Origin of the sequence: Streptomyces sp. NPDC053513, assembly GCF_044544765.1 — a bacterium.
In the GTDB taxonomy this organism is placed as follows: domain Bacteria; phylum Actinomycetota; class Actinomycetes; order Streptomycetales; family Streptomycetaceae; genus Streptomyces; species Streptomyces litmocidini.
On record NZ_JBITXP010000011.1, the window covers coordinates 1 to 56,721 of the forward strand.

Below are 56,721 nucleotides of genomic sequence, written 5' to 3' on the forward strand. Positions count from 1 at the left end.
CCACCCAGCCGGTCGTCACCCCCGTCGTGCCGCCGAAGCCCGCGCCGCCGGCGAAGCCCTCCCCGAAGCCGAAGCCGAAGCCGCCGGCCCCGCCCCCCCCCCCGCCCCCCCCCCCCCCCCCCCCCCCCCCCCCCCCCCCCCCCCCGGCCGACCGCATGCTTGCATACATAATCCGGCGACTTTTCGCAGTCGTCGTGATGCTGCTCGTCGTCACGCTCGTGACGCTCAGCATCTTCTTCCTCATCCCCAAGATGACCGGCAGTGATCCTGCCGCGATGTTCGTCGGCAAGCAGGCGGATCCGGCTTCCATCGAGGCCGTCCGGCAGAAGCTGGGCCTGGACGAGCCGATCCTGGTGCAGTTCTGGCACTTCGTCTCGGGCATCTTCGTCGGCCGGGACTACACCGGCGGCGGCGACACCATCCACTGCGCCGCGCCCTGCTTCGGCTACTCGTTCCGCAGCGAGCAGGACGTCTGGTCGATGCTGGTGGACGCCTTCCCGGTCACCCTCTCCATGGTGCTCGGCGCCGCCGTGCTGTGGCTGGTGATCGGCGTCTCCACGGGCGTGATCTCCGCGCTCAAGCGGGGCACGGTCATCGACCGCGCGGCGATGATCACCGCGCTGGCCGGCGTCTCGCTCCCCATCTTCTTCACCGCCATGCTGGCGATGCTCGTCTTCCGCACCCAGCTCAAGTGGGTCGACGCCTCGTACGTGCCGATCTCCGAGTCCTTCGGCGGCTGGTTCGGCGGCCTGCTGCTGCCCTGGGTGACCCTCGCCTTCCTGTACGCCGCGATGTACGCGCGGCTCACCCGCGCCACCATGCTGGAGGTCCTCGGCGAGGACTACATCCGCACCGCGCGGGCCAAGGGTCTGCCGGAGCCGGTCGTGCTCGGCAAGCACGCCATGCGCTCCACCATGACCCCCATCCTGACCATCTTCGGCATGGACCTCGGCGCCCTCGTGGGCGGCGCGATCCTGACCGAGACCGCGTTCAGCCTCCACGGCCTCGGCGCCCTGGCCATCCGCGGCGTGAGCGAGCGCGACCTGCCGCTGATCCTGGCCGTCACGCTCATCACCGCGACCTGCGTCGTCGTCGCCAACCTCATCGTGGACCTGCTGTACGCCGTGATCGACCCCCGAGTGAGGCTCGCATGACGGACAAGCTGACGAAGACCGGCGCGGCGGTGGGAGAGCCCGTCGACACCGGGAAGTCCGCCCCCTCCGAAGCCTTCCTCGACGTACGCGACCTGAAGATCCACTTTCCGACCGACGACGGTCTGGTCAAGTCGGTCGACGGCCTCAGCTTCCAGCTGGAGAAGGGCAAGACCCTCGGCATCGTGGGCGAGTCCGGCTCCGGCAAGTCGGTCACCTCGCTCGGCATCATGGGCCTGCACACCGTCGGCCAGTACGGCCGGCAGAAGGCGCGGATCTCCGGCGAGATCTGGCTGAACGGCCGCGAGCTGCTCTCGGCCGACCCCGAAGAGGTCCGCAAGATGCGCGGCCGCGAGATGGCGATGATCTTCCAGGACCCGCTGTCCGCGATGCACCCGTACTACTCCGTCGGCAACCAGATCGTGGAGGCGTACCGCATCCACCACGACGTCGACAAGAAGACGGCGAAGAAGCGGGCCGTCGAACTCCTCGACCGGGTCGGCATCCCCGAGCCCGCCAAGCGGTTCGACAACTACCCGCACGAGTTCTCCGGCGGCATGCGGCAGCGCGCGATGATCGCCATGGCGCTCGTCAACAACCCCGAGCTCCTCATCGCCGACGAGCCGACCACGGCGCTCGACGTGACGGTCCAGGCGCAGATCCTCGACCTCATGCGCGACCTCCAGAAGGAGTTCGGCTCCGCGGTCGTCATCATCACCCACGACCTCGGCGTCGTCGCCGAACTCGCCGACGACATCCTCGTCATGTACGGCGGGCGGTGCGTCGAGCGCGGACCGGCCGAGTCCGTCTTCTACGAGCCGCAGCACCCCTACACCTGGGGCCTGCTCGGCTCGATGCCCCGCATCGACCGCGAGCAGACCGACCGGCTCATCCCGGTCAAGGGCAACCCGCCCAGCCTCATCAACGTCCCCAGCGGCTGCGCCTTCAACCCGCGCTGCCCGTACGCGGACGTCCCCAAGGGGGGCATCACGCGCACCCAGCGCCCGGAGCTGGCCCTCGTCGGAGAGCGCCACTACTCCGCCTGCCACATGCCGCAGGAGGAGCGCACCCGCATCTGGACCGAAGAGATTGCGCCGAAGCTGTGAGCGAGACTATGGAACCCCTCCTCAAGGTCACCGGCCTGCAGAAGCACTTCCCCATCCGGAAGGGCCTGCTCCAGCGCCAGACCGGGGCGGTCAAGGCGGTCGACGGGCTGGACTTCGAGGTCTACCCCGGTGAGACCCTCGGCGTCGTCGGCGAGTCCGGCTGCGGCAAGTCCACGATGGGCCGGCTGATCACGCGTCTGCTCGAACCCACCGGCGGGAAGATCGAGTTCCAGGGCACGGACATCTCGCACCTCGGCGTCTCGGGCATGCGCCCGCTGCGCCGGGACGTCCAGATGATCTTCCAGGACCCGTACGGCTCGCTGAACCCGCGCCACACGGTCGGCTCGATCGTCTCGGCCCCCTTCACGCTCCAGGGCGTCGAGCCCGAGGGCGGCGTGAAGAAGGAGGTCCAGCGCCTCCTCGGCCTGGTCGGCCTGAACCCGGAGCACTACAACCGCTACCCGCACGAGTTCTCCGGCGGCCAGCGCCAGCGCATCGGCATCGCGCGGGCGCTCGCCCTCAAGCCGAAGCTGGTCGTCGCGGACGAGCCGGTGTCGGCCCTGGACGTCTCCATCCAGGCGCAGGTCGTCAACCTCCTGGACGACCTCCAGGAGGAGCTCGGCCTCACGTACGTGTTCATCGCGCATGACCTCTCGGTCGTCCGGCACGTCTCGGACCGCATCGCGGTGATGTACCTCGGCAAGATCGTCGAGCTCGCGGACCGCAAGTCCCTGTACGAGAACCCGATGCACCCGTACACCCGGGCCCTGATGTCCGCGGTCCCGGTCCCGGACCCGCGCCGCCGGGGCGTGAAGAGCGAGCGCATCCTGCTCAAGGGCGACGTCCCGTCCCCGATCGCCCCGCCGGCGGGCTGCCGCTTCCACACGCGCTGCTGGAAGGCGACGGACCTCTGCAAGACCCAGGAGCCGCCGCTCCTGGAACTCCGCCCGGGCCAGCGGGTGGCCTGCCACCACCCGGAGAACGCGGAGGGCGTGACGGTCCCGGGGGCCCGGGAATCGGTGGAGGTGAAGATCACGAAGGCGCCGGAGGCGCCGGAGGAGCCGAAGCCGACGAAGGCCGCGGAGCCGGCGGAGGCCGCGGAGCCGGAAGCCGAAGCCGCCGCGAAGTCGGAAGCCGAGCCGGAAACCGAGGCCGCCGCGAAGCCGGAAGCCGAGGCCGCCGCCGAGAAGAACTCCTCCGGCGAGTGACTGTCGACGAGTGATCGGCGACGGAGGCCCCTGCCGCCCTACGGCGGCAGGGGCCTCCGTTCTGCCCCCACCAGGACAACCGGGACAATGGGCCCGTGCTCCACGTCCACGATCTGTTCACCCCCTCCGTCCAACACGCCCTCGACCTCGTCGGGATCTTCGTCTTCGCCATCTCCGGCGCGCTGCTCGCCGTCCGCAAGAACTTCGACGTCTTCGGCATCGCCGTCCTCGCCGAGGTCACGGCCCTCGGGGGCGGCCTCTTCCGCGACCTGATCATCGGCGCGGTGCCTCCCGCCGCCTTCACCGACCTCGGCTACTTCCTGATGCCGCTGATCGCGACGGTGCTCGTCTTCTTCCTCCACCCGGAGGTCGAGCGCACCCAGGCCGCGGTCAACGTCTTCGACGCGGCGGGCCTGGGGCTGTTCTGTGTGACGGGGACGACGAAGGCGTACGACTACGGCCTCGGCCTGACCTCCTCCGCCGCGCTGGGGCTCGCGACCGCCGTCGGCGGCGGTGTGCTGCGGGACGTGCTGGCGAACGAGGTGCCGTCGCTGCTGCGCTGGGACCGGGACCTGTACGCCGTTCCGGCGATCGTGGGCGCGACGATGGTGGTGCTCTGCATCCGTTTCGACGTGCTCAACGGGTTCACGAGCGGCGCGGCCGTGATCACCGCCTTCGCGCTCCGTCTCCTCGCGATGCGCTACCACTGGCGCGCGCCGCGCGCCTGGAACCGCCGCTCCTCCGCGCGCGAGGAGGACGCCCAAAAAGCTACCGCTCAGTAGCTACCTGCGGTACCGTCGGAAACATGAGCACGAGTACCGAGCCGACCGCCGTCGTGTCGTACGAATTCGACCGCGACACCGCCGTCACCCTCCGGGAACCCGGTGTCTACGACGCCGATCTCTCCGCCGGCTGGACGATCATCCACGCCGTCAACGGCGGCTATCTCCTCGCCCTGCTCGGCCGCGCCCTCGGCGACCACCTGCCGCACCCCGACCCGTTCACGATCTCGGCGCACTACCTGACGCCGTCCGTGCCGGGCCCCGCGGTGATCCGGACGGAGACCGTCCGCACCGGCAGGACCCTCTCCACCGGACAGGCCTCGCTCTTCCAGTACGCCGAGGACGGCACGGAGGTCGAGCGCATCCGCGTCCTCGCCTCGTACGGAGACCTCGACGCCCTCCCGGACGACGTCCGCACCGCGGCGACGCCGCCGGCGATGGCCCCGATCGAGAACTGCTTCAGCGCGGCCGACAACCCGGCCCCGAGGATCCCCGGCTCCTCGGCGATCGCCGACCGCCTCGACCTCCGCCTCGACCCGGCCTGCGTGGGCTGGGCGGTCGGCGCGCCGTCGGGCAGGGGCGAGATGCGCGCCTGGTTCGGCCTGGCCGACGGCCGGGACCCGGACCCCCTCTCCCTCCTGCTCGCGGTCGACGCGCTGCCGCCGACCTCCTTCGAGCTGGGGCTCAAGGGCTGGACGCCGACGGTGGAGCTCACGACCCACGTGCGCTGCCGCCCCGCTCCCGGCCCCCTGAGGGTCTCCATCACCACCCGCAACCTCGCGGGCGGCTTCCTGGAGGAGGACGCGGAGGTCTGGGACAGCGCGGACCGCCTGGTCGCCCAATCCCGCCAACTGGCCCGCGCCCCCCGCCCCTGACCCACCCCTCGAGGCACGACCACTCCCACCCGCACGGGCCCTGCACCCGCTGGGACGGCTCTCCTGCCCGTGCGGGGCCCGCGCCTGCCTGGGCGGTTCCCACCCGCCGTGTGGGCAATCGTCCCGCTGGGGCGGGACGGGTGGGCACACGGGACGGCGCCCTGAGCGGCGCCTCCGCGTTCCGAGCCTGAACCCGCACCACGATCCTGGTGCACCAAGGGGTGCGGGTCCAGGTACATGAGCCTCGGGCGCCGGCAGGGCGCGGGTCCGTTGTGCCCACCCGTTCCGCCCCAGCGGAACGACTGCCCACAACGGGGGTGCGAGGGTGAGCACCGCCCCGGCGGGGCGACGCCCACAACGGGGGCGGCGGGGCGCCGCCCGGGGGCGCGCCCGCAACGGGTGGTCCGCCCCGCGGGCGCACGGCCGCGACGGGACGGGGGTACCGCCCGGCGGAACGGCTGCCCGCAGCGGGCGCGCGAGGGGCGGGCGCCGTCCCGGTGGACGACCGCCCGCGACGAGGGGCGGGGCGCGGCCCGGAGCGGGCCCCCGGCCGAGAACCGCCGTCGGCGCGCCCCCGCAAACAGGCCGGTCTCCGGCCCCCACCCCCCGGGCTCGTAGAATCGACCCACCATGGCTTACCTCGACCACGCCGCGACCACGCCCATGCTCCCCGAGGCGATCGAGGCGATGACCGCCCACCTCGCCGTCACGGGCAACGCCTCCTCCCTGCACGCCGCCGGACGGCGCGCCCGGCGGACCGTCGAGGAAGGGCGCGAGACGCTCGCCGCCGCGCTCGGCGCGCGGCCGAGCGAGGTCGTCCTCACCTCCGGCGGCACGGAGGCGGACAACCTCGCCGTGAAGGGCCTGTACTGGGCCCGACGCGACGCCGACCCCCGCCGCACCCGCGTCCTGGCCAGCCCGGTCGAGCACCACGCGGTCCTGGACGCCGTCGACTGGCTGGCCACGCACGAGGGCGCCCTGGTCGAGTACCTCCCCGTCGACGCCCACGGCCGCGTCCACCCGGAGGCGCTCCGGGAGGCGATCGCCCGCGACCCCGAATCCGTGGCCCTGGCCACCGTCATGTGGGCCAACAACGAGATCGGCACGATCATGCCGGTCCGCGAACTGGCGGACGTGGCGGCCGAGTTCGGTGTCCCCCTGCACGCGGACGCCGTCCAGGCCGTGGGTCAGGTCCCGGTCGACTTCGCGGCCTCCGGCCTCGCCGCGATGACGGTTTCCGGCCATAAGATCGGCGGCCCGTACGGCATCGGCGCCCTGCTCCTGGGCCGCGAGCACACCCCCGTACCCGTCCTGCACGGCGGCGGCCAGGAGCGGCACGTCCGCTCGGGCACCCTGGACGTGCCCGCCGTCGCGGCGTTCGCCGTCGCCGCCCGGCTCGCCGCCGAGCGGCAGGGGGAGTTCACCCGCGAGGTCGGCGCGCTGCGCGACGAACTCGTCGCCGCCGTCCGGGCGGTCGTGCCGGACGCGATCCTCGGCGGCGACCCGGTCGAACGGCTCCCCGCCAACGCCCACTTCACCTTCCCCGGCTGTGAGGGCGACTCGCTGCTCCTGCTGCTCGACGCGGCCGGCATCGCCTGCTCCACCGGTTCCGCGTGCACCGCCGGCATCGCCCAGCCCAGCCATGTCCTGCTCGCCACCGGCACCGATCCGGACCTGGCCCGGGGGACCCTGCGCTTCTCGCTCGGCCACACCTCCACCAAGGAGGACGTGGCGGCGGTCGCGGAGGCGATCGGCCCGGCGGTGGAGCGCGCGAGGACAGCCGGCCTCAGCTGAGCCGAGCGCCCCGCCCCCACCCGAGCCGCACGCCCGCCCTCACCCGAGCCTCGCCCGTTCCCTCCGTACGAGCGCCAGGTACCGGTCCCAGTCCCAGTGCGGACCGGGATCGGTGTGGTCGGTGCCCTCGACCTCGACGTGTCCGATGATGTGCTCCCGGTCCACGGGCATTCCGTACCGGGCGCATATGTCGGCCGCGAGCCGCGCCGAGCCCGCGTACATCGCCGCCGTGAAGTCCTGTGGCCGGTCGACGAAGCCCTCGTGCTCGATGCCGATGCTCCGCTCGTTCATGTCGCGGTTCCCGGCGTGGAAGGCCACGTCGAGCTCGCGGATCATCTGCGCCACATGGCCGTCCCTGCGGACCACGTAGTGCGCGGCGGCCCCGTGCGCCGGATCCTTGAAGACCTTCAGGGCGGACGCGTAGCTGCCCTGGACGACGTGGATCACGATCCGGTCGATCGTGTAGTCGTCGGGCCGGTCGGCCCGCCGCCAGTTCGCCCGCGCCGCCGACGTCCACTCGGCGCCCTTGTGGTCCAGCTCCCCCTCGACCCGCTTCTTCTCCATCCCGGGCAGCCGCCACCACAGGCGCCCCAGTTCGTCCCCGGCCAGTGCGACCGTGCCCACCGCGGCGGCCGCGCCGCCGATCAGCACGGCCCGCCGGCCCACTCGCCGCCCGCCCGCCCCGCTCCCCGCGCCCTTCGGCTTGCTCCCCATGCCCGGGAGAACGCTCACTACCGCGACCGCGGTTCCCGGCGCCCCGTACCCTGGTAGGGCTATGACTCAGACTCCGCCCCAGCGCCCCCACGCCCGCCCCCTCCGGGTACTTGCCGCCATGTCCGGCGGAGTGGACTCCGCCGTCGCCGCCGCCCGCGCGGCCGAAGCCGGTCACGACGTCACCGGCGTGCACCTGGCCCTCTCCGCGAACCCGCAGTCCTTCCGCACCGGAGCGCGCGGCTGCTGCACGATCGAGGACTCGCGCGACGCGCGCCGGGCGGCCGACGTCATCGGCATCCCCTTCTACGTGTGGGACCTCGCCGAGCGGTTCCGCGAGGACGTCGTCGACGACTTCGTCGCGGAGTACGAGGCGGGCCGCACCCCCAACCCGTGCCTGCGCTGCAACGAGAAGATCAAGTTCGCGGCGCTCCTCGACAAGGCGCTCGCCCTCGGCTTCGACGCGGTCTGCACCGGGCACTACGCCACCGTCGTCCTGAACGAGGACGGCACCCGCGAGCTGCACCGGGCCTCCGACATGGCCAAGGACCAGTCGTACGTCCTCGGCGTGCTCGACGAGAAGCAGCTCGCGCACGCGATGTTCCCGCTCGGCGACACCCTCACCACCAAGGACGAGATCCGGGCGGAGGCCGAGCGGCGCGGGCTCGCGGTCGCGAAGAAGCCCGACAGCCACGACATCTGCTTCATCGCCGACGGCGACACCCAGGGCTTCCTCGCCGCCCGCCTGGGCAAGGCGGAGGGCGACATCGTCGACGAGGCGGGGACGAAGCTCGGCACCCACGAGGGCGCGTACGGCTTCACCATCGGCCAGCGCAAGGGCCTGCGGATCGGCCACCCGGCCGCGGACGGCAAGCCCCGCTACGTCCTCGACATCTCGCCCGTGAACAACACCGTCACCGTCGGCCCCGCCGAGGCCCTCGACGTCACCGCCCTCACCGCGATCAAGCCCCGCTGGTGCGGCACCGCCCCGGAGGGCCCCGGCCGTTACACCGCCCAGCTCCGCGCCCACGGCGGCGAGACGCCGGTGAGCGCGGTCATGGAGGACGGCGGGCTGAAGGTCGTCTTCGACGAGCCGGTCCGCGGCGTGGCCCCCGGCCAGGCGATCGTCCTGTACGACGGCACGCGCGTGGTGGGCTCGGCGACGATCGCGACGACGACGCGGCGCACGGCGGCGGCGACCACCGCCTAGGCCGGCCACCGCCCAGGCCGACCCCTAGGCCGACGGCTCGTCCAGGAACTCCTCCAGGACCGGCGCCAGCACGTGCGGGGCCGGCTCGTGCGTCTGGCCCGTCAGGGTGCGGTGCCGGCCCCGGGGGAGGGCCGCCGTCAGGGCGCGGGCCGCCCGCCGGGTCGCCGCCGGGCTCGCGCCCCCGTCGACGACGAGCACGCGCGCGTGGACCGTCCGGAGGAGCCCGTCCGCGAGCGGCTCCGGCTCGTACACGGAGACTGCGCCCATCGGCAGCCCGGCCGCGGCCCCCGCGAGCGCGAGGCCGCCGCCCGTCTCCGTCCCGTGCACGGCCGCGCCCGGCCCCGCCGCCCCCAGGACGGCCGCCAGGTCCTCGATCTCCCGCTCCACCGCGCCGGTGCCCCGCCGCTCGTACGTCACGACGGAGAAGCGCCGGGCGAGCAGCCCGGCGAGTGCCCGCCCGCTCCCGTCCGCGCCGTCCACCAGCACGACGGCCCGCCCCTCCCCGTACCGCTCGTACGCGATCTCCGTACCGTCCCGCGACACGACCCGGCCCCGGACCCCGCTCAGCATGGTGCTCACCTCGTCCATGGCAGGGCAGACCGGGGCCGTCCCGGGAACTCATCGCCGCCCGCCGGAATTTTTCCGCGACCGCCTACGGTGGAGCCCATGAACATCTGCGTCTTCCTCTCCGCCGCCGACCTCGACGAGCGGTACACGGGCCCGGCCCGCGACTTCGCCACGCTCCTCGGCAAGGCCGGCCACACCCTCGTCTGGGGCGGTTCCGACACCGGCCTGATGAAGGTCGTCGCGGACGGCGTCCAGGAGGCGGGAGGCCGGCTCGTCGGCGTCTCCGTCGACTTCCTCGCCCACAAGGCCCGCCCGAACGCCGACCAGATGGTCATCGCCGGGGACCTGGCCGAGCGCAAGGCCCTGCTCCTCGCCAAGTCCGACGCGATCGTGGTCATGGTCGGCGGCACGGGCACCCTCGACGAGGCCACCGAGATCCTGGAGTTGAAGAAGCACGGCAAGCACTCCAAGCCGGTCGTCCTCCTCAACACGGCCGGGTTCTACGACGGCCTCAAGGCCCAGTTCCGCCGCATGGAGGACGAGGGCTTCCTCCCCCTCCCCCTCACGGACCTCGCCTTCTTCGCGGACGACGGCCCGACGGCCCTCGCGCACCTGGAGGCCGAGATCGGCTCCCGCTGATGCGAGCATGGTGCCCATGGCTACACATGTGATCACCGGAGCGGGTTCCGGCATCGGCGCGGCCGTCGCGCGCCGTCTCCACGCGCGCGGGGACGAGCTCGTGCTCCACGCGCGCGACGCGGCGCGGGCCAAGGAGCTCGCCGCGCAGTTCCCGGGGGCCCGCACCCTCGTGGGGGACCTGGCCGACCCGGACCGGCTGTCCTGGGCCTTCTCGCACCAGAGCCTGCCCGACCGGGTGGACGGGCTGCTGCACATCGCGGGTGTCGTCGACCTCGGGCCGGTCGGGGAGCTGACCCCGAAGACCTGGCACCACCAACTGAACGTCAACCTGGTCGCCCCGGCCGAGCTGACCCGCCACTTCCTGCCGCAGCTGCGGGTCTCCCAGGGCCACGTCGTCTTCGTGAACTCGGGCGCCGGGCTCAACGCGCACGCCGAGTGGGGCGCGTACGCGGCCTCCAAGCACGGCCTCAAGGCCCTCGCGGACTCCCTGCGCCACGAGGAGCACGCCAACGGGGTGCGGGTGACCTCGGTCTACCCGGGCCGGACCGCCAGCCCCATGCAGGCGAAGGTCCACCAGCAGGAGGGCAAGGAGTACGACCCGTCGAGGTGGATCGACCCCGAGTCCGTCGCGACGGCGATCGTCACCGCGATCGACCTGCCGCGCGACGCGGAGATCAACGATCTCACCGTGCGCCCGGGGCGGTAGGCATGGGCGACGACACGAAGCTCTTCGGGACCGCCACCGGCGTCGGCTCCCTGCCCGGCGGCGACGCGCGCGAGGCGGCGAAGACGGTCACCGGGTCCTTCGAGGACTTCCCGTTCCTCGCGGAGCTGCCCGCGCGCGGCCCCGGCGCCGACATGATCGGCCGGACGACCGGGATGCTCGTCGACCTGTACGCGCACGTGGAGCCGAGCGGCTGGCGGATCAGCGACCGGCCGGGCCGGGACACCAAGCGGGCGCGTTCCTGGCTCGGCGAGGACCTGGACGCCCTGGAGGAGTTCACCCAGGGGTACGAGGGTCCGCTCAAGGTCCAGGCCGTGGGCCCGTGGACGCTTGCCGCCGCCCTGGAGCTGCGCGGCGGCGAGGCCGCGCTCGGCGACGCCGGCGCCTGCCGGGACCTGGCCTCGTCGCTCGCGGAGGGGCTGCGCGAGCACCTCGCGGAGGTCGCCAGGCGCGTTCCGGGGGCGCGGATCGTGCTCCAGCTCGACGAGCCCTCGCTCGTCGCCGTGCTGCGCGGGCAGATCCGTACCGCCAGCGGCTACCGCACCCACCGGGCCGTCGACCGGCAGGTCGTGGAGAGCGCCCTGCGGGACGTGACGGCCGTCCACGAGGGCCCGGTGGTCGTCCATTCCTGCGCTCCCGACGTGCCGTTCGCGCTGCTGCGCCGTGCCGGGGCGGCGGGCATCTCGTTCGATTTCTCGCTCCTCACCGAACGTGACGAGGAGGCGATCGGGGAGGCCGTGGAGGGCGGGACGAAGCTCTTCGCCGGTGTGGTGCCGTCCACCGACACGGCATTGTCGGACCCGGGCGGTAGCGTCATGGGTGTCAGGACGCTGTGGCGCAGGCTGGGGCTGAATCCGGGGACTCTCGCGGAGTCCGTCGTGGTCACGCCCTCGTGCGGGTTGGCGGGCGCGTCGCCCGCCTATGCCCGGGCGGCGCTCGCCCACTGCGTCAGAGCGGCGCGGTCGCTCGCGGACAACCCTGAGTAACGGAAGGACGAAACGGTGGCAGTCGAACAGGGGGCCCTGCCCGCCGAGGCACGGGAGAAGCACGCCGAGCTGGCCGAGCAGGTCGAGGAGCACCGCTTCCGGTACTACGTGAAGGACCAGCCGGTCATCAGCGACGGCGAGTTCGACAAGTTGCTGCGCGCGCTGGAGGCGCTGGAGGAGGAGTACCCGGAGCTGCGGACGCCGGACTCGCCGACCCAGAAGGTCGCCGGGCAGTACGAGACCGAGTTCACCGCCGTCGAGCACCGGGAGCGGATGCTCTCCCTGGACAACGCCTTCGACGACGAGGAGCTGGCCACCTGGGCGGAGCGGGTCGCGCGGGACGTCGGCACCCCCGACTTCCACTACCTGTGCGAGCTGAAGGTCGACGGCCTCGCGGTGAACCTCACCTACGAGCACGGGCGGCTGACCCGCGCCGCCACCCGTGGCGACGGCCGCACCGGCGAGGACATCACGCCCAACGTCCGGACGATCGCCGACATCCCGGAGCGGCTGCGCGGCGACCGGATCCCCGAGCTCGTGGAGATCCGCGGCGAGGTCTACTTCCCGATGGAGGCCTTCGAGGGGCTCAACGCCCGTCTGGTGGAGGCCGGTGACAAGCCCTTCGCCAACCCGCGCAACGCGGCCGCCGGTTCGCTCCGGCAGAAGGACCCGAAGGTCACCGCCTCCCGTCCGCTCCACATGGTGGTGCACGGCATCGGCGCCCGCGAGGGCTTCGAGATCTCGCGGCTCTCGGAGGCGTACGAGCTGCTCCGCGAGTGGGGCCTGCCCACGGCCCGGCACAACAAGGTGGTCGGATCGCTCGCCGAGGTGCGGGAGTTCATCGCGTACTTCGGGGAGAACCGCCACTCCGTCGAGCACGAGATCGACGGGGTCGTCGTCAAGCTCGACGAGATCCCGCTCCAGGGCCGTCTCGGCTCCACCGCGCGCGCCCCGCGCTGGGCGATCGCCTGGAAGTACGCGCCGGAGGAGGTCAACACCAAGCTGGTCGACATCAAGGTCGGCGTCGGCCGCACCGGCCGCGTCACCCCGTACGCCCAGGTCGAGCCGGTGACCGTGGCCGGCTCCGAGGTCGAGTTCGCCACCCTCCACAACCAGGAGGTCGTGAAGGCCAAGGGCGTGCTGATCGGTGACACCGTCGTGCTGCGCAAGGCCGGTGACGTCATCCCCGAGATCCTCGGGCCCGTCGCCGACCTGCGGGACGGCACCGAGCGGGAGTTCGTGATGCCCGCCGAGTGCCCGGAGTGCGGGACGCCGCTGAAGCCGATGAAGGAGGGCGACATCGACCTCCGCTGCCCCAACGGCCGGACGTGCCCGGCCCAGCTGCGCGAGCGGCTGTTCTTCCTGGCCGGGCGGCAGTGCCTGGACATCGAGAACTTCGGCATGGTGGCCGCGGCGGCGCTGACCCGCCCCCTGGAGCCGGTCGAGCCGCCGCTCGTGGACGAGGGCGACCTCTTCGACCTGACCATCGAACAGCTGCTGCCGATCAAGGCGTACGTCCTCGACCAGAGCAGCGGGCTGCCCAAGCGCGACCCGAAGACCGGCGAGGAGAAGATCGTCACGGTCTTCGCCAACCAGAAGGGCGAGCCGAAGAAGAACGCGCTCGCGATGCTGGAGAACATCGCGGCGGCGAAGACGCGGCCGCTCGCCCGCTTCATCAACGGGCTCTCCATCCGGCACGTGGGGCCGGTCGCGGCCGAGGCGCTGGCCCGCGAGTTCCGTTCCCTGGAGCGGATCGAGCAGGCGAGCGAGGAGGAGCTGGCGGCCGTCGACGGGGTCGGCGGGATCATCGCGGCTGCCGTGAAGCAGTGGTTCTCGGAGGAGTGGCACCGCGAGATCGTGCGCAAGTGGCGCGCCGCCGGGATCGCCCTGGAGGACGAGGGGGCCGGGGAGGACGAGGGGCCGCGTCCGCTGGAGGGGTTGACGGTCGTGGTGACCGGCACCCTGGAGAAGTTCACCAGGGATGGCGCAAAAGAGTCGCTCCAGCGCCTCGGAGCGAAGGTGACCGGTTCCGTTTCGAAGAAGACCGGCTTCGTGGTCGTCGGTGAAAACCCTGGTTCGAAGTACGACAAGGCGATGCAGCTGAAGGTTCCGGTTCTGGACGAGGAAGGCTTCTCCGTCCTGCTCGAACAGGGACCCGAGGCGGCTCGGGAGGTCGCGGTGCCCGTCGCCGAGTAGCCTCCAGGAGGCCGCGGAAGCTCACCCGTTCGGCGCATACCAGATCGTTAGGGGTGGCCTGGTCGCATTCGGGCAAGAGAGGGAGAGCGCTGCCCGTCGGAGCCCTCGGCGGCCTACTGTGGTGACCGTGCGTCCAGTCCTGCACGCCCGCGCGAGGGCTCTGTCGGGCATGGCGTCAGGACATCGGCCCCGTGGTACCAGGAGCGGCCGCCCGACAGCGGCCGCACGCCGGACGTACGGGGCCGGACGACGGACGGCCGCGTCACCGCGGCCCATCGCACACCGACGGCACCGCCGCCTGTGAGAGGGACGGGAATGGAACCGACCGAGAGCGCCGCCCCGGTCCCACGGCCGCACGGCCGTGTGGTCCCGCTGGGCTTCCCCTCCCGGCTGCCCGCAGCCGTGGTGGGCATCGCCGCCGTCGTGCTCGTCGCCGGGCTCCAGCGAGCCCTGAGCGGCGGCCACGGACTCTTCCCCGGCGGAGTCGCCGGCTGGTCCCTCGCCGTCCTCACCGGCCTCATCGTCGGCCATCTGGTCGCCCTCGGCCGGGACCGCTGGTGGGGCGGCACCGGCTCCGGCGCCGCCCTCACCCTCGCCGTCCTCCTGCTCTACGGCTGGGTGCCCGCCGGACTCGTCTCGCTGACCGTCGTCACCCTGGTCGGCGCCGCCCGCCGGCACCGCTGGCGCCAGGGCCTGCTGCACGGCGCCGCCGACGTCCTCGGCGTCGGCGCGGCCGCCCTCGTCCTCGCCCTCTTCGGGGACGTACCGACCGTCGAGCACCCCTGGCAGCCCCTCGACTGGACGATCGCGGACCTCCCGGAAGCCGTCCTCGCCGCCGGCGCCTACCTCGTGGTCACCCGCCTCCTCCTGTGGTACACGCTCGCCCCCCAGGGCCGCGGACTGCCCACCATCGCCCGCTCCGCCCTCCTCCGGCAGGGCCTCGTCGCCGCCGCCCTGCTCGGCATCGCCCCCCTCATCTGCGTCGTCGCCGCCACCCGGCCCGTCGTCCTGCCGCTCTTCGCCGTCCCCCTCATCGCCCTCGACTCCACCCTCTGGATCGCCCGCGCCCGCGCCGAGGAGCAGCTCCGCGACCCGCTCACCGGCCTGCCCAACCGCCAGTGGCTCCTGGAGCGTGCCTGGACCGCCCTGGAGGAGGCCGAGGGCGAAGGGGTCCGCGCCGCCCTCGTCCTGATCGACCTCGACCGCTTCAGATCCGTCAACGACACCCTCGGGCACCTCGCCGGCGACCGGCTGCTCCTCCAGATCGCCGAACGGCTCCGCCTCGCCCTGCCCCGCGGCGCCGAGGCCGCCCGGCTCGGCGGCGACGAGTTCGCCGTCCTGCTGCCCACCGCGGACTCCACCACCAGCGCCCAGCGCGTCGCCCGCCACCTCGTCGCCGAGCTCTCCTCCCCGCTCGACCTCGACGGGCTCACCCTCGTCCTGGAGGCCAGCGCCGGCGTCGCCGTCTTCCCCGACCACGCCCTCGACGCCGAAGGCCTGCTGCGCCGCGCCGACGTCGCCATGTACCAGGCCAAGCGCGACCGCACCGGCGTCGAGGTCTACGAGTCCAAGCGCGACTCCAACACCCCCGACCGGCTCGGCCTCCTCGGCGACCTCCGCCGCGCCCTCGACGCCGGCGAGGTCGAACTCCACTACCAGCCCAAGGTCCGCTTCGACGGCCAGGTCGCCGGCCTGGAGGCGCTCGTCCGCTGGGTCCACCCCGAGCGCGGCAAGGTCCCGCCGGACGAGTTCATCGCCATCGCCGAGTCCTCCGGCCTGATGCCGCACCTCACCGAGTACGTCCTGGAGACCGCGCTCGCCCAGGTCGCCCGCTGGCGCGCCCAGGGCCTCAACGTCCCGGTCGCCGTCAACGTCTCGCCGCGCGACGTCCACACCCCCGGCTTCGCCGGCGCCGTCGCCGCCCGCCTCGCCCGCCACGGCGTCCCGGCCGGCGCCCTCCAGCTGGAGATAACGGAGCACGTGCTCCTGGAGGACCCCCAGCGGGCCGCCGACACGCTGAACGGCCTCACCGGCCACGGCGTCAAGATGTCCCTGGACGACTTCGGCACCGGCTACTCCTCCCTCGTCCACCTCCGCCGCCTGCCCGTCAGCGAACTGAAGATCGACCGCTCCTTCGTGGCCCGGCTCGCCGTCGACACCGAGGACGCCGAGATCGTCCGCTGCACCCTCGACCTCGCCCACTCGCTCGGCCTCCTCGTCGTCGCCGAGGGCGTCGAGGACGACGAGACCTGGGAGCGCCTGCGCGACCTGGGCTGCGACGCCGTCCAGGGCTGGCTGGTCGCCGCCGCGATGCCGCCCGGCGAGGCCACCGCCTGGCTCCTGGCCCGCGGCGAGCACGGCTGGCGCCGCCCCGCCGACATCGCCGCCCAGGTCGACCTGGACCACCCTTCGGGCCAGGTCGTGCAGTGAGCCCCGCCCCCTCCGGGGCAAACCGTTTCACGGGCAGCGGCACCGGCCCCATAGGATTGGGCCAACACCATCAAACTCACCCCGTGAGGATCCGCATGCCTGGCATCACGCGCGAGGAGGTCGCCCACCTCGCACGGCTGGCGCGTCTGGAGCTGAAGGGCGAAGAACTCGATCACTTCGCCGGTCAGCTCGACGACATCATCGGCGCGGTCGCCCGCGTCTCCGAGGTCGCCGACCAAGACGTACCGCCGACCTCCCACCCGCTGCCGCTGACCAATGTCATGCGCGCGGACGAGGTCCGTCCGTCGCTCACCCCCGAGCAGGCGCTCTCCGGCGCCCCGGCCCAGGAGCAGCAGCGTTTCAAGGTGCCGCAGATCCTGGGGGAGGACTAAGAAGTCATGACGGACAACACCATCATCAAGCTCACCGCGGCCGAGATCGCCGGGAAGATCGCCGCCGACGAGCTGACCGCCGTCGAGGTCACCGAGGCCCACCTCGCCCGCATCGAGGCCGTCGACGAGAAGGTCCACGCCTTCCTCCACGTCGACCGCGAGGGAGCCCTCGCCCAGGCCCGTGCCGTGGACGAGAAGCGCGCCCGGGGCGAGAAGCTCGGCCCGCTCGCCGGTGTGCCGCTCGCGCTCAAGGACATCTTCACCACCGTCGGCATGCCGACCACCGTGGGCTCGAAGATCCTGGAGGGCTGGATCCCGCCGTACGACGCGACCCTGGTCAAGAACCTGAAGGCCGCCGACGTCGTCATCCTCGGCAAGACCAACATGGACGAGTTCGCGATGGGCTCCTCCACCGAGAACAGCGCCTACGGCCCGACCGGGAACCCCTGGGACCTCACCCGGATCCCCGGCGGCTCCGGCGGCGGCTCCTCGGCCGCCCTCGCCGCGTACGAGGCCCCGCTCGCCATCGGCACGGACACCGGCGGCTCCATCCGCCAGCCCGCCGCCGTCACCGGCACCGTCGGCGTCAAGCCGACCTACGGCGGCGTCTCCCGCTACGGCATGGTGGCCTTCTCGTCCTCCCTGGACCAGGGCGGCCCCTGTGCCCGCACGGTCCTGGACGCGGCCCTCCTGCACGAGGCGATCGCCGGGCACGACCCGCTCGACTCGACCTCCATCGACGCCCCGGTCCCGCCGGTCGTCGAGGCCGCGCGCAACGGCTCGGTGGCCGGCATGCGCATCGGCGTCGTCAAGCAGTTCCGCGGCGAGGGCTACCAGGCCGGCGTCGTGCAGCGCTTCGACGAGTCCGTCGATCTCCTTAAGTCGCTGGGCGCCGAGATCGTCGAGCTGGACTGCCCGACCTTCGACCTCGCCCTTTCGGCGTACTACCTGATCGCGCCGTCGGAGTGCTCCTCCAACCTGGCGCGCTTCGACGCCATGCGCTATGGCCTGCGGGTCGGCGACGACGGCACCCGTTCGGCCGAGGACGTCACCGCCCTCACCCGTGAGGCCGGCTTCGGCGACGAGGTCAAGCGCCGCATCATCCTCGGCACGTACGCGCTCAGCTCCGGCTACTACGACGCGTACTACGGCTCGGCGCAGAAGGTCCGCACCCTCATCACCCGCGAGTTCGAGAAGGCCTTCGAGGAGGTGGACGTCATCGTCTCCCCGACGACCCCCACCACCGCCTTCCCGATCGGCGAGCGCGCCGACGACCCGATGGCGATGTACCTCGCGGACCTGTGCACCATCCCGACCAACCTGGCCGGCAACGCCGCCATGTCGCTGCCCTGCGGCCTCGCGCCCGAGGACGGCCTGCCGGTCGGCCTGCAGATCATCGCCCCCGCCATGAAGGACGACCGGCTCTACAAGGTCGGAGCCGCCGTCGAGGCCGCCTTCGTGGAAAAGTGGGGTCACCCGCTGCTCGAGGAGGCTCCGTCGCTGTGAGTGCCATGGCAAAGAAGGCCAAGAACTTCAAGAAGTCCAAGACCGGCCTCTACGTCTCGCTGGCGACGACCGCGTTCGGCGCGGTCAGCGTCGCCAAGCAGGCCAAGCTGGCCCGCAACGACCACGACATGCTGCGGCTGATCGACTCCGCCGTGTCCGCCGCCGCCATCGTTACCGGCCTGGCGATCCTCTACCGGGAGCTGAAGCGCCTGGGCGACGACGACGTCCTGCTGGGCTGAGAGGGAAAGTCTCACCGTGACCGTCACTGAACTGCTGTCGTACGAAGCGGCGCTCGCCGAGTACGACCCCGTCATGGGCCTGGAGGTCCATGTCGAGCTCGGCACCAAGACGAAGATGTTCTGCGGCTGCTCGACCGAGCTGGGCGCGGAGCCCAACTCGCAGACCTGCCCGACCTGCCTCGGCCTGCCCGGCTCCCTGCCGGTGGTCAACGCGATCGGCGTCGAGTCCGCGATCAAGATCGGCCTCGCGCTGAACTGCGAGATCGCCGAGTGGTGCCGCTTCGCCCGGAAGAACTACTTCTATCCGGACATGCCGAAGAACTTCCAGACCTCCCAGTACGACGAGCCGATCGCCTTCAACGGCTACCTGGACGTCCAGCTGGAGGACGGCGAGGTCTTCCGCGTGGAGATCGAGCGCGCCCACATGGAGGAGGACACCGGCAAGTCCACCCACATCGGTGGCGCGACCGGCCGCATCCACGGCGCCTCCCACTCGCTGCTCGACTACAACCGGGCCGGCATCCCGCTCATCGAGATCGTCACCAAGCCGATCGAGGGCGCGGGCGACCGGGCCCCCGAGGTCGCCAAGGCGTACGTCGCCGAGCTGCGCGAGCTGATCCGCGCCCTGGGCGTCTCCGAGGCGCGCATGGACAAGGGCCAGATGCGCTGCGACGTGAACCTGTCGCTGCGCCGCAACGGCACCAAGGCCTTCGGCACCCGCTCGGAGACGAAGAACGTCAACTCGCTCCGTTCGGTGGAGCGCGCGGCGCGCTTCGAGATCCAGCGGCACGCGGCCGTCCTCGCCTCCGGCGGGACGATCGTGCAGGAGACCCGTCACTTCCACGAGGACGACGGCACCACCACCTCCGGCCGCATCAAGGACAACGCCGAGGACTACCGGTACTTCCCGGAGCCCGACCTCGTCCCCGTCGCCCCGGCCCGCGAGTGGGTCGAGGAGCTGCGGAAGGGCCTGCCCGAGCTGCCGCGCGTGCGCCGCAACCGGCTCCGCGAGGAGTGGGGCGTCTCCGAGGTGGAGATGCAGGCCATCCTCAACGCCGGCGCGGTCGACGCGATCGTCGCCACGACCGAGGCGGGCGCGGACGCGGCCTCGGCCCGCAAGTGGTGGATGGGCGAGCTCGCCCGCAACGCCAACGAGAAGGGCGTCTCCCTGGAGGAGCTGCCCATCACCCCGTCCGACGTGGCCCGGGTCTCCGCCCTGGTCGCGGTCGGCGACCTCAACGACAAGCTGGCCCGCCAGGTCATCGAGGGCGTCCTCGCCGGCGAGGGCACCCCGGACGAGGTCGTCGAGAAGCGCGGTCTGAAGGTCGTCTCCGACGACGGCGCGCTCGGCACGGCCGTCGACGAGGCCATCGCGGGCAACGCGGCCATCGCCGACAAGATCCGCGGCGGCAAGGTCGCGGCGGTCGGCGCCCTGGTCGGCGCGGTCATGAAGGCCACCCGTGGCCAGGCCGACGCGGCGAAGGTCAAGGACCTGATCCTGGAGAAGCTGGGCGTCAGCGAGGGCTGATCCCGTTCTTCTCGTACGCGTGACAGGGGCGGCCCCGCACCGGACTTCCGGTGTGGGGCCGCCCCTCGTCGTACGGTCAGCGTCCCAGCATCCGCAGGCAGCCGTCCCTGGTCTGCCGCAGGTGTTCGAGGAGCGCCCCGTACGCGGGCGGGTTCGCGGCGGCGGATCGTTCCGCCAGAGCGATCGCCTCGGTGACCGACACGAACGCCTCCTCCCAGCGCCCGGCGAGCGCGAGGAAGCGGCCGAGGTTGTTGAGGACCCGGGCCAGGTCGAAGGCGTACGCGGCGGGGTTCCCGGCGTGCGCCGCGCGGTACAGCTCCACGGCCCGCCGGGTCGCGGCGAGCCCCTCGGCGCGCCGGCCGGCCGGATCCAGGCACATGCCCAGGTTCGAGAGCGACTGGGCCAGATCCGCCCGGTGCTGGTCCGGGCGCTCGGCGTACAGGCGCTCGCGGAGGGAGACGGCCTCCTCGGCGGCGGCCAGGGCCTCGGCCGGGCGGCCCGCGTCGAGGAGGAAGAAGGCCAGGTTCGACACGGACTGGCCGAGGCCGGGGGAGTGGGCGGCCAGGTTGCCCGAGGCCAGGCGGCGACCGATCGCGACGGCCTCGGCCGTCGCGTCCACGGCCTCGGCCACCCGCCCGGCCTCCGCGAGGTCGGCGCCCAGGCTGGTCAGCGCGAGGGCGAGGTCCGGCTCGTGCGCGGCGGCGTTGGCCCGGGCGAGGGAGCGCAGGACGGTCACCGCCTGCCGGGACAGCTCCAGGGCCTCGGCCCGCCGGCCCTGGGCGGCCAGGTGGTTGGCCTGGTTGACGAGGGATTTGGCGAGGTCGGGCTCGTGGGCGGACGGGTCCCGCTCGGCCAGCCGCGTCCGGATCCGCATCGCTTCACCGGTGACGTCGGCCGCCTCGGCCCAACGGCCCAAGGAAGAAAGGTAGTTGCCGAGGCCGTGCAGGGCCCCGGCCAGGTGTTCCTCGTGTACGGGCTCGGCGGCGACGATCCGGCGCCAGTCGGCGACCGAACGCTCGCCCACGGCCAGAGCCTCCTGGTGCCGGCCGAGTAGGGAGAGCCAGATGGCCAGGTCGTTGAGGAGCCCCGCGTGCATCGCGTCCCACCGGGCCGTCGGCTCGGCCTCGGCGAGGCGCCCGAACAGGGCGGCGGACTCCCCGGTCACCGTCACCGCCTCCTCGGGCCGCCCGGTCAGGGCCAGGCAGTTGCCGAGCCGGGCCAGGGCGGTGGCGAGCGCGGGCACGTCCTCGGGGAGCTCCTCCTGCGCGGCGAGGGCCAGCCGCGCCGCCTCCAGGGCCTCGTCGAGCCGGCCGGCGTGCGAGAGGCGGATGCTGAGGCGGTGGTAGCCCGTCGCACGGGCGGCGGGCCCGTCGTCGAGGGCGAGCAGTTCGGTCACGATCCGGTGCGTGACGGCGGCGATGCCCGCGTCGAGGTCCACGTGGCGGTGGACGGGGAAGCGTTCCCCGACGGCGGAGAGCAGCGGGACCGGTATGTCGTCGAGCGCGGCGAGCGTGCTCAGGGCGGCGCCGCCGGCGGCGAGCGCGAGCCCGGGGTCGGCCGTGAGGAGCGGATAGAGGTGCCGGGGCCCGAGGTGCGGCCAGCGCTGGGCGGCGGCGGCCAGGAAGGTGACCGCGCGCCCGGCGTGCGGCCCGAGCAGCCGTGCGGTGACCTCCGGGGCCCACGCCGTGGCGGGGTAGTCGGCGCCGTGCCCGGGGAGCGTGAGGGCGAGGAAGTCCTCGGCGAGCCGGTCGGGGTAGAGCGGCTCCAGGACGGTTCCGTGCTGCGGCTCGGCGGCGGGATAGCAGAAGGCGTGGTCGTCGAGGAGGCGGTCGGGGGAGAGGCCGGGGGCGGGGGAGGGGCCGGGGCCTTCCGTGGCCCCGCCGGTCCCGAGCCCCGCCACCACGGCCGACCCCGTCGACCGGTCGACCGCCCCCGTGAGCGCGGCGGCGAACACGGCCCGGTTCATGGCCTCCGGCGGGGTCGCGTAAGGCCCGTCGCCCCGGGCGAAGAGCGTGCCCCAGTGCAGGTGCTCCCGGTCGAGGAGGTAGACGGTCAGACCGGCGAGATCGTCGGGCGGACGGCGCCCGTGCGCCCGCGCGTCGACGGAGACGAGCGCGGCCATGTGGAGGGCGAGGGTCAGCCCGTACGGGGGAGGGGGCTCGGGCGCGGCCGTGACTCCGTACCGTACGGCGAAGGCGTCGCGGGCGGCCCGGTACATCCCGGGCCCGTCGGGGAGGTCCTCCAGGACCATGCTGCTCGTACCGGCCTGGAGGTTGGCGAGCGAGGCGCGGACGGCGGGCCACGCGTCGGCGGTACGGGCGAGCAGCAGCACGCGCGCGCGTACCCCGGGCCGGTGGAGCAGGGCGTTGCCGAAGAGCCAGGTGAGGTGGGTGAGCGGCCACCGGTCCGCGTAGTCGACGACCAGGAGGACGCCGTCGCGCCCCTCGGTCGTCAGGTCCTGGCTCCCGGGCGGCGGCTGGACGGATCCGGGGCCGTGCGTCGCGGCGGCGACCCGCCAGCCCTCGTCCTGGGTCGCGTCGGCGAACCGGGCGGCGAGCCGCGTCTTGCCCTGCCCGCCGGGCGCGTGCAGCCAGCGGACGGCGAGCCGGGGGCCCCGGTCGCGCCACGCGCGCAGCTCGGCCAGTTCGGCGTCCCGGCCCGTGAACGGCACGACCTCGAAACGGGCGTTGAGCATCCGGCTCGGCAGCTCCCGCAGCCACTCCGGATCGGCGGCGGGCGCGCGACGCCAGTTCTGGAGCAGATAGACGGGCGAGCCGTCGCCGAAGACGTGGATGTCGGCGCCGATGACTCCGTACGCGTACCCGGAGTGCGCGGTGACGTGCTGCTCGGCACTCACGGGTCACGCGTCCGGACGGGACTCGGGGCTCTGGTGGCGGGACTCCGGGCCCTGGTGGAAGACGATGTTCCCGTGCTGGACGCCGAAGACGCGGCCGTTGTCGTGGGCGGTGTTGTGCTGCACGGAATGCTGCCCGCCCGGGACGTCCCGTATCAGGGCGCGCAACTCCTCGGCGCACTCCGGGTGCTCGGCGAGCAGGGCGCGCAGCCGCAGCGCCCAGGCGGGCACGAGCGCCTGCCGCGCCCCGTCGGGGTCCTCGGCCCCGGCGACGAGGGCGGCGTCCTCGTCGAGGCGCCCCTCGACCTCCGACCGCCCCCGGAACAGCCGGACGACCCCGTCCCGGGTGACCTGCCAGGCGTCCGTGGCCATGGCGGCGACGACGGCCCCGCCGCCGGCGGCGGCCAGGGCTGTCAGGGACTCCTCTAACACGTGGCCTCCGCGACGAAGGCGCCCCAGGCGTCCGGGGAGACGGTGAAGACGGGTCCGGCCTCGCCGAGCTTGGAGTCCCGGACGTGGACGGCGGCGGGGTGGGCGGCCACCTCGACGCAGTCGCCGCTCTCGCTGCCGCTGTAGCTGGACTTGCGCCAGTCGTAGGCGACTTCGAGGCAGTCGCCGCCCTCGTCGCCGCTGTAGCTGGACTTGAACCATGAAAGTGCTGCTGCGTTCATGTCTCTCCTGCCAGGTGCTCCAGCAGGCCCATGGTTTCTTCGGGCGTCAGGGCCTGTGATCGCAGCATTCCATATTTGGCCTGGAGAATGCCGACCTCGTCTGGGTCGTCGATGAGGAAGCTGACCCGCTGCCCTTCGATGTAGGCGATGTGCTCGTGGGCGGGTGTTTCCACGAGCACCATGGGCCCATTGAGCCCCGCGTGCTTCGTCCGTGACTTCGGGATGATCTGCAGGGCGAGAAAGGGGAGTTCGGCCATCTCGCGCAGGTGGAGGATCTGTCCCCGGAGCACCTCCCGGCCGCCGATCGGCTGCTCCAGGACGGATTCGTTCAGGAGGAAGGACATCATCGGCGGCCACGGCTTCTGCTCGAAGACCCGCTGGCGGTCAAGCCGGTCGAGCATCCGGTCCTCGGCTTCCTGCGGGGTGATCGGTGGATACAGGCAGTCGAAGACCGCGCGGGCGTATTCCGCGGTCTGAAGCAGACCCGGGACCACCCCGTTCTGGTACGAGCACAGACTGAGCGCCTGCGCCTCCAACTCGATGAACTCCTGCGCGAACGCCGGATAGCGCTCCTTCTTCGGCGCCTTCCCGACCGCCACCGCCAGCGCCCCGCCCGTGTTCAGGATGTCGTCCAGCTCACCCGCGAGGCCCAGTCGCAGTGCCCGGCGCCCTTGCTCGATCGATCCCAGCGTCTCCAGTGCCACGCACGCCTGCGCGGCCAACTGGGGCTGGGTCAGGCCCGCTTGCTTCCGGTAGAGCGCCACCAGGGCGCCGACCACTTCCCATGAGGGGACCTTCTTCTTCGTGTTCGTGCCGCGTTGCATGAGCGGTGCCTTCCCCGCTCCGTACGTACGCGACGCGTTCCGGACCCGTACAAAGAATTTGTACGGGTCCGTGTCCTGGGGCGCGTGGGGCGCGAGGCGCCACCGTGATCGCCATGAGCGACCAACTCCCCTTGTTCCGCGAGGCCTTCTACCGTCGTGAGCGCCGTTCCGTGCCCCTCGCCCGCGACTTCACCCGCAAGGCGCTGGCCGACTGGGGGTTGGACGCACGCGCGGACGACGTACTGGTGTGCGTGAGCGAGCTCGCCACCAACGCCCTCCTCCATGGCGTCCCGCCCGGCCGGGGCTACCGCCTCCACCTCTACCTGGAGCGCCCCGGTTCCCTCCGCGTCGAGGTCCACGACAGCGGCGACGGCACCCCGGCCGTCCGCGAGCCGTCCGGCGAGTCCGGCCGTGGCCTCCTCCTCGTCGGCGCCCTCGCCGACCGCTGGGGCGTGGGCGCGCGTGACCCGGGCAAGATCGTCTGGTGCGAGTTCGCCGAGGCGGCGGGCGGGTCCTAGGGGGCTTTCCGGTCGTGCCGGGCCCGTGGCGTCGGGCAGGAGTCGGGGTCGGTCTCCGGGGCGGGTCAGGGACGATTTCGGGGTGATCACCGATCGTCTACTCCCTTCGGGGAGTGCAGAGTTGAAGTCGTTCGGAGCACATGACGAGCCTCGCGGCGACCACCCCTGGAGCACTCCCATGCGACACCGCACGACCGCACTGCGCCGCCTCGTCGTGGCCGGCACGACCACGGTCGCCCTCGCGCTCGGCGCAGGCGTCCCCGTCGCCGCCGCCGCGCCCGCCGTCGCCGCGCCCTCTACCGCCACCGCGCCCTCCGCGGCCGTGGTGACCTCCCGCGCCCCCTCCGCCGGCTTCGACGCCGAGCCGTTGCGGAAGCTGCTCACCCCGCTGCCCGGGTACCAGGCCGGAGCGCTGGTCAGGGTCGACGGGCCGGGTCGCGGACCCCTCTGGACCGGCGTCGCCGGGCCGGTGCCGACCGACGCCCACTTCCGCATCGGCAGCGTGACCAAGGCCTTCACCCACACGGTCGCGCTGCAGCTCGTCGCCGAGCACAGGATGGGGATCGACGACCCGGTGCGGTCCCACCTGCCGGAGCTGATCCCCGCAGAGTACGGCGGGGTGACGGTGCGGCAGATACTGGATCACACCAGCGGGTTCCCGGCGCCCGCTCCCACCCCTTCCCCGAGGAACGGGCCGGGCTGGTGGCTCACGAGCGTCACACCGGTCGACGGGATACGGGACGCCTTCGCGCTCGCCGCCGTCGACGAGGCCTGGCGGAAGCACCGGCCCGCTCCGGGCACCGTCCAGCAGTACAACGGGCTCAACACGCTGGTCGCCGGACTGCTGGTCGAGAAGGTCACCGGGAACTCCTTCCGGCAGGAGCTCGACCGGAGGATCCTGCGCCCCCTCCGGCTGCGGGACACCAGCCTCCCGGCCGCCGACGACATCACCGTCCCCAGCCCGCACGCGCGGGTGTACGTCGGGGCGGACGAGGTCACCGAGCAGAGCCCCTATCCGTGGGCCGAGGGCGGGATGATCTCCACCGCCGCCGACCTCGACCGCTTCCTGACCGCCCTCCTCGGCGGCCGGCTCCTGCCGCCCGCCGTGCAGAGACTGGCCTTCTCCGTCCCCGAGGTCCCCGGCGCGCCCCAGAACAAGCACTGCGGCACCGAGGGCAGGGCCTGCTTCGCCCCCGTGGGTCTGATGCGCCTCACCCTCGGCGACGGCGTGACCGTCTGGGGCAAGACGGGCTCCCGCCCCGGGTGGGAGAACGGGTTCTTCGCCACGCCGGACCTCAAGCGCCGTGTGGTGTACTCCCTCAACCCCACCGGGACGGGGACGGGCGAGGAGTACACCGGCTACGTGAGGGCCCTCGTCGGTGCCGCCTTCACGGGAGTCCCGCCGACGGCACCGGCGTCCATGGCACCGGCGTCCATAGCCTCGGCGCCGACCGCACCGGCGCCGACCGCACCGGCGCCGACCGCACCGGCGCCGACCGCACCGGCGCCGACCGCACCGGCGCCGATTGCGCCGACCGCATAGGTGTCCAGCGCACCGGCGCCCACCGCGCCGCCGGTCGGCCCGGGGCGTCACGGGCCCCAGGGGGTGTCCTAGCCGGCGAGCAGCGCAAGCATCTGGCGGACCGCCTCCGCCAGCGGGGCGCCGACCTCTCCGACGAGCGCGGCGACCCCGGCGGCGGCGCCGAGGGCCCGGCGGAAGGCGCCCGGCGGTGCGCCGTCGCCCTGGCGGATGGTCTCCAGGGACGCGTCGAGGACCTCGCGGTCCTCGACGGACACCTGGCCCCGGAGCGTCTCGATCGCCCGGATCACGGCCTCGTACACGGCCTGCGGGTCCGCGCCCTGCTGGTGGTACTAGATCCGGCCGACGGCTCCGTCGCCGGAGGCGTTGTAGAAGTCACGCATGCCGGCGATGTTTGTAGGTCACCATCTGCTTGGTGAAGCCGGTGAAGCCGGTGAAGCCGGTGAAGGCGGGGTCCTCGATGGCCCGCATGATGTCGCGCACGAGCTGGTGCACCTCGTCCCGGTCCAGACTGGCCAGCAGCGTGAGCGGGTTTCCCGAGGTCTCGACGACCAGCGCGTAGTACGTCCTCGTGAACAGGACGACGAGCAGCCGGACGAGGAAGGCCGCCACGAGGACGGCCGCGGTGACCCCCGCCCCCTGGGTGATGAGCTCCCGGTCGCTTCCGGACAGCTCGCCGGACTGGGCGAGGGCGAGCGCGGCGACCAGGAGCAGGCCCGTGACCAGCACGGCCTTCACGAAGTTCCCCACGGCGCGGGTCCGCGGGGGCTTGATCCTGACCGTCGTCGCCCGGGCGATGTTCTGCAGGGGATACGCCGAGGCGCCGATCCAGAGCACCCGCTTGCTGACCTCGACCCGGATGACCTTGCGTCTGGCCATGCGACTCCCCCTCGTGTGCGCCGTGGCCGTGCGTCGCGCTCAGGACGCTCGCGCATCCCGCCGGTCAGCAAGGGAAATCCACGATGACCGCCGGCGCATCGGTGCGAGGGCCTCCGCTCCGCTCCGTCGCCCCGGCGCCGGGGCCACGGCGCGAGACCGGGCGGCAAGATCACCCGCTGGTGGCGCGCCCTGTGAGGATCGCCACGAAAGGGGCAAACGATCACGTTTGGCTGCGACAGTGGGGGCGCGCGTACAGATCCAGTCAGGAGCACGTCCCTTGGCCGCAATCGCACGGTGGTGCCTCCGGCACCGTCTCGTCGTCGTTCTCCTGTGGCTCGTCGCCCTCGGCGGGACCGCCGCCGGCGCGACCCTCGCGGGCAGCGCGTACTCCAACGACTACGAGGTCCCCGGCACCGAGTCCGGCCGGGCCACCGCCCTCCTCGACCGGGGCTTCCACGGCCTCGGCGGCGACAGCGACACCATCGTCTGGCACAGCGACCGGGGCAGCGTCCGCGCCGACGCCGTCGAGGAGCGCGTCGGCGACATGCTCGACAAGGTCGCCGAGCTGCCCGGCGTCGCCGCCGTCACCTCCCCGTACGGACCCGGGGCCGCGCCCGGCCAGGTCAGCGAGGACGGGCACACCGCCTACGCCACCGTCACCTTCCACGCGCAGTCCGACGACATCCCCGAGGCCCAGGCCAAGGCCCTCGTCGACACCGCCGAGGCCGCCGCCGGCGACGGCCTCCAGGTCGAGCTCGGCGGCAGCGCCGTCGCCCTCACCGAGGCCCCCGGCGGACACCTCGCCGAGATCGTCGGCATCGCCGTCGCGGCCGTCGTCCTCTTCCTCGCCTTCGGCTCGCTCGCCGCCTCCGCGCTCCCGATAGCGACCGCGCTCGTCAGCGTCGGCATCGCGTACTCCGGGATCGTGCTCCTCGGCCATCTGATGACCGTCGCCGACTTCGCCCCCATGCTCGGGATGCTCGTCGGCCTCGGCGTCGGCATCGACTACGCCCTCTTCATCGTCACCCGGCACCGCAGGGGCCTGAAACGCGGCCTCTCCGTCGCCGAGGCCGCCGAGACAGCCGTCGCCACCACCGGCCGCGCCGTCGTCTTCGCCGGCGCCACCGTCTGCATCGCCCTGCTCGGCATGCTCATCCTGCGGCTCGGCTTCCTCAACGGCGTCGCCATCGCCGCCTCGCTCACCGTGCTCCTCACGGTCGCCGCCTCCGTCACCCTGCTGCCCGCGCTGCTCTCGTTCATCGGCACGCGGGCGCTGTCCCGGCGCGAGCGCCGGACGCTCGCCGAGCGCGGCCCGCAGCCCGAGCTGCCCACCGGCTTCGCCGCCCGCTGGTCCGCCTTCGTCGAGCGGCACCCCAAGCTCCTCGGCGCGGTCGCCGTCCTCGTCATGGGCGTCCTGGCGCTGCCGACGCTCTCGCTCCACCTCGGCACCTCCGACCAGGGCAACGGCCCGGCCACCGCCACCACCCGCAAGGCGTACGACCTGCTCGCCGACGGCTTCGGGCCGGGCGTCAACGGGCCCCTCACCCTCGTCGCCGGCCTCGACGGCGCCGACGACCGGGTCGCCCTCGACCGGCTGCCGGCCGCGCTCACCGCCACCAAGGGCGTCGCGTCCGTCTCCCCGGTCACGTACAACAGCACGGGCGACACCGCCGTCCTCACCGTCGTGCCCGACTCCTCGCCGCAGTCCAAGGCGACCAGCGAGCTCGTCGACCGGCTCCGCGACGACGTCCTCCCGACCGCCGAGGCGGGCACCTCCCTCGACGTGCACGTGGGCGGCGTCACCGCCTCGTACGACGACTTCGCCGGGATCATCGTCGGCAAGCTGCCGCTCTTCGTCGGCGTCGTCATCGCGCTCGGCTGCCTGCTGCTCCTGCTCGCCTTCCGGTCGATCGGCATCCCGCTCAAGGCCGCCGCCATGAACGTCGCCGCCGTCGCCGGCGCCTTCGGCATCGTCGTCGCGATCTTCCAGTGGGGCTGGGGGAGCGAGCTGCTCGGCCTCGGCAGCGCCGGACCGATCGAACCCTTCCTCCCCGTGATCATGGTCTCCGTCCTCTTCGGACTCTCCATGGACTACCAGGTCTTCCTGGTCAGCCGGATGTACGAGGAGTGGCTGGAGACCGGCGACAACCGCCGGGCGGTCCGGGTCGGCCTCGCCGAGACCAGCCGTGTGATCAACTCCGCCGCGGTCATCATGATCTCCGTCTTCCTGGCCTTCGTCCTCTCCGGCGACCGGGTCATCGCGATGTTCGGCGTCGCGCTCGCGGCGGCCGTCGCCCTCGACGCCTTCGTCCTGCGCACCCTCCTCGTCCCCGCGCTCATGCACCTGCTCGGCAGCGCGAACTGGTGGCTGCCGAAATGGCTCGACCGCCTGCTGCCCCGGATCAGCATCGAACCTCCCGAGTGCCGAGAGGCCGCCGACACGCGTGCGAAGATCCCCGTACAGCGTGTGACGGCTCCGGCCGCGGAGGAGAGGAACGACGATGTTCGCGATATCGCTGGGTGACGACGGCGCCGAGCTCAGGCCCCTGGAGCCCTGGCAGGCCGAGGAACTCCTCGCCCACATGGACCGGGGCCGGGACTTCATCGGCGAGCACATCGGCCTCCCCGACGTCGTCACGGACCTCGACTCCGCCCGCGCCTACCTCACCTCGTACGCCGAGAAGGCCGCGAGCGACACCGGCCGCCTCTACGGCATCTGGAGCGGGGGCACCCTCGTCGGCGGCGTCCTCTTCCGGACCTTCGACGCCGCGAACGGCACCGCCGAGGCGGGCTGCTGGCTGGAGCCCTCCGCCGCCGGCAAGGGCCTGATCACGCGCGCGTGCCGGGTCATCATCGACTGGGCGGTCGAGGAGCGCGGCATCCACCGCGTCGAATGGCTCGCCTCCACGAAGAACCTCCCGAGCATCGCCGTCGCCCGCCGCCTCGGCATGACGAAGGAGGGCGTGCTGCGGGAGAACTACCCGTACCGCGGCGTCCGCGCGGACACGGAGATCTGGGCCGTCCTCGCCCCCGAGTGGCGCGCGGCGAAGGCGTCCTGAACCCCCTCCCGAGACCCGCGGGGTCCTTCGCCGAGTCCGCGGATCCCCTCCCTGAGGCCCCCGGGGCATCGCCTAAGGCCCCCCGGGGACCCTCCTAAGGACCCCCGCGTCCCGAACATGCGGCACCCGCCCGATGTGACGGCACCCCCTGGGAAACGAAAGTAGAGGCATCGCAAGAGAGCGATACCGAAACCGAGAGACCCAGGGAGCACACGATGTTCGAGTACGAACTCCACACCATGCACCACGCCGAGCTCGTCGCCGAGGCCGCCGCCCACCGGCTCGCCCGCGAGGCCGCGGTGACCCGCAGGGGGCTGCGCCTCTTCGGTCACCGGTTCGGGGGCCACGCCACGGAGGAGCGGACGGCCGACGGCGGCCGCGGTCGTTTCGTCCGGGCCGCGTGACCCCCGTATGAGCGACGGCAAGGAAGTCTGTGCGATGCTCGGCGCCGTGGAGACCAGGTCAGTCAGCCCCGTCTTCGTCGGTCGCGCCGGCGAACTCACCGCCCTCACCGAGGCGCTCTCCCGCGCGGGCGCGGGAGAGCCCCAGGCCCTGCTCATCGGCGGCGAGGCGGGCGTCGGCAAGACCCGGCTCATCGAGGAGTTCCTCGACACGGCCCGCGACCGGGGCGCCGTCACCGCCCTCGGCGGCTGCGTCGAACTCGGCGCCGACGGCCTGCCCTTCGCACCCTTCGCCGCCGCCCTGCGCGCGCTCCACCGCCGCCTCCCCGAGGAGTTCACCGCCGCCGCCGACGGCCACGAGGGCGAACTCGCCCGCCTGCTGCCCGAACTGGGCGACCCCGGCAGCCACGAGCCCTCCGACGAGGACTCCACCGCCCGGCTCTTCGAACTGACCGTGCGCCTCCTCGAACGGCTCGCCGCCGACCGCACGACCGTGCTCGTCCTGGAGGACCTGCACTGGGCCGACGCCTCCACCCGGCACCTGCTCACCTACCTCCTGCGCACCCTGCGCCGCGGCCGGATCGTGGTCGTCGCCAGCTACCGCGCCGACGACATCCACCGCCGCCACCCGCTGCGCCCCCTCCTCGCCGAACTCGACCGGCTCCGCACCATCCGCCGCATCGAACTCTCCCGCTTCACCCGCACCGAGGTGCACCGCCAGCTCACCGGCATCCTCGCCGCCGAACCCGACCCCGGACTCGTCGAAGAGGTCTTCGAACGCTCCGACGGCAACGCCTTCTTCGTCGAGGAGCTCGTCGTCTCCCACGAGGCCGGCTGCGCCGTCGGCCAGCTCAGCGACTCCCTGCGCGACCTCCTGCTCGTCCGGGTCGAGACGCTCCCCGAAGCCGCCCAGCGCGTCGCCAGGATCGTCGCCGAGGGCGGCTCCACCGTCGAGTACGGGCTGCTCGCCGCCGTCGCCCGGCTCCCCGAGGACGAACTCATCGAGGCCCTGCGGGCCGCCGTCGGCGCCAACATCCTCCTCGCCGTCCCCGACGGCGACGGCTACCGCTTCCGCCACTCCCTCGTCCGCGAGGCCGTCAGCGACGACCTGCTGCCCGGCGAACGCTCCCGCCTCAACCGGCGCTACGCCGAGGCCCTGGAGGCCGACCCCGGACTCGTCCGCCCCCACGAGCGGACCACCCGGCTCGCCACGTACTGGTACCACGCGCACGCCCCCGAGAAGGCGCTGCCCGTCGTCCTCCGGGCCTCCGTCGAGACCCGCAAGCGCCACGCCTACGCCGAGCAGCTCAGCCTCCTCGAACGGGCCATGGAGCTGTGGGACAAGGTGCCCGCCGAGACGCGCGAGTCCCTGCGACCCATCGACTACGCCGACGCCTACCCCGCCTGCGGCTGCGACCCCGAGACCACCTCGCTGCGCTACCTCGACCTGCTCGCCGAGGCCGCCGTCGCCGCCCGGCTCAGCGGAGAGCGGGAGCGGGCCGTGAAGATCTGCCGGACGGCCCTCCGGATCCTCGACGACGTCGAGAACGACCCCCTGCGCGCCGCCTGGTTCTGGACGGAGATGTCCCGCCTCCAGTCCAACCTCGGCCGCGGCGACGGCTGGCCGGAGATCGCCCGCGCCCAGGAGCTGGTCAAGGGCCTCCCGCCGTCCGCCGTCCACGCCACCGTCCTGGTCGGCGCGGCCGGCTGGGGCATGCTCCGCAACCCCGGACCCGAGGCGCTCGCCGCGGCCGAACGCGCCGTCGAGTACGCCCGGTTCGTCAAGGCCGAGCCGATCGAGCTGAACGCCCGGATCACCCTCGGCACCATCCTCGTGTCGGCCGGAGACGCCGAGGGCGGCATCGCCGCGATGCACGAGGCGCGCGAACGGACCATCGCCCTCGGCCAGTTCCACGAGGCCACCCGCGCCCACATCAACCTCTCCTCCTCCATGGAGGCGCTCGGCCGCTCCGCCGAGGCCGTGGAGATCGCCGTGGCCGGCATCGAACTGGCCCGCTCCCGCGGGCTCGTCGACAGCGCGGGCTGGATCCGCGCCAACCTCGCCGAGTCGCTCCTCTCGCTCGGCGAATGGGACCGGAGCAAGGAGGAGGCCGAGCTGCTGCTCCGCTCCGGGGCGAGCGGCACCAAGCCGGGCGGCACGGCCCTGCTCCAGCTCGCCCACCTCGCCGTCTTCCGCGGCGAGCCGGCCAGGGCCGCCGAGCACCTCGCCGAGGCCCGCACGCGCTACGGCACCCGCGACCCGATCCCGCAGTACACCCTGCCCATGGCACAGGTCGCGATCGCCGTCGCCGCCGCCGAGGGGCGCCTCGCGGACGTACGGGAGCAGCTCGCCGCCACCGCGGAGACCGGCTTCCCGCCCGGCACCCACCGCTACGGCTGGCCGCTCGTCCTCACCGCCGTCACCGCCGAGGCCGACAACCGGGGCCTGCCCGCCGCCGAGGAGGGCCGCGCCGAGGCGCTCGACCTGGTCCGCCGCTGCGTCCGCGAGCTCGCCGCCCCGGCCCCCGTCTGGCAGGCCCACTCCCGGCAGGTCTCCGAGGAGCTCGCCCGCGCCGAGGGCCGCGAGACCGCCGCCCGCTGGGCCGAGGTCGTCGCCGCCTACGAGCCCCTCGGACGTCCCTACGAGCTGGCCCGCGCCCGCCGGCGCCTCGCGGACGCCCTGCTCGTCGAGGGCGGCCGGCGCGAGGAGGCGGCGGCCCTGCTCCGCGACGCCCACGCCACCGCCGTCCGCCTCGGTGCCCGGCCGCTCCGCGAGGACGTGGAGCTCCTCGCCGCCCGCGCCCGCCTCTCCCTCGCCCCCGAGAAGCAGGCCCCGGCCCCGGCGGAGCCCGGGGACGCCGGCTTCGGCCTGACGCCCCGGGAACAGGACGTGCTGCGGCTGGTCGCGGCCGGCCGCACCAACCGCCAGATCGCCGAGGAGCTGTTCATCTCACCGAAGACGGCCAGCGTCCACGTCTCCAACATCCTCGCCAAGCTCGGCGTCGCCGGGCGCGGCGAGGCCGCCGCCCTGGCCCACCGCCTGCACCTCCTCGACACGCCCCTCTGACCCCGTGTCCCCCCGCCCGCCGGAGACCTCCGGCGGGCGGGGGAGGCGTATCGTCACCCGGCCCGAGGCCAGGTCCACCGGGCCGCGCGCGGGATCCATGTTCCCGGGGGCTCCCGGGTCCTCCCTGGTCAGGGCCTCCCCGCGTCGCTCCTCCTCGATGTGCCCGCGTGAGGGCGCGAAGAACTCGTCCGGTCCGCCGAACACGGCCACCGCCTCCTCACCGCACCTCCAGCCGGAGGATCCGGTCGTCCCCGGGCCCGGGCGTCCCCCGGGTGTCGGTCTCGCTGGTCACCAGCCAGAGCCGGTCGCCGCCCGCCGCGAGGACCGTCCGCAGGCGCCCGTACCCACCCTTCAGGAACGCCTCGGGCTCCCCGGATCGTTCCGCCCCGGAGACCGGGATCCGCCACAGCCGCTCGCCCCTGAGCCCGGCCATCCAGATCGCGCCCCTCGCGTACGCGATCCCGCTCGGGGACGCCTCCGCGGTCGGCCACTGGGCCACCGGGTCCACGAACCCGGCCCGCCCGGCCTTGCCCTCGACCACCGGCCAGCCGTAGTCGCGCCCCGGCTCCACCAGGTTCAGCTCGTCCCAGGTGTTCTGCCCGAACTCGGCCGCCCACAGCCGGCCCTCCGGATCCCAGGCGAGCCCCTGCACGTTGCGGTGGCCGTACGAGTAGACCACCGAGCCCGGGAAGGGATTGCCCGGCGCCGGCCCGCCCTCCGGCGTCATCCGCAGGATCTTCCCGCCCAGCGACGACCGGTCCTGCGCCAGCCCGGTCCGGCCCGTCTCGCCCGTCCCCGCGTACAGCATCCCGTCCGGCCCGAACGCGATCCGTCCGCCGTTGTGCACGAAGCCCTTCGGGATGCCGGTGAGCACCGGCTCCGGCGGCCCGAGCCGGTCGCCCGCCCCGCCGCCGTACCGCATGCGCACGATGCGGTTGTCCGAGGCGGCCGTCAGATACGCGTACACCCACCCGTCCCGGACCGCGAGCCCCAGCAGCCCGCCCTCACCGCCCGGCACCACCCCGGGCACCTCGCCCAGCGAGGTCTTCGCGCCGGTCCGCCCGTCGATCCGGGTGATCGTCCGCTCGTCCCGCGAGGAGACGAGCAGATCCCCGCCGGGCAGCCGCGCCAGCCCCCACGGCGACTTCAGCCCCTCGACGAGCGTGCCCGCCACGGACACCCGGCCCGCGGTGGACGGGGACGGGGAGGCGGACGGCGACGAGGAGACCGGGGCCGGCGGGGCCGTACGCGGATCCCGTCCGGTGTCCCCCGGGGAACAGCCGGTCACCAGCACGAGCACGGCGGCGCCCCACAGGGCCTTCTGCACGACAGGACGGCGCATGGGCCGGTCCCCCTTCGACGGGTCGAGTGGTGCCCTTCTCCCCTTGATACACCGCTCGCCCCGATCGGTTCCCGACCGCCGGGGCCGTCCTCGCGGGGCCCTCAGTCCCAGGACCCGCGCGGTGCCGGGAGCGCGGCGATCTCCGTCAGGTCCTCCGCCGTCAGGCGCAGCGCGGCCGCCCGGGCGTTCTCCACGACCCACCGCTCCCGCTTCGCCCCCGGCACCGGTACGACGTGCCGCCCGAGGCCCAGGACCCACGCGAGCGCCACCTGCGCGGGCGTGACCTCCGCGCCGTGCCGCGCGGCGACCCGGCGCAACCCCGCCACGATGGGCTGGTTGGCCGCCATCATCTCGGCCGTGAACCGGGGGTGCCGGGCCCGTGGGTCGTCCCGCTCGAAGCCGCCGCCCGGGGTCAGCGTCCCGGTCAGGTAGCCGTTCCCCAGCGGCATCGCCGCCAGGAGGCCGACCCCGCGCGCCGCGCACCAGGGCAGGAGCCGCGCCAGCGCCTCCTGCGACCACACCGACAGCTCCGCCTCCACCGCCGCGACCGGGAAGACCTGCTGGATCCGCTCCAGTTGACGGATCGTTCCCTCGTGCAGATCGGCCCCGCGCCGGACCGCCCGCGCGCCGACGGCGCAGAGGCCGAGCGCCCGCACCTTGCCCGCCGACACCAGCTCGGCCATGGCGCCCCAGGTCTCCTCGACCGGCACCTCGGGATCCGCCCGGTGCAGCTGGTAGAGGTCGATCACATCGGTCTGGAGCCGCCGCAGCGAGGCGTCGCAGGCCCGGCGCACGTACCCCGGCCTGCCGTTGGCGACCACGTGCTGGTCGCCGACGAGCAGTCCGCACTTCGTCGAGACGAAGGCCTCGGAGCGCCGCTCCTTCAACACCCGCCCCACCAAAAGCTCGTTGGTGAACGGTCCGTACATGTCGGCGGTGTCGAGCAGGCTCACCCCGGCGTCGAGCGCCGCGTGCACGGTCCGCAGCGAGCGGTCCCCCCGCTGTTCCGAACGGCTGTACGCCCAGCTCATCGGCATGCACCCCAGGCCGATCGCACCCACGTCGAGCGCCGTCGCCCCGATAGTCCTGCGCTCCACCTGCCGGTACCCCTCCCTGTGCCGCCCCCCAAAGTAACCAATGGCGCGCCGGATTCTTCGCATAGCCTCCCGGTCATGAGATTCGAAGACACGACCGCTGACGTGTGGCTTCCCATTCCGGCGGACGAGATCGAGGGGCTCCCCGCGCCGGGCGGGTCGGGCCTGAACTACCGCTTCTGGGACGGCGGTCCCGACTTCCCCGCCGACCCGGCCCGCTGCGTTTTCTACGTCGTCCCGTACATGAAGGGCTCGGAGATCGCCGTACGGCCGCTGGCCGGGATGACCTCCCTCCGGGTCGTGCAGACCCTGTCCGCCGGCATCGACCACGTCACGCCGGGCATCGGCTCGCTGCGGCCCGGGGTCGCCCTCTGCAACGCGAAGGGCGTCCACGAGGCCAGCACCGCCGAGCTGACGCTCGCCCTGATCCTCGCCTCGCTGCGGGGCATCCCGGGATTCGTGCGCGGCCAGGACGCCGAGGAGTGGCGCGCCGGCTTCTACCCGGCGCTCGCCGACAAGTCCGTCCTGATCGTCGGGTACGGCTCGATCGGCGCCGCCATCGAGGACCGGCTCGCGCCCTTCGAGTGCGCGCGGGTGGCGCGCGTCGCACGCTCCGCGCGCGCCACAGAGCGCGGGCCGGTGCACGCCCTGACGGACCTGCCGGCGCTGCTGCCGGAGGCGGACGTGGTCGTGCTCTCCACTCCGCTCACGCCCGCGACCACGCACCTCGCCGACGCCGGGTTCCTGGGGCGGATGAAGGACGGCGCACTCCTGGTGAACGTCGCCCGGGGCCCGGTCGTCGACACGAACGCGCTGCTCAAGGAGGTCGAGAGCGGCAGGATCACGGCGGCGCTCGACGTCACCGACCCCGAACCGCTGCCGGCCGGGCACCCTCTGTGGCACGCTCCCGGTGTCCTGATCAGTCCCCATGTGGGAGGTTCCACTTCGGCCTTCATGCCGAGGGCGAAGCGGCTGGTCGCGGGACAGCTGCGGCGGTTCGCGGCGGGCGAGGAACTGGCCAACGTCCTCCTCACCACCGGCTGACCGGAGGATCGCGTTCGGCCGACTGGGTGGCGTGCGCCCCCGACACGCACCGCGTACGAGCCCGGTGATCGTCACGGAGAGTACTGCGGCCCTGTCCCTGAGTGACGGTCCTGGTGTATCGTCCCGTGGCGGGGGACTGCGTCGAGAACGGGCTGACGCTGGGGAGCGAAGTGACGGGTCATCAGATTCCGAGGGGGGCGACGGGTGAAGCACGGCCGGAGGACCGACGATCCGACGCGGCGACCCCGCCGCGCCTCACCGGAGGCCTCGCGCCCTCGGTGCCGGACCAGGCGACACCGCACCGACCACCCTGCGCCCCCGCGCCGCGGGGCCCCGGGCGGGACGCCGCGCCCGGAGCGGACGGCGCCACCGCCGCTGCCGCCGACGCGGACCCGGTCGACGCCCGCGCGGGCCTGCCCGGCGCTCACGCCGCTGCCGACGCCCACCCGGGCCTGCCCGACGCCCGCGCCGCTGCCGACGTCCGCCGGGACCTGCCCGACGCCCGCGCCGCCGACGCCCTTCCGGACCCGCCCGGCGCTCACGCCGTCGCCGTCGCCCACCCGGACCTGCCGGACCGCGAGCCCCGCGCGAGCGGGCGCCCCCGCGCCGTACGGGACTCCGGTCGACCGCACGACTGCGACGGACACGCCCCCGGGCGGGGCGGCGAGCCGGTCGCGCGGGCGCACGACGCGGCCGGGTGCGGCGGCGTGGCAGCGGAGGATCCCGTGAGCGCGCCCGGGGCGGTCATCACGCGCCACTCCGTCGGCGGCGGCCCCGGCCACCCGGACCCCGAGCGCCCCCGCCTCGGCGGAGCCGTCGCCCAGATCACCCTCGGACTCGTCTGCGCGGGCTACACCACCGGCGCGTCCCTCGGCTGGGGCTCCCCCCGACTGGCGCTCTTCATGGGCGACTTCGGGCTCAGCGCCGCCGCCTTCGCCGCCGCCGTCTCCTGCTTCCTCTACGGACGCGCGCGCCACGACGGCGCCCGCCCGGCCTGGCTGCTCTTCGCGTTCTCCTCCTTCATGGCGGCCGCGGGAAACGCCGTGTGGGGCTGGTACGAGGTCGTGCTCCGCACCGACGTGCCGGACTCCTCCGTCGCCGACCTCTGCTTCCTGCTCTTCGCGCCGCCCGCCATCGTGGGCCTCCTCGTCCTCGCCAAGAAGCCCGTCACCCGGGCCGGCTGGGTGTGCCTGGGGCTCGACGCCTGGCTCATCGGCGGCTCCCTGCTCACGCTCTCCTGGAGCCTCGCCCTCGCCCGCACCGCGCACTTCGAGGGCGAGTCCGTCGCCCAGGCCGCGCTGTCGCTCGCGTACCCGCTGCTCGACATCGTGCTCGTCAGCATGGTCCTCGTCCTGCACTTCCGGCGCTCGCAGGCGAACCGCTCCGCGACGAACACCGCGATCGCCGCGCTCGCCCTGACCGTGCTGTGCGACGCCCTGTTCACCTCGCCGCTGCTCCGCGAGAGCTACACCTCGGGCCAGCTCCTCGACGCCGGCTGGTTCGCCGGCTCGCTGCTGCTCGCCTACGCGCCCTGGGGCGTGCGCCGCCCGCCGGACGCCGCGGCCGCCGCGCGCGGCCCGTGGCTCCACAGCCGCCCCGTCGCCGGCTCGCTCGCCGCCCTCACCCCGTACCTCGCCGCGGCGGTCTGCACCCTCGGCATCCTCTACAACGTCGTCGAGGGACGCCGGGTCGACCGCGTCGTCGTCCTCACCGGCTGCACGGTCGTCCTCGCCCTCGTCGTACGGCAGGGCATCATGCTCCTCGACAACATCGCCCTCACCCACGAGCTGGCCCAGAAGGAGAACCACTTCAGGTCGCTCGTGCAGGGCTCCAGCGACGTCATCATGATCGCCGCGCCCACCGGGGTGCTCCGCTACGTCAGCCCGGCCGCCTCCGGCGTGTACGGACGCGACGCCGACGAGCTCATCGGTTCCGAGCTCGCCTCCCTCATCCACCCCGAGGACCTCGGCGCCGTCGTCCACGAGGTGCGGCGCTTCCTGGCCGCCTCGCCGGCCGAGGAGCCCACCACCCGGATCGAGTGCCGCTTCCGCTCGGGCCGCGGCGACTGGCTCAACGTCGAGTCGACCGTCAACCGGCACCAGGGCGGCCTGATCTTCAACAGCCGGGACGTCACCGAACGCGTCCGCCTCCAGGCCCAGTTGCAGCACAACGCCGAGCACGACCCGCTCACCGACCTGCCCAACCGGGCCCTGTTCACCCGCCGGGTCCGCCAGGCGCTCAGCGGCCGCCGCTCCTCCGACCCCGGCACCGCCGTGCTCTTCATCGACCTCGACGGCTTCAAGGCGGTCAACGACCGCCTCGGCCACCAGGCCGGGGACGACCTCCTCGTCCAGGCCGCCCGCCGCCTCCACGACTCCGTACGGGCCGGGGACACCGCGGCCCGGCTCGGCGGCGACGAGTTCGCCGCCCTCATCCTCGGCGACGGCGGCCGCGACCGGGCGGCCCGCCGGGGCCAGGTCCAGGAGATCGCCGACCGGCTCCGGCTCACCCTCTCCCAGCCCTACCGCGTCGACGGGGGCAACGAGGTGCGGGTCGCCGCCTCCATCGGCGTCGCCTTCGCCGAACCCGGCATCGAGGCCGGCGACCTGCTGCGCAACGCCGACCTGGCCATGTACCGGGCCAAGGCCGCCGGCAAGGACCGCGTCGAGCTCTACGCCCCGCAGATGCAGGCCGAGGTGGTCCGGCGGACCGAGCTGGCCGCCCGGCTGCGCACCGCCCTCCACGACGGCGAGTTCGCCCTGCTCCACCAGCCGGTCGTCGACCTCGCCACCGGCCGGATCTCCGCCGTCAGCGCCCAGGCGCGCTGGCGCTCCAGCCAGGGCATCCTCTTCACCCCGGCCGAGTACCTCCGCGTCACCGACGACGGCGAGCGCACCGCCGAGCTCGGCCGCTGGCTCCTGGAGGAGGCCGTGGAGCAGGCCGCCGAGCGGGCGGGAATCGGCCACCGTACGCCCGTCTCCGTCCGGATCTCCGCCCGGCGCCTCCTGGACCGCTCGCTGCCGCTCGGCTCGATCGAGGCGCTGCTCACCCGGCACGGGCTGCCGTCCGGCTCGCTGATCGTCGAGCTCGCCGACAGCGATCCCCGGACCTCGCTCGACGAGCTGGAGCAGCGCCTGATCACGCTGCGCCGGCTCGGGGTGCGGATCGCACTCGACGGGTTCGGCAGCGGACACATGGCGATCAACGCCCTGCGGAGACTCCCCGTGGACATACTGAAGCTGGACCGGGACCTCGTCGAAGGCGTGGTCGAGTCGGCCCGGCTCCGCAAGATCACGCGCGGGGTGCTGCGCATCGCCGACGAGCTCGGCCTGCGGACCGTCGCCGAGGGCGTCGACGTCCCGGAGCAGGTCGTCGCCCTGCGCGCGATGGGCTGCGGCCACGCCCAGGGCATGGCCTTCTCGGGCCCGCTCGACGAGTACCGCCTGCGCAGGGCCCTCGTACGGGACGAGTACCCGCTGCCCGGAGCGGTCCCCGTCCGTGTCGGAAACCGTCCCCCGATTCGCCCAAATACTGAGACGCCTGTCCCACCCACTTGACAGTGGCGAGGGCGGAGAGGGAGGGTCAGTGCCATGCGCACCCGAATTCTCGTACTTGGAAAGCGCGTCGGCTGAGGCAGGACCCCCGCAGGTCCCGCTGAGAACGCACCCGACGCGCTCCCCTCGCTTGCCTCACGGCACGAGGGGTTTTTTGTTGCACCGGCTCCCCCCAAAAACGCAGCAAAACCCCGCAAAACACCTCGCAAAAACCCTCTGCCTCGAGAAGAGATGCTGATGACCGAGCAGGCCACCGGGCACCATCCGCAGCCGCGACCCCGCAACGGCGCGACGCCCGCCACCACCGTCGAGCACGTCACGGGTGCGCAGTCCCTCATTCGTTCTCTCGAGGAAGTGGGCGCCGACACCGTCTTCGGCATCCCCGGCGGCGCGATCCTCCCGGCCTACGACCCGATGATGGACTCGCAGCGGGTGCGTCACATCCTCGTCCGCCACGAGCAGGGGGCGGGCCACGCCGCCACCGGTTACGCCCAGGCCACCGGCAAGGTCGGCGTCTGCATGGCGACCTCCGGCCCCGGCGCGACCAACCTGGTCACCCCGATCGCCGACGCGCACATGGACTCGGTCCCGCTCGTCGCGATCACCGGCCAGGTCGCCTCCAAGGCGATCGGCACGGACGCCTTCCAGGAGGCGGACATCTGCGGCATCACGATGCCGATCACCAAGCACAACTTCCTCGTCACCAAGGCCGAGGACATCCCGCGGACGATCGCGGAGGCCTTCCACATCGCCTCCACCGGCCGCCCGGGCCCGGTCCTGGTCGACATCGCCAAGGACGCGCTGCAGGCGAAGACCACCTTCAGCTGGCCACCCACCACGGACCTGCCCGGCTACCGCCCGGTCACCAAGCCGCACGCCAAGCAGATCCGCGAGGCCGCGAAGCTGATCACCGCCGCCAAGCGGCCGGTCCTGTACGTCGGCGGCGGCGTGATCAAGTCCGGCGCCACCGCCGAGCTGAAGATCCTCGCCGAGCTGACCGGCGCCCCGGTCACCACCACCCTGATGGCCCTCGGCGCCTTCCCGGACAGCCACCCGCTGCACGTCGGCATGCCGGGCATGCACGGCGCGGTCACCGCCGTCACCGCGCTGCAGAAGGCCGACCTGATCGTCGCCCTCGGCGCCCGCTTCGACGACCGCGTCACCGGCAAGCTCGACAGCTTCGCCCCGTACGCCAAGATCGTCCACGCGGACATCGACCCGGCCGAGATCGGCAAGAACCGCGCCGCCGACGTCCCGATCGTCGGTGACGCCCGCGAGGTCATCGCCGACCTGGTCCAGGCCGTCCAGGCCGAGCACAGCGAGGGCAACAAGGGCGACTACAGCGCCTGGTGGTCGGACCTGAGCCGCTGGCGCGAGACCTACCCGCTCGGCTACGACCTGCCGGAGGACGGCAGCCTCTCGCCGCAGCAGGTCATCCAGCGGATCGGTCAGCTCGCCCCCGAGGGCACGATCTTCGCCGCGGGCGTCGGCCAGCACCAGATGTGGGCCGCCCACTTCATCGACTACGAGCAGCCGGCCACCTGGCTGAACTCCGGCGGCGCCGGCACGATGGGCTACGCGGTCCCGGCCGCGATGGGCGCCAAGGCCGGCAAGCCCGACACGACGGTGTGGGCGATCGACGGCGACGGCTGCTTCCAGATGACCAACCAGGAGCTCACCACCTGCGCCCTGAACAACATCCCGATCAAGGTCGCCATCATCAACAACGGCGCCCTGGGCATGGTCCGGCAGTGGCAGACGCTCTTCTACAACCAGCGCTACTCCAACACGGTCCTGCACTCCGGCCCGGACGACATCCAGGCGAACAAGGGCACCCGCGTCCCCGACTTCGTCAAGCTGTCCGAGGCTATGGGCTGTGTCGCCCTGCGCTGTGAGGACCCGGCCGACCTGGACAAGGTCATCGCCGAGGCCAACGCGATCAACGACCGCCCGGTCGTGATCGACTTCATCGTCCACGAGGACGCCCAGGTCTGGCCGATGGTCGCCGCCGGCACCTCCAACGACGAGGTCATGGCCGCGCGGGGCGTCCGCCCCGACTTCGGCGACGGCGAAGACGACTGAGCGCGCAGAGCGAAAAGGAAGAGACCCAGACATGTCCACCAAGCACACGCTCTCCGTTCTCGTCGAGAACACGCCCGGCATCCTCGCCCGGATCGCCGCCCTGTTCTCCCGCCGCGGCTTCAACATCGACTCGCTCGCCGTGGGCGTCACCGAGCACCCCGACATCTCCCGCATCACCATCGTGGTCAATGTCGAGGACCTGCCCCTGGAGCAGGTGACCAAGCAGCTCAACAAGCTGGTCAACGTCCTGAAGATCGTCGAACTCGAGCCCAGCGCCGCGATCCAGCGCGAGCTCGTCCTGGTGAAGGTCCGCGCCGACAACGAGACCCGCTCCCAGATCGTCGAGATCGTGCAGCTGTTCCGCGCCAAGACCGTGGACGTCTCGCCCGAGGCGGTCACCATCGAGGCCACCGGTTCGAGTGACAAGCTCGACGCCATGCTCAAGATGCTGGAGCAGTTCGGCGTCAAGGAGCTCGTGCAGTCCGGCACGATCGCCATAGGGCGTGGCGCCCGGTCCATCACCGACCGGTCCCTGCGGGCCCTCGACCGCAGCGCCTGACGTCGACCGCGCGGGACCGCCGGTCCGTCCGGCGGTCCGACTGACGAGACCCGAAAACCTTCCTCCCGCTCCCCGCCGTACGGTGGGACGCAACACCAGCACATCAAGGAGAATCCAGTGGCCGAGCTGTTCTACGACGACGACGCCGACCTGTCCATCATCCAGGGCCGCAAGGTCGCGGTGATCGGTTACGGCAGCCAGGGCCACGCCCACGCGCTGTCGCTCCGTGACTCCGGTGTCGACGTCCGCGTCGGTCTGCAGGAGGGCTCGAAGTCTAAGGCCAAGGCCGAGGAGCAGGGCCTGCGGGTCGTCTCCGTCGCCCAGGCGGCCGAAGAGGCCGACCTCATCATGATCCTGACGCCGGACCCGATCCAGGCCCAGGTCTACGAGGAGTCCATCAAGGACCACCTGAAGGAGGGCGACGCGCTCTTCTTCGGCCACGGCCTGAACGTCCGCTACGGCTTCATCAAGGTGCCCGAGGGCATCGACGTCGCCCTGGTCGCCCCGAAGGGCCCGGGTCACCTGGTCCGCCGTCAGTACGAGGAGGGCCGCGGCGTCCCGTGCATCGCGGCCGTCGAGCAGGACGCGACGGGCAACGCCTTCGCGCTGGCGCTCTCGTACGCCAAGGGCATCGGCGGCACCCGCGCCGGCGTCATCAAGACGACCTTCACCGAGGAGACCGAGACCGACCTGTTCGGTGAGCAGGCCGTCCTCTGCGGTGGCACCGCGGCCCTGGTCAAGGCGGGCTTCGAGACCCTGACCGAGGCCGGCTACCAGCCGGAGATCGCCTACTTCGAGTGCCTGCACGAGCTGAAGCTCATCGTCGACCTCATGTACGAGGGCGGCCTGGAGAAGATGCGCTGGTCGGTCTCCGAGACCGCCGAGTGGGGCGACTACGTCACCGGCCCGCGGATCATCACCGACGCCACCAAGGCCGAGATGAAGAAGGTCCTCGCGGAGATCCAGGACGGCACCTTCGCCAAGGAGTGGATGGCCGAGTACCACGGCGGTCTGAAGAAGTACAACGAGTACAAGACCCAGGACGCCAACCACCTCCTGGAGACCACCGGCAAGGAGCTGCGCAAGCTCATGAGCTGGGTGAACGACGAGGAGGCGTAAGCCTTCACGGCGGGGGCCGGACACCGTGTCCGGCCCCTTGCCGCATCGTTGGACACCCCGTCCAACCACGGACGGGTGATCCTTCCAACGAGGCGCATGAACGGCGCCCGCGCACCACTACACTTCTCAACAACATCGCGTCTGGCCCACAGCGTCGTGCGCTTTCACGCGGCAAGCCCCCTCCACCGCCTGCGGCCGTCGGGACGGCCGTCCGCACTGCCTCTGTGAGGACTCACGTGAGCTCGAAACCTGTCGTACTCATCGCTGAAGAGCTGTCGCCCGCCACCGTCGACGCCCTGGGCCCGGACTTCGAGATCCGGCACTGCAACGGCGCCGACCGGGCCGAGCTGATCCCCGCCATCGCCGATGTGGACGCCATCCTGGTCCGCTCCGCGACCAAGGTCGACGCCGAGGCCATCGCCGCCGCCGAGAAGCTGCGGGTCGTCGCCCGCGCCGGCGTCGGTCTGGACAACGTCGACGTCTCCGCCGCCACCAAGGCCGGCGTGATGGTCGTGAACGCCCCCACGTCGAACATCGTGACCGCGGCCGAGCTCGCCTGCGGCCTCCTCGTCGCCACCGCGCGCAACATCCCGCAGGCCAACACCGCGCTCAAGAACGGCGAGTGGAAGCGCTCGAAGTACACGGGCGTCGAGCTCAGCGAGAAGACCCTCGGCGTCGTCGGCCTCGGCCGCATCGGCGTCCTGGTCGCCCAGCGCATGTCCGCCTTCGGCATGAAGATCGTCGCGTACGACCCCTACGTGCAGCCGGCCCGCGCCGCCCAGATGGGGGTGAAGCTGCTGGCCCTGGACGAGCTCCTGGAGGTCGCCGACTTCATCACCGTCCACCTGCCGAAGACCCCGGAGACCATCGGTCTCATCGGCGACGAGGCGCTGCACAAGGTCAAGCCCTCCGTCCGCATCGTCAACGCCGCGCGCGGCGGGATCGTGGACGAGGCCGCGCTGTACTCGGCGATCAAGGAGGGCCGGGTCGCCGGCGCGGGCCTCGACGTGTACGCGAAGGAGCCCTGCACGGACTCCCCGCTCTTCGAGCTCGACCAGGTCGTCTGCACCCCGCACCTCGGCGCCTCCACGGACGAGGCCCAGGAGAAGGCCGGCATCGCCGTCGCCAAGTCGGTGCGCCTGGCGCTCGCGGGCGAGCTGGTCCCGGACGCGGTCAACGTCCAGGGCGGCGTCATCGCCGAGGACGTGAAGCCGGGTCTGCCGCTCGCCGAGAAGCTCGGCCGGATCTTCACCGCCCTCGCGGGCGAGGTCGCGGCCCGCCTCGACGTCGAGGTCTACGGCGAGATCACCCAGCACGACGTGAAGGTGCTCGAACTCTCCGCGCTCAAGGGCGTGTTCGAGGACGTGGTCGACGAGACCGTGTCGTACGTCAACGCCCCGCTGTTCGCGCAGGAGCGCGGTGTCGAGGTCCGTCTGACCACCAGCTCCGAGTCGCCCGACCACCGCAACATGGTCACCGTGCGCGGCACCCTGTCGGACGGTCAGGAGGTCTCGGTCTCCGGCACGCTCGCGGGTCCGAAGCACCTGCAGAAGATCGTCGCGGTCGGCGAGTACGACGTGGACCTCGCGCTCGCGGACCACATGGTCGTGCTGCGCTACGAGGACCGCCCGGGCATCGTCGGCACGGTCGGCCGGATCCTCGGCGAGGCCGGTCTGAACATCGCCGGCATGCAGGTCTCCCGCGCGGAGGAGGGCGGCGAGGCGCTCGTCGTGCTCACCGTGGACGACACCGTCCCGGCGGCCGTGATCGCGGAGATCGCGGAGGAGATCGGCGCGGCCTCGGCCCGCTCGGTCAACCTGATCTGACGCACGCCCCCCGGGGCTCCCGTACCCGGTCGATAGACGCTCGTCTTACACAAGCGTCTATCGACCGGGTACAGTGCTGTCATGGGACACAAGGAAGACCTGCTCGAAGGCGCCAAGCGCTGCCTCCTGGAGAAGGGGTACGGGCGCACCACCGCGCGCGACATCGTCGCCGCCTCGGGCACCAACCTCGCCTCCATCGGTTACCACTACGGCTCCAAGGACGCCCTGCTCCAGCAGGCCTTCCTGGCCGTCACCGAGGAGTGGGGGGAGCGGGTCAGCCCCCCGGAGGACGGGGGCGAGGGCGAGGCCCCGGAGCTGCCGGCCGATCCGTACGCGCGCTTCCACGCCGTCTGGGCCCGGCTCATCGCCGCGGCGGAGGTCAGCCGCCCGGTCTGGAAGCTCCAGACCGAGGTCGTCACCCGCCTCGACGACGACGAGAAGCTCCGCGAGGCGATCAAGGAGCCGCAGCGGGAGGGGCGCCTCGGCATCGCCGAGGGCATGCTCGGCATCGACCCGGAGGCGGACCCGGAGAAGGCCCGGGTGGCCGGCCTGCTGCTCCAGGCCCTGGCGACCGGCGTCATGATCCAGTGGATGGTCGACCCGGAGACGGCCCCCAGCGCCGACGACCTCACCGAGGGGCTCAGGGTGCTGATGGGGGAACGGTAGGAGCGGAGCCCGGTCCGATCCGGAAGACGGGTCCGGGCCCGGCTCAGCGCCACGGGATGTTCCGCCAGGGGCTTCCCTCGTACTCCGTCAGTCCGCGGTGCGCGGCCACGTTCCCCTCGTGGAACCGGCCGTACTCCTCCCCGTCGAAACGCAGCACCCGCCCGAGCGCGTACCCCGCCGAGTACTCCTGCCAGGACCCGTAGGCCGACCGGGCGAGCGCCCCCGCGTGGACGATCGCCTGTTCGGCCTCGGGCGGCGTGCAGAAGCGGGCCGACAGGCCCCAGCGGGCCAGGTTCACCGCACGGCCGTAGTCGTACGCGACCGTCCTGCGCACCCGCCCCTCCGGCGGCAGCAGCCCGTCGGCCCGGAACCGGGCCTCGTAGCGCACGATGCGGCGCACCAGCTCCTCGACGTGCCGCACCGACGCCGGGCTCGCGCCCAGGTCCTGGGCGTGCCCGGCCGCCGTCTCGCGCCACTCGTCGGCCGAGGGCACCGCGCCCCGCCCGGCTCGCAGCTCCTCGCGGACCCGGAGGGCGAAGTCCGGCTCCGGCGGGCTGTTGCGCCCGTCGAGGAGCGCGTCCAGTTCCTTGCGCCAGCCCGCCGGGTCCGTGACGCCCCAGGCGTCGCGGAGCGCTTCGAGGTCCTCGGTGTAGCTCCGGTAGGCGGAGCCGACGTCGTTCCACGGGACGCCGTTGACGAAGGCCAGATGGGCGCCGCAGGCCAGGCCGAAGGCGAGCGGACCGTGCAGGGGCCCGTGCCGCAGGGCGACGAAGCGGTCGTCCCAGCCGTGCTCGCGCTCGCCGTAGGCGCGCAGCCACCCCGCGCGGTGCTCGGGCGTCGTGGGCAGCAGCAGCTCCCCGGGGGTGCCGCCGTTGACGGCGAGCAGAGCCCGGGGGTCGCGCCAGGTCGCCTCGGCGGCCCAGCGGAGCGTGATCCGGTGGAACACCCAGTCCGGGTGCCAGGGCGGCAGCATCCCGCGGGTGAGGACCGGCCGGACGAGGAGTCCCCTCGGCGTCTGCTGGTGCCTCCAGTAGATCGAGTCGGGTTCGGCGTCCACCTCGGCCCTGGGGGCGAGGACGAAGAGCTCGGCTCCGGCGAGGACGCGGATCTGCTCCGTGAAGTCGCCGCGCAGCACCGCCTCGTACAGCCGCTGCTCGGTCTCGGACGGCGGGACCCACGGGACGCCGTGGGGTGGTCCGGGGTGGTGGGGGTTCATGACCACGGGATGTTCCGGTAGGGGCTCGAAGGGTCCTGGGTGAGGATGCGGTGGAGGGTCGCGGACTCCTGGTACACCGGCTCGGCGTCCCCCACGTCGAAGTGGATCAGGCGGGCGAGCAGATAGCCGAGCGAGAACGCCTCCCAGGAGTCGTACGCCTGCCGGGCGGCTTCGAGGACCCTCAGCACGGACCGCTCCGCCTCCGGCGGGTCGCAGTACCGCGCGCCGAGGGCGAGCCGTACGACGTTCACGGCGCGGCCGTGGTCGAAGGCGGCGAGGGTGTCGACCCGGCCGTCCGGCGGGAGCAGCCCGTCGGCGCGGAACCGCTCCTCGTAGCGGACGATCCGGCGCAGGAACTCCAGGGCCTCGGCCCGGCCCTCGCCGTAGGGGTTATCCCGCTCGAACGCGTCCGAGACCTCCGCCGCCCACCGCTCGTCGGAGGGCGCGGTGCCGAGGCGTGCGGCGAGTCGGCGCCGGATCCCCAGGACGGCCTCGGGGACCCGGCCGACGAGCCGGGTCGCGATCAGGGTCCGCAGTTTCTCCCGGAAGTCCCCCCGGTGGTGGACGTCCCAGGGATGCCGCAGCCGCGCGACGTCGCTCGGGTAGTCCTCGTACTGGGCGCCGAGCCCGTTCCACACCAGGCCGTTGAGCACGGCGAGGTGCGCGCCGAGCGCGAGGGCGTGCGCGACCGGCCCGTGCAGATGGGCGCCGGCGTGGGTGAGCAGCCGCAGCCGCGCGGGTCCGCCGCCCCGGGCGCCCGCCTCCTGCCAGGCCCGCCGGTCGGCGGGCCTGGCAGGCAGAGCGGCCTCGAAGGGGGTGTCCGGGTTGACCGCGAGCCACCATCGGTCGTGCGGCCACGCCGCGGCGAGCCGGTCCAGGGTGGTCTGCTCGAACACCCAGTCCGGGTGCCAGGGCGGCAGCATGCCCTCGGTCAGGACCGGTACGACGGTGCGCCGGGCGGCCTTGTCGCGGTGGCGGGGGAGGGGCGGGGTGTGACCGGGCACGTCGGCGTGCAGCCGGGCGAGGAGCACGTAGAGGCGCGTCCGGCCGAGGGCGTCCAGGACGGCCGCCCGGTCCCCGCGTGCCCCGGCCTCGTACAGCAGTTGCTCGGTGCGCGTCGGCGGCGCCCAACTCCCCGTGGTCATAGGGTGATCCTACAAACCCGCGATCCTGCAAATCCGCCCGGAGGGGCGGGTGTTCAGAGCCGGGCGGCCTTGAGCGCCATGTGCAGCAGCAGGCGGTCCTCGCCGGCGTCCAGGTCGAGGCCGGTGAGTTGTTCGACCCGGGAGAGGCGGTAGTAGAGCGTCTGCCGGTGGATGCCCAGGGCCGCCGCCGCGCGGCCCGCCTGGCCCGCGTGGTCGAGGAACACCTCGGCCGTGCGGGCCAGTTCCGTGTGCGCCGGGGTGAGCAGGGCGCGGACCGCCGGGTCGGGCTCGGCCGGGGGCAGGGCGGTGAGCAGCCGGTACGGGCCGATGGCCGCCCACTCGGCGACCGGGCCGAGCAGGGGCTGCACGAGCGCGGCCCGCGCCCCGGAGCCCGCCTCCCGCCACGCCGTGTCGAGCTCCGCGAGCCCCCGCCGGGGGGTGGCCACGCCCGCGACGGCGGCGGGGTCGGCGGAGCCGCGCAGCCGGGTCGACGCGGTGGTGGCGGGGGAGAGGTTGTCGGCGGACCGCAGACGCACGAGAACGGCGAGTGCACGGGCGGCCCCGCCGTCCGCGGGAGCGTATGGGCCGGGTCCCGTCCCGGCGTCGGGGCCGGGGGCGGTGCCGGGACGCCCGGAACCGGAGCCGGTGGGGGAGGCCTGGCCCGAGGACTGGCGGCCGGGGGCGGGGTGCGCGCCCGTGCCGGTCCGGGGCGCCGGGCCCGTCGCCGGAGCGGGGCCGAAGGGGGTGCCCGCGACCGGGCCCGCCGCCGGGCGCCACGGCAGGGTGCACAGGGCCGCCGCGCCCGGGACCGTGCGCGGCGACGGGGTGTCCTCCGTCGGCCAGGGCGCCACGCACACCACCGTGTGGAGGCCCTCCGCGTCCGGGCCGAGGGCGGTCCGCAGGGCGGTGAGGGCCATGTCGTACTGCCAGCCGCGCTCCGCCGTCAGGGCGGCCCGCAGCTCCCGCGAGAGGTCCGCGCCCGCCCGCTCCTCGTCGGCGAGGAGTTCGCCGATGCGGGCGGCGACCTCCATCGCGGCGGTGAGCTGCGCGTGCGAGGGCCCCGGCTCGGCGTCGAGCAGCCACACGTACCCGAGGACGACCCCCCGGTGGCGTACGGGGAGACAGATGCGGTCCCGGAAGACGCCGGCGTCCGGGGCGGCCGGGATGCGGACCGGGCCGGTCGCCCGGGTGATGCCGAAGCCCTCGAACCAGGCGCGGACCGCCGGCGAGGACTTCCGGGTCAGGATCGAGCGGGTCCTGACCGGGTCCATGGCGCTGTCGTCGTCGCTGTCGTGGGCCCCGAAGGCGATCAGGCCGAAGTCGCGGTTCTCCAGTGTCGCCGGTTCGCCGAGCAGCGCCGAGATCTCGTCCACCAGCTCCTGGTAATCGCCCTTCACGGCCACATTCTCGCACCCACTCCCCGGCCTGTCAGACATATGTATGAGAGGCGGGCCACGGATGCGTGACAGCTGTAGATGGCGGACGATCGGAGCGATCCATAGGTTTCACGGTGGTTCTCCGTGCTGTTCCCGGTTCGTTCCCTTGATCCGGTTATGGCCCCGTCCTACCTTTGCCCTTTGGAGGTGCCCCGTGCTGGGTCCCGTGATCCTCGCCGCGTCGCGCAGCGACAAGATGCGCCGTCTCGTTTCGGCCGCCCCCGGGACCAAGCAGGTCGTCGCCCGCTTCATCGCCGGCGAGACGGTCGACGACGTCGTCCCGATCGTCTCCGAGCTGAGCGGCCGCGGCCTGGAGGTCACCCTCGACGTCGTCGGCGAGGACATCACCACCGTCGAGCAGTCGTACGCCGCCCGGGACGCCTACCTGGAGCTCATCGGCCGCCTCAAGGAGCTGGGCCTCGGCGCCCGCGCCGAGATGTCCGTGAAGCTGTCGATGTTCGGCCAGTCCCTGGAGAACGGCCACGAGCTGGCCCTCGCGAACGTCCGCCCGGTCGTCGAGGCCGCCGCCGAGATCGGCACCACCGTCACCCTGGACGCCGAGGACCACACCACCCTCGACTCGATGTTCGCCATCCACGAGGAGCTGCGGAAGGACTTCCCGCAGACCGGCTGCGTCATCCAGGCCTACCTCTTCCGCACCGAGGACGACGCCCGTCGCCTCGCCGCGAACGGCTCCCGCGTCCGGATCGTGAAGGGCGCCTACAAGGAGCCCGCCTCCGTCGCCATCCAGGACAAGCCCGAGATCGACAAGGCGTACGTCCGGATCATGAAGATCCTGATGGACGGCGAGGGCTACCCGATGATCGGCTCGCACGACCCGCGCCTGATCTCCATCGGCCAGGAGCTGGCCCGCCGCGCCGGGCGCAAGCTGGACGAGTACGAGTTCCAGATGCTGTACGGCATCCGCAGCGAGGAGCAGAACCGGCTCGCCGCCGAGGGCCACCGCATGCGCGTCTACACGGCGTACGGCACCGACTGGTACGGCTACTTCATGCGCCGCCTCGCGGAGAAGCCGGCCAACCTCCTCTTCTTCGTCCGCTCCATCCTCACCAAGGGCTGAGCCCACCTCTCACAAGGAGTATCGAGACTCATGGACGCTGTCACCCAGGTCCCCGCTCCGGTCAACGAGCCGGTGCACAGCTACGCCCCCGGTTCCCCCGAGCGCCTCCGCCTGGAGACCAAGCTCAAGGAGCTGGCCGAGAACCCGCGCGAGCTGCCGATGACCATCGGCGGCGTGAAGCGCCTCGGTGGCGGCGAGGAGTTCAAGGTCGTCCAGCCGCACAACCACAAGGCCGTCATCGGCACCTTCCGCGGCGCCACCGAGCAGGACGCCCAGGACGCCATCGACGCCGCCCTGGCCGCCGCCCCGGCCTGGCGCGCGATGTCCTTCGACGACCGCGCCGCGATCATCCTGCGCGCCGCCGAGCTGCTCGCCGGCCCGTGGCGCGAGACGCTGGCCGCGTCCACCATGCTCGGCCAGTCCAAGACCGCCCAGCAGGCCGAGATCGACACCCCGTGCGAGCTCGTCGACTTCTGGCGCTTCAACGTGGCGTACGCCCGCCAGATCCTCGCCGAGCAGCCGCCGGCGAACTCCCCGGGTGTGTGGAACCGTCTGGACCACCGCCCGCTGGAGGGCTTCGTCTACGCGATCACCCCCTTCAACTTCACCGCCATCGCGGGCAACCTGCCCACCGCCCCCGCCCTCATGGGCAACGTGGTGGTCTGGAAGCCGTCCCCGACGCAGACCCACTCCGCCGTGCTCCTCATGGAGCTCCTGGAGGAGGCCGGCCTGCCGAAGGGCGTCATCAACCTGGTGACCGGCGACGGCATCGCCGTCTCCGAGGTGGCCCTGAACCACCGCGACCTGGCCGGCATCCACTTCACCGGCTCGACCAAGACCTTCCAGCACCTGTGGAAGACGGTCGGCAACAACATCGAGAAGTACCGCTCGTACCCGCGGATCGTCGGCGAGACCGGCGGCAAGGACTTCGTCGTCGCCCACCCCAGCGCCGACCGCGCGGTCCTGAAGACCGCGCTGACCCGTGGCTCCTTCGAGTTCCAGGGCCAGAAGTGCTCCGCGTCCTCCCGCGCCTACATCCCGGCGTCGATCTGGAACGACGGCTTCAAGGAGGAGTTCGCGGCCGAGGTCGACGGCATCACCATGGGTGACGTCACCGACCTGTCGAACTTCATCGGCGCCGTCATCGACGAGCGCTCGTTCGCCAAGAACAAGGCGGCGATCGACCGTGCCGCGGCCGACCCGAGCTGCACGATCATCGCCGGTGGCACCTACGACGACTCGGTGGGCTACTTCGTCCGCCCGACCGTCATCGTCTGCGACGACCCGGAGAACGAGGTCTTCAAGGCCGAGTACTTCGGCCCGATCCTCGCGATCCACGTCTACGAGGACGACAAGTACGACGAGATGCTGACCCAGATGGAGTCGGTCTCGGACTACGCCCTCACCGGCTCGGTCATCTCCGGTGACCGCGCCGCCGCCGCGTACACGATGGAGAAGCTCCGCTTCGCCGCGGGCAACTTCTACATCAACGACAAGTCGACCGGCGCCGTCGTCGGCCAGCAGCCCTTCGGCGGCGGCCGCGCCTCCGGCACCAACGACAAGGCCGGTGCCCCGCAGAACCTGATGCGCTGGACGCTGACCCGCGCCATCAAGGAGACGCTGGTCCCGCCGACCGAGTACGGCTACCCGCACATGGGCTGACGCCTCCCGCCTCGTCGAGGCCTCTGATCACCGCCCCCCTCCCCGGTCCCCCAACCGAGGACGGGGGCGGTTCTCATGCGGTGGGCTTACGCTGCTGGGAGGGGGCTCGGCGAGGAGGCACGACATGCCCGGTTCGACGACCATCGGCCCCGGTCACGGGGTCGACGCGATCGAGCACATCGACGCGCTGCGGATGCTGTCCCTGATGAAGGAGCTGCACCGGCTGCTGACCGTGCAGGGATCCGAGCGGCTCACGGACGCACAGGTCGCCGCCCTGTTCGAGAGCGACGGCCGCCATCGGGAGGGTTTCACCGACTGGGTGGAGCGCATGACCCGCGACCTGGAGAGGGCTACGGCCTGAGGACGCGCCGCCCGAGGAAGTCGCCGATCAGCTCCGCGATCGCCGGCGCGTGGGTCTCCAGGGCGAAGTGGCCCGTCGGCAGCAGATGGATCTCGGCGTCCGGGAGGTCGCGGCGGAAGGCCTCGGCGCCGGCGGGGACGAAGACCTGGTCGCCCTCGCCCCAGACGGCGAGGAGGGGGACCCGGGAGGTGCGGAAGTACTCCTGGAAGGCCGGGTAGAGGGCGAAGTTGGAGCCGTAGTCGGCGATCAGGTCCAGTTGGATCTCGTCCTGGCCCGCGCGGGCCATCAGGGCCGCGTCGTGGTGCCAGGCGTCGGGGCTGAGCAGGTCCCGGTACGCGGCGGGGACGCCCGTCTCGTACTGCCAGCGGATGCCTTCCGGGGAGCGGATGGCGCGGACCGGCTCCTCGGTCTCGGGGGTGCGCTCCTCGATCAGGGCGAGGACGGGGGCCCAGGCCTCGGCGCCGAGGCCCTCCTCGTAGGCGTTGCCGTTCTGGGTGACGATCGCGGTGATCCGCTCGGGGTGGGCGAGGGCGAGGCGCAGGCCGATGGGGGCGCCGTAGTCCTGGATGTAGAGCGCGAACCGGTCCAGGCCGAGGGCCTCGGTGAACTCGGAGGTCAGCGCGGCCAGTCCGGCGAAGGTGTAGGCGAAGTCGGCGGGCGTCGCGCTGCGGCCGAAGCCCAGGTGGTCGGGGGCGATCAGCCGGTACCGGTCGGCGAGCAGGGGGATCAGGTCGCGGAACATGTGCGAGCTGGTGGGGAAGCCGTGCAGCAGGAGCAGTACGGGGGCGTCGGCCGGTCCGGCCTCGCGGTAGGCGATCTCGTGGCCCCGGACGGTGACGGTGCGGTGGTGGGTCGGCAGCACGGACATCGTTCTAACCCCTCAGTTGTCGCTCACTGGTTATGAGGCGACTCAAGCAGAGGCAGGGCTAACCTGTCAATGTGCTTTTAAGGGTTAGGTGAATGTGGGAGGGTGAGGCATGACCGTGAGGATCGCGCCCACCCATGAACTCGGTGCCGCCCGGCTCCGCTCCGTACGCGAGATGCTCGACGCCGCCTTCGAGGGCGACTTCTCCGACGAGGACTGGGACCACACCCTCGGCGGCCTCCACGCCTGGATCGAGGACGAGCGGGGCGTCGCCGCCCACGGCGCCGTCGTCCAGCGCCGGGCGCTCCACCGCGGCCGCTCGCACCGCGTCGGATACGTGGAAGGGGTCGCCGTCCGGCGGGACCGCCGGCGGCAGGGGCTCGGCGGCGCGGTGACGGCCGGGCTGGAGCGGGTGATCGACGGCGCGTACGCCTTCGGGGCGCTCGGCGCCTCCGACGAGGGGGCCGCGCTCTACCGGGCGCGCGGCTGGCGGGTCTGGGAGGGGCGCCTCGAAGCGCTCGGGCCCGAGGGGATCGTCCGCCTCGCCGAGGAGGAGGGCTTCGTCTTCCTGCGCCCCTCGGCCGGCCGGGCCCTGCCGGACCCCGCCGCCCCGCTCGTCTTCGACTGGCGGGACGGCGACGTGATGTGAGGGAGCGTCAGCCCCGGTCGCCGGTCTTCTGCCGGACGTCGCCCGCCTTCGTCTCCAGGTGGGAGGTGTACACGGCGGAGAGCGCCGACGTGACGGCGACCGTGATCGCGAGCCCGGAGGCACCGATCCCTCCGACGAGGAACGAGGTCATCGCGCCGCCGACCAGGAGGCACCACACCACGAGCACCGCCTTGCCCCGGCGGCTCAGGAACAGCCACCGGCGCGGGGCGGCCGGCGGCGCCTCCACGGCGCCCGCCGGTCCGGCCGTCGCCGCGCGCGGCCGCTTGAAGTAGCCGTACACCAGCCACTCGCCGCACAGCTCCCAGCCCTCCGGCGTGAGCTCGTCGAGGACCCGGGCCCGCCTGCGGCCGGTGATCACCTCGCGGCGGTACTCCCAGGCGAGCGCGACCCCGGGCACCCGGCGGCAGACGAAGCGGCCGAGGGGGTCCAGGCCCTCCACCTCCCAGCCCTGGGCGCCGTGGACGGCCAGCATCCGGCGGTCGTTGAAGAGGTCGGCGGTCCACGTCCAGTGCTCCGCCGCCTCGTCCGGCTCCCCGGGGGCCGGGGCGAGTCCGCCCAGCCGGGCCGCGAAGTCCTCGGCCGGCCCGAACTCCTCCTCCGGGGAGGTTCCCGTCTCCGCGAGGTGCCCGCGCAGCTCGTCGGCGGTCCGGGCGATCTGCTCCTCGGGCACCCCCGCGGCGCGCAGCGCGGCGGTCAGCTCGTCGAAGTAGGCGTCGGTGGTCATGGTGCGGTTCCCCCTGCGTGCAGTTGCGTCCGTACGGCCCGGTGGAACTCCGACCAGGCCTCACTCTCGGCCGCGAGGTGTGCCCGGCCCGGGTCGGTGAGCCGGTAGTAGCGGCGCCCGGGCCCGCGCTCGGCGGCGCGGAACTCGGCCTCCACCAGGCCGGCCTGCTCCAGGCGGTTCAGTACGGGATAGAGCGTCCCGCCCTTGATCTCGCCCAGGCCCGCCCCGTCGAGCGCCTTCGCGATCTCGTACCCGTAACTCTCTCCCCCGGTCAGGCAGGAGAGGACGAGCAGGTCGAGGACTCCCTTGAGCCAGCTGGATCTGCGGTCTGCGGCCATGTGCACATCAGATCACTACCTAGGTAGGAATGCAATCTAGGTACCGATGCCCATCCCGGTGTCGGTGCTCAGCGGGAGAC

At 72.9% G+C, this 56,721-nt stretch carries 51 protein-coding genes (1 of these 51 only partly in view); 33 read left to right on the plus strand and 18 right to left on the minus strand.

The genetic code is table 11. The features are described from left to right. The first annotated feature begins 155 nt into the window (after positions 1-155). The 6 genes from ACIGW4_RS20365 to ACIGW4_RS20390 all read left to right on the plus strand — a co-directional run bounded on the left by ACIGW4_RS20365 (position 156) and on the right by ACIGW4_RS20390 (position 6,916). The gene (locus ACIGW4_RS20365; RefSeq protein WP_359592559.1) at positions 156-1,154 is read left to right on the plus strand and encodes an ABC transporter permease; all 999 of its coding nucleotides are present in this window, start codon (positions 156-158) and stop codon (positions 1,152-1,154) included. Next, a complete protein-coding gene (locus ACIGW4_RS20370) occupies positions 1,151-2,257 on the plus strand; it encodes an ABC transporter ATP-binding protein (protein ID WP_399582104.1) in 1,107 nt (368 codons plus the stop codon). The genes ACIGW4_RS20365 and ACIGW4_RS20370 overlap by 4 nt, the downstream gene beginning before the upstream one ends. A gap of 8 nt (positions 2,258-2,265) precedes the next feature. Then, on the plus strand, positions 2,266-3,465 hold the full coding sequence (locus tag ACIGW4_RS20375; protein WP_399582309.1) for an ABC transporter ATP-binding protein: 1,200 nt from the start codon (positions 2,266-2,268) through the stop codon (positions 3,463-3,465). A 95-nt stretch (positions 3,466-3,560) separates the two neighbouring features. After that, entirely contained in the window at positions 3,561-4,247 is a 687-nt protein-coding gene (locus ACIGW4_RS20380) for a trimeric intracellular cation channel family protein (protein WP_260174495.1), read from the plus strand. Between the two features lie 23 nt (positions 4,248-4,270). Further along, positions 4,271-5,122 carry a thioesterase family protein gene (locus ACIGW4_RS20385; protein WP_123455505.1) on the plus strand — a complete coding sequence of 284 codons (852 nt, stop codon included), beginning with the start codon at positions 4,271-4,273 and terminating at the stop codon, positions 5,120-5,122. Positions 5,123-5,752: 630 nt separating this feature from the next. After that, positions 5,753-6,916: a cysteine desulfurase family protein gene (locus tag ACIGW4_RS20390; protein ID WP_123455506.1), complete on the plus strand. Its 1,164-nt coding sequence runs from the start codon at positions 5,753-5,755 to the stop codon at positions 6,914-6,916. Positions 6,917-6,955: 39 nt separating this feature from the next. Here the strand turns inward: ACIGW4_RS20390 and ACIGW4_RS20395 are convergent, their stop codons facing one another. Further along, positions 6,956-7,630, minus strand: coding sequence for an N-acetylmuramoyl-L-alanine amidase (locus ACIGW4_RS20395; RefSeq protein ID WP_359589233.1), 675 nt, complete (start codon positions 7,628-7,630; stop codon positions 6,956-6,958). A 61-nt stretch (positions 7,631-7,691) separates the two neighbouring features. On the opposite strand from ACIGW4_RS20395, the gene mnmA reads away from it, so the two are divergent. Next, positions 7,692-8,837 (plus strand): tRNA 2-thiouridine(34) synthase MnmA, encoded by a 1,146-nt coding sequence (gene mnmA, locus ACIGW4_RS20400; RefSeq protein ID WP_359589232.1) that lies wholly within the window; start codon positions 7,692-7,694, stop codon positions 8,835-8,837. Between the two features lie 24 nt (positions 8,838-8,861). On the opposite strand, the gene ACIGW4_RS20405 is transcribed toward mnmA, so the two are convergent. Next, positions 8,862-9,425 (minus strand): alpha/beta hydrolase, encoded by a 564-nt coding sequence (locus ACIGW4_RS20405; RefSeq protein WP_399582109.1) that lies wholly within the window; start codon positions 9,423-9,425, stop codon positions 8,862-8,864. Positions 9,426-9,503: 78 nt separating this feature from the next. On the opposite strand from ACIGW4_RS20405, the gene ACIGW4_RS20410 reads away from it, so the two are divergent. The 9 genes from ACIGW4_RS20410 to gatB all read left to right on the plus strand — a co-directional run bounded on the left by ACIGW4_RS20410 (position 9,504) and on the right by gatB (position 20,044). Beyond that, on the plus strand, positions 9,504-10,043 hold the full coding sequence (locus tag ACIGW4_RS20410; protein ID WP_123455510.1) for a TIGR00730 family Rossman fold protein: 540 nt from the start codon (positions 9,504-9,506) through the stop codon (positions 10,041-10,043). 7 nt (positions 10,044-10,050) lie between these two features. Continuing rightward, on the plus strand, positions 10,051-10,749 hold the full coding sequence (locus tag ACIGW4_RS20415; protein WP_398707599.1) for an SDR family oxidoreductase: 699 nt from the start codon (positions 10,051-10,053) through the stop codon (positions 10,747-10,749). Between the two features lie 2 nt (positions 10,750-10,751). Further along, positions 10,752-11,753, plus strand: a complete 1,002-nt coding sequence (locus ACIGW4_RS20420; RefSeq protein WP_398707600.1) for a methionine synthase — start codon at positions 10,752-10,754, stop codon at positions 11,751-11,753. Positions 11,754-11,768: 15 nt separating this feature from the next. After that, positions 11,769-13,949 (plus strand): NAD-dependent DNA ligase LigA, encoded by a 2,181-nt coding sequence (gene ligA / locus ACIGW4_RS20425; RefSeq protein WP_399582112.1) that lies wholly within the window; start codon positions 11,769-11,771, stop codon positions 13,947-13,949. 315 nt (positions 13,950-14,264) lie between these two features. Then, entirely contained in the window at positions 14,265-16,379 is a 2,115-nt protein-coding gene (locus ACIGW4_RS20430; protein WP_359589230.1) for a bifunctional diguanylate cyclase/phosphodiesterase, read from the plus strand. A gap of 95 nt (positions 16,380-16,474) precedes the next feature. Next, positions 16,475-16,771: an Asp-tRNA(Asn)/Glu-tRNA(Gln) amidotransferase subunit GatC gene (gatC, locus tag ACIGW4_RS20435; RefSeq protein WP_015036350.1), complete on the plus strand. Its 297-nt coding sequence runs from the start codon at positions 16,475-16,477 to the stop codon at positions 16,769-16,771. Positions 16,772-16,777: 6 nt separating this feature from the next. Further along, positions 16,778-18,277: an Asp-tRNA(Asn)/Glu-tRNA(Gln) amidotransferase subunit GatA gene (gatA, locus tag ACIGW4_RS20440; RefSeq protein ID WP_399582114.1), complete on the plus strand. Its 1,500-nt coding sequence runs from the start codon at positions 16,778-16,780 to the stop codon at positions 18,275-18,277. A 5-nt stretch (positions 18,278-18,282) separates the two neighbouring features. Then, positions 18,283-18,516: a hypothetical protein gene (locus ACIGW4_RS20445; RefSeq protein WP_086827418.1), complete on the plus strand. Its 234-nt coding sequence runs from the start codon at positions 18,283-18,285 to the stop codon at positions 18,514-18,516. A gap of 16 nt (positions 18,517-18,532) precedes the next feature. Further along, positions 18,533-20,044 (plus strand): Asp-tRNA(Asn)/Glu-tRNA(Gln) amidotransferase subunit GatB, encoded by a 1,512-nt coding sequence (gene gatB, locus ACIGW4_RS20450; protein WP_399582116.1) that lies wholly within the window; start codon positions 18,533-18,535, stop codon positions 20,042-20,044. A 76-nt stretch (positions 20,045-20,120) separates the two neighbouring features. On the opposite strand, the gene ACIGW4_RS20455 is transcribed toward gatB, so the two are convergent. The 4 genes from ACIGW4_RS20455 to ACIGW4_RS20470 are packed head-to-tail and all read right to left on the minus strand — an operon-like array spanning position 20,121 to position 24,393. Beyond that, positions 20,121-22,901: a tetratricopeptide repeat protein gene (locus ACIGW4_RS20455; protein ID WP_399582119.1), complete on the minus strand. Its 2,781-nt coding sequence runs from the start codon at positions 22,899-22,901 to the stop codon at positions 20,121-20,123. A 3-nt stretch (positions 22,902-22,904) separates the two neighbouring features. Then, positions 22,905-23,330 (minus strand): hypothetical protein, encoded by a 426-nt coding sequence (locus ACIGW4_RS20460; RefSeq protein ID WP_260174496.1) that lies wholly within the window; start codon positions 23,328-23,330, stop codon positions 22,905-22,907. Then, on the minus strand, positions 23,324-23,569 hold the full coding sequence (locus ACIGW4_RS20465; protein ID WP_399582121.1) for a DUF397 domain-containing protein: 246 nt from the start codon (positions 23,567-23,569) through the stop codon (positions 23,324-23,326). The genes ACIGW4_RS20460 and ACIGW4_RS20465 overlap by 7 nt, the downstream gene beginning before the upstream one ends. Beyond that, positions 23,566-24,393, minus strand: a complete 828-nt coding sequence (locus ACIGW4_RS20470) for a Scr1 family TA system antitoxin-like transcriptional regulator (protein WP_399582122.1) — start codon at positions 24,391-24,393, stop codon at positions 23,566-23,568. The genes ACIGW4_RS20465 and ACIGW4_RS20470 overlap by 4 nt, the downstream gene beginning before the upstream one ends. A gap of 113 nt (positions 24,394-24,506) precedes the next feature. On the opposite strand from ACIGW4_RS20470, the gene ACIGW4_RS20475 reads away from it, so the two are divergent. Together ACIGW4_RS20475 and ACIGW4_RS20480 are read left to right on the plus strand one after the other, a co-directional pair. Next, positions 24,507-24,911, plus strand: a complete 405-nt coding sequence (locus tag ACIGW4_RS20475; protein ID WP_399582124.1) for an ATP-binding protein — start codon at positions 24,507-24,509, stop codon at positions 24,909-24,911. A 178-nt stretch (positions 24,912-25,089) separates the two neighbouring features. Further along, positions 25,090-26,454, plus strand: coding sequence for a serine hydrolase domain-containing protein (locus ACIGW4_RS20480; RefSeq protein ID WP_399582126.1), 1,365 nt, complete (start codon positions 25,090-25,092; stop codon positions 26,452-26,454). Between the two features lie 68 nt (positions 26,455-26,522). Here ACIGW4_RS20480 and ACIGW4_RS20485 read toward each other — a convergent pair whose 3' ends face one another. Both ACIGW4_RS20485 and ACIGW4_RS20490 read right to left on the minus strand, forming a co-directional pair. Further along, positions 26,523-26,753, minus strand: coding sequence for a hypothetical protein (locus ACIGW4_RS20485; RefSeq protein WP_399582128.1), 231 nt, complete (start codon positions 26,751-26,753; stop codon positions 26,523-26,525). A 73-nt stretch (positions 26,754-26,826) separates the two neighbouring features. Then, positions 26,827-27,330 carry a DUF6232 family protein gene (locus ACIGW4_RS20490; RefSeq protein WP_399582129.1) on the minus strand — a complete coding sequence of 168 codons (504 nt, stop codon included), beginning with the start codon at positions 27,328-27,330 and terminating at the stop codon, positions 26,827-26,829. Positions 27,331-27,607: 277 nt separating this feature from the next. Between ACIGW4_RS20490 and ACIGW4_RS20495 the strand changes: the two genes are divergently transcribed. The 4 genes from ACIGW4_RS20495 to ACIGW4_RS20510 all read left to right on the plus strand — a co-directional run bounded on the left by ACIGW4_RS20495 (position 27,608) and on the right by ACIGW4_RS20510 (position 33,857). Beyond that, entirely contained in the window at positions 27,608-29,854 is a 2,247-nt protein-coding gene (locus ACIGW4_RS20495; RefSeq protein ID WP_399582131.1) for an MMPL family transporter, read from the plus strand. Next, positions 29,832-30,389, plus strand: coding sequence for a GNAT family N-acetyltransferase (locus ACIGW4_RS20500; RefSeq protein ID WP_123455524.1), 558 nt, complete (start codon positions 29,832-29,834; stop codon positions 30,387-30,389). Before ACIGW4_RS20495 ends, ACIGW4_RS20500 begins: the two co-directional genes overlap by 23 nt. A 215-nt stretch (positions 30,390-30,604) precedes the next feature. Beyond that, positions 30,605-30,793 (plus strand): hypothetical protein, encoded by a 189-nt coding sequence (locus ACIGW4_RS20505; protein ID WP_123455525.1) that lies wholly within the window; start codon positions 30,605-30,607, stop codon positions 30,791-30,793. Positions 30,794-30,800: 7 nt separating this feature from the next. Next, entirely contained in the window at positions 30,801-33,857 is a 3,057-nt protein-coding gene (locus tag ACIGW4_RS20510) for an AAA family ATPase (RefSeq protein ID WP_359589219.1), read from the plus strand. Here ACIGW4_RS20510 and ACIGW4_RS20515 read toward each other — a convergent pair. From ACIGW4_RS20515 to ACIGW4_RS20525, 3 genes are all read right to left on the minus strand, one after another. Next, complete coding sequence (locus tag ACIGW4_RS20515) at positions 33,741-34,067, minus strand: DUF6191 domain-containing protein (protein WP_399582133.1); 327 nt, start codon at positions 34,065-34,067, stop codon at positions 33,741-33,743. The two genes, ACIGW4_RS20510 and ACIGW4_RS20515, sit on opposite strands and share 117 nt — an antisense overlap. 7 nt (positions 34,068-34,074) lie before the next feature. Beyond that, the gene (locus ACIGW4_RS20520) at positions 34,075-35,199 is read right to left on the minus strand and encodes a PQQ-dependent sugar dehydrogenase (protein WP_399582135.1); all 1,125 of its coding nucleotides are present in this window, start codon (positions 35,197-35,199) and stop codon (positions 34,075-34,077) included. A 101-nt stretch (positions 35,200-35,300) separates the two neighbouring features. Next, positions 35,301-36,296: an aldo/keto reductase gene (locus tag ACIGW4_RS20525; RefSeq protein ID WP_359589217.1), complete on the minus strand. Its 996-nt coding sequence runs from the start codon at positions 36,294-36,296 to the stop codon at positions 35,301-35,303. Positions 36,297-36,371: 75 nt separating this feature from the next. Between ACIGW4_RS20525 and ACIGW4_RS20530 the strand changes: the two genes are divergently transcribed. The 7 genes from ACIGW4_RS20530 to ACIGW4_RS20560 all read left to right on the plus strand — a co-directional run bounded on the left by ACIGW4_RS20530 (position 36,372) and on the right by ACIGW4_RS20560 (position 47,143). Continuing rightward, positions 36,372-37,337, plus strand: coding sequence for a 2-hydroxyacid dehydrogenase (locus ACIGW4_RS20530; protein WP_399582136.1), 966 nt, complete (start codon positions 36,372-36,374; stop codon positions 37,335-37,337). Between the two features lie 725 nt (positions 37,338-38,062). Beyond that, positions 38,063-40,894 carry an EAL domain-containing protein gene (locus tag ACIGW4_RS20535; protein ID WP_123455531.1) on the plus strand — a complete coding sequence of 944 codons (2,832 nt, stop codon included), beginning with the start codon at positions 38,063-38,065 and terminating at the stop codon, positions 40,892-40,894. 228 nt (positions 40,895-41,122) lie between these two features. Then, positions 41,123-42,973 (plus strand): acetolactate synthase large subunit, encoded by a 1,851-nt coding sequence (locus ACIGW4_RS20540; RefSeq protein WP_123455532.1) that lies wholly within the window; start codon positions 41,123-41,125, stop codon positions 42,971-42,973. 31 nt (positions 42,974-43,004) lie between these two features. Next, the gene (gene ilvN / locus ACIGW4_RS20545) at positions 43,005-43,532 is read left to right on the plus strand and encodes an acetolactate synthase small subunit (RefSeq protein ID WP_030222540.1); all 528 of its coding nucleotides are present in this window, start codon (positions 43,005-43,007) and stop codon (positions 43,530-43,532) included. Between the two features lie 117 nt (positions 43,533-43,649). Next, entirely contained in the window at positions 43,650-44,651 is a 1,002-nt protein-coding gene (gene ilvC / locus ACIGW4_RS20550; protein ID WP_123455533.1) for a ketol-acid reductoisomerase, read from the plus strand. Positions 44,652-44,887: 236 nt separating this feature from the next. Further along, positions 44,888-46,477 (plus strand): phosphoglycerate dehydrogenase, encoded by a 1,590-nt coding sequence (gene serA, locus ACIGW4_RS20555; RefSeq protein WP_123455534.1) that lies wholly within the window; start codon positions 44,888-44,890, stop codon positions 46,475-46,477. Between the two features lie 81 nt (positions 46,478-46,558). Next, the gene (locus ACIGW4_RS20560) at positions 46,559-47,143 is read left to right on the plus strand and encodes a TetR/AcrR family transcriptional regulator (RefSeq protein WP_399582140.1); all 585 of its coding nucleotides are present in this window, start codon (positions 46,559-46,561) and stop codon (positions 47,141-47,143) included. Between the two features lie 43 nt (positions 47,144-47,186). Here the strand turns inward: ACIGW4_RS20560 and ACIGW4_RS20565 are convergent, their stop codons facing one another. The 3 genes from ACIGW4_RS20565 to ACIGW4_RS20575 are packed head-to-tail and all read right to left on the minus strand — an operon-like array spanning position 47,187 to position 50,901. After that, complete coding sequence (locus ACIGW4_RS20565; protein WP_399582143.1) at positions 47,187-48,359, minus strand: DUF1266 domain-containing protein; 1,173 nt, start codon at positions 48,357-48,359, stop codon at positions 47,187-47,189. Further along, positions 48,356-49,504 (minus strand): DUF1266 domain-containing protein, encoded by a 1,149-nt coding sequence (locus ACIGW4_RS20570; protein ID WP_399582146.1) that lies wholly within the window; start codon positions 49,502-49,504, stop codon positions 48,356-48,358. The genes ACIGW4_RS20565 and ACIGW4_RS20570 overlap by 4 nt, the downstream gene beginning before the upstream one ends. 53 nt (positions 49,505-49,557) lie before the next feature. Continuing rightward, a complete protein-coding gene (locus tag ACIGW4_RS20575; RefSeq protein WP_399582149.1) occupies positions 49,558-50,901 on the minus strand; it encodes a helix-turn-helix domain-containing protein in 1,344 nt (447 codons plus the stop codon). A gap of 193 nt (positions 50,902-51,094) precedes the next feature. Between ACIGW4_RS20575 and ACIGW4_RS20580 the strand changes: the two genes are divergently transcribed. From ACIGW4_RS20580 to ACIGW4_RS20590, 3 genes are all read left to right on the plus strand, one after another. Further along, positions 51,095-52,021 carry a proline dehydrogenase family protein gene (locus tag ACIGW4_RS20580; protein ID WP_123455539.1) on the plus strand — a complete coding sequence of 309 codons (927 nt, stop codon included), beginning with the start codon at positions 51,095-51,097 and terminating at the stop codon, positions 52,019-52,021. A gap of 30 nt (positions 52,022-52,051) precedes the next feature. Beyond that, positions 52,052-53,683, plus strand: coding sequence for an L-glutamate gamma-semialdehyde dehydrogenase (gene pruA / locus ACIGW4_RS20585; RefSeq protein WP_123455540.1), 1,632 nt, complete (start codon positions 52,052-52,054; stop codon positions 53,681-53,683). A gap of 124 nt (positions 53,684-53,807) precedes the next feature. Further along, a complete protein-coding gene (locus tag ACIGW4_RS20590; protein ID WP_123455541.1) occupies positions 53,808-54,044 on the plus strand; it encodes a hypothetical protein in 237 nt (78 codons plus the stop codon). Here ACIGW4_RS20590 and ACIGW4_RS20595 read toward each other — a convergent pair. Next, entirely contained in the window at positions 54,034-54,912 is an 879-nt protein-coding gene (locus ACIGW4_RS20595; protein WP_185094639.1) for an alpha/beta fold hydrolase, read from the minus strand. The genes ACIGW4_RS20590 and ACIGW4_RS20595 overlap by 11 nt on opposite strands. A gap of 109 nt (positions 54,913-55,021) precedes the next feature. Between ACIGW4_RS20595 and ACIGW4_RS20600 the strand changes: the two genes are divergently transcribed. Next, positions 55,022-55,558 (plus strand): GNAT family N-acetyltransferase, encoded by a 537-nt coding sequence (locus ACIGW4_RS20600; protein ID WP_123455542.1) that lies wholly within the window; start codon positions 55,022-55,024, stop codon positions 55,556-55,558. Between the two features lie 7 nt (positions 55,559-55,565). Here ACIGW4_RS20600 and ACIGW4_RS20605 read toward each other — a convergent pair whose 3' ends face one another. The 3 genes from ACIGW4_RS20605 to ACIGW4_RS20615 all read right to left on the minus strand — a co-directional run. Further along, a complete protein-coding gene (locus ACIGW4_RS20605) occupies positions 55,566-56,303 on the minus strand; it encodes a hypothetical protein (RefSeq protein ID WP_398707634.1) in 738 nt (245 codons plus the stop codon). Continuing rightward, on the minus strand, positions 56,300-56,641 hold the full coding sequence (locus ACIGW4_RS20610) for a PadR family transcriptional regulator (RefSeq protein WP_123455544.1): 342 nt from the start codon (positions 56,639-56,641) through the stop codon (positions 56,300-56,302). Before ACIGW4_RS20610 ends, ACIGW4_RS20605 begins: the two co-directional genes overlap by 4 nt. A 68-nt stretch (positions 56,642-56,709) precedes the next feature. Then, positions 56,710-56,721, minus strand: the final stretch of a protein-coding gene (locus ACIGW4_RS20615; RefSeq protein WP_399582155.1) for a zinc-binding dehydrogenase. It continues 993 nt past the right edge of the window; only the last 12 of its 1,005 coding nucleotides appear in the window; its start codon lies beyond the right edge, outside the window; the stop codon is at positions 56,710-56,712.

Coding starts and splice junctions, on each gene's coding strand:
- ACIGW4_RS20590 (WP_123455541.1), top strand. CDS start 53,808: ATGCCCGGTTCGACGACCATCGGCCCCGGTCACGGGGTCGACGCGATC.
- ACIGW4_RS20390 (WP_123455506.1), top strand. CDS start 5,753: ATGGCTTACCTCGACCACGCCGCGACCACGCCCATGCTCCCCGAGGCG.
- ACIGW4_RS20600 (WP_123455542.1), top strand. CDS start 55,022: ATGACCGTGAGGATCGCGCCCACCCATGAACTCGGTGCCGCCCGGCTC.
- ACIGW4_RS20560 (WP_399582140.1), top strand. CDS start 46,559: ATGGGACACAAGGAAGACCTGCTCGAAGGCGCCAAGCGCTGCCTCCTG.
- ACIGW4_RS20415 (WP_398707599.1), top strand. CDS start 10,051: ATGGTGCCCATGGCTACACATGTGATCACCGGAGCGGGTTCCGGCATC.
- pruA (WP_123455540.1), top strand. CDS start 52,052: ATGGACGCTGTCACCCAGGTCCCCGCTCCGGTCAACGAGCCGGTGCAC.
- ACIGW4_RS20520 (WP_399582135.1), bottom strand. CDS start 35,199: ATGCGCCGTCCTGTCGTGCAGAAGGCCCTGTGGGGCGCCGCCGTGCTC.
- ACIGW4_RS20500 (WP_123455524.1), top strand. CDS start 29,832: ATGTTCGCGATATCGCTGGGTGACGACGGCGCCGAGCTCAGGCCCCTG.
- ACIGW4_RS20385 (WP_123455505.1), top strand. CDS start 4,271: ATGAGCACGAGTACCGAGCCGACCGCCGTCGTGTCGTACGAATTCGAC.
- gatA (WP_399582114.1), top strand. CDS start 16,778: ATGACGGACAACACCATCATCAAGCTCACCGCGGCCGAGATCGCCGGG.
- ACIGW4_RS20610 (WP_123455544.1), bottom strand. CDS start 56,641: ATGGCCGCAGACCGCAGATCCAGCTGGCTCAAGGGAGTCCTCGACCTG.
- ACIGW4_RS20475 (WP_399582124.1), top strand. CDS start 24,507: ATGAGCGACCAACTCCCCTTGTTCCGCGAGGCCTTCTACCGTCGTGAG.
- ACIGW4_RS20530 (WP_399582136.1), top strand. CDS start 36,372: ATGAGATTCGAAGACACGACCGCTGACGTGTGGCTTCCCATTCCGGCG.
- ACIGW4_RS20570 (WP_399582146.1), bottom strand. CDS start 49,504: ATGACCACGGGGAGTTGGGCGCCGCCGACGCGCACCGAGCAACTGCTG.
- mnmA (WP_359589232.1), top strand. CDS start 7,692: ATGACTCAGACTCCGCCCCAGCGCCCCCACGCCCGCCCCCTCCGGGTA.
- ACIGW4_RS20470 (WP_399582122.1), bottom strand. CDS start 24,393: ATGCAACGCGGCACGAACACGAAGAAGAAGGTCCCCTCATGGGAAGTG.
- ACIGW4_RS20365 (WP_359592559.1), top strand. CDS start 156: ATGCTTGCATACATAATCCGGCGACTTTTCGCAGTCGTCGTGATGCTG.
- ACIGW4_RS20405 (WP_399582109.1), bottom strand. CDS start 9,425: ATGGACGAGGTGAGCACCATGCTGAGCGGGGTCCGGGGCCGGGTCGTG.
- ACIGW4_RS20465 (WP_399582121.1), bottom strand. CDS start 23,569: ATGAACGCAGCAGCACTTTCATGGTTCAAGTCCAGCTACAGCGGCGAC.
- ACIGW4_RS20420 (WP_398707600.1), top strand. CDS start 10,752: ATGGGCGACGACACGAAGCTCTTCGGGACCGCCACCGGCGTCGGCTCC.
- ACIGW4_RS20430 (WP_359589230.1), top strand. CDS start 14,265: ATGGAACCGACCGAGAGCGCCGCCCCGGTCCCACGGCCGCACGGCCGT.
- ACIGW4_RS20375 (WP_399582309.1), top strand. CDS start 2,266: ATGGAACCCCTCCTCAAGGTCACCGGCCTGCAGAAGCACTTCCCCATC.
- ilvN (WP_030222540.1), top strand. CDS start 43,005: ATGTCCACCAAGCACACGCTCTCCGTTCTCGTCGAGAACACGCCCGGC.
- ACIGW4_RS20510 (WP_359589219.1), top strand. CDS start 30,801: ATGAGCGACGGCAAGGAAGTCTGTGCGATGCTCGGCGCCGTGGAGACC.
- ACIGW4_RS20445 (WP_086827418.1), top strand. CDS start 18,283: ATGGCAAAGAAGGCCAAGAACTTCAAGAAGTCCAAGACCGGCCTCTAC.
- ACIGW4_RS20370 (WP_399582104.1), top strand. CDS start 1,151: ATGACGGACAAGCTGACGAAGACCGGCGCGGCGGTGGGAGAGCCCGTC.
- ACIGW4_RS20565 (WP_399582143.1), bottom strand. CDS start 48,359: ATGAACCCCCACCACCCCGGACCACCCCACGGCGTCCCGTGGGTCCCG.
- ACIGW4_RS20480 (WP_399582126.1), top strand. CDS start 25,090: ATGCGACACCGCACGACCGCACTGCGCCGCCTCGTCGTGGCCGGCACG.
- ACIGW4_RS20505 (WP_123455525.1), top strand. CDS start 30,605: ATGTTCGAGTACGAACTCCACACCATGCACCACGCCGAGCTCGTCGCC.
- ACIGW4_RS20410 (WP_123455510.1), top strand. CDS start 9,504: ATGAACATCTGCGTCTTCCTCTCCGCCGCCGACCTCGACGAGCGGTAC.
- ACIGW4_RS20395 (WP_359589233.1), bottom strand. CDS start 7,630: ATGGGGAGCAAGCCGAAGGGCGCGGGGAGCGGGGCGGGCGGGCGGCGA.
- ACIGW4_RS20490 (WP_399582129.1), bottom strand. CDS start 27,330: ATGGCCAGACGCAAGGTCATCCGGGTCGAGGTCAGCAAGCGGGTGCTC.
- ACIGW4_RS20595 (WP_185094639.1), bottom strand. CDS start 54,912: ATGTCCGTGCTGCCGACCCACCACCGCACCGTCACCGTCCGGGGCCAC.
- ACIGW4_RS20605 (WP_398707634.1), bottom strand. CDS start 56,303: ATGACCACCGACGCCTACTTCGACGAGCTGACCGCCGCGCTGCGCGCC.
- gatC (WP_015036350.1), top strand. CDS start 16,475: ATGCCTGGCATCACGCGCGAGGAGGTCGCCCACCTCGCACGGCTGGCG.
- ACIGW4_RS20540 (WP_123455532.1), top strand. CDS start 41,123: ATGCTGATGACCGAGCAGGCCACCGGGCACCATCCGCAGCCGCGACCC.